Origin of the sequence: Burkholderia sp. Ax-1724, assembly GCF_011752995.1 — a bacterium.
Classification (GTDB): Bacteria; Pseudomonadota; Gammaproteobacteria; order Burkholderiales; family Burkholderiaceae; genus Paraburkholderia.
Window position 1 is genome coordinate 171,587 of the sequence record NZ_VWWL01000001.1, and the last position, 57,671, is coordinate 229,257.

The 57,671-nt window shown below is 63.0% G+C and carries 39 protein-coding genes (2 of these 39 running past the window's edge); 19 read left to right on the forward strand and 20 right to left on the reverse strand.

Going from position 1 to position 57,671, the window contains the following annotated elements; translation table 11 throughout:
- From F3J19_RS00760 to F3J19_RS00780, 5 genes are all read right to left on the reverse strand, one after another.
- Window positions 1–951: the 5' portion of a glycosyltransferase family 4 protein gene (locus tag F3J19_RS00760; RefSeq protein WP_167036190.1), read on the reverse strand. 267 nt of this gene lie to the left of the window's left edge; only the first 951 of its 1,218 coding nucleotides appear in the window; it begins with the start codon at window positions 949–951; the stop codon falls past the left edge of the window.
- A gap of 51 nt (window positions 952–1,002) precedes the next feature.
- A complete protein-coding gene (locus tag F3J19_RS00765) occupies window positions 1,003–2,271 on the reverse strand; it encodes a hypothetical protein (RefSeq protein WP_167036193.1) in 1,269 nt (422 codons plus the stop codon).
- The gene (locus tag F3J19_RS00770; RefSeq protein ID WP_167036196.1) at window positions 2,268–3,221 is read right to left on the reverse strand and encodes a glycosyltransferase family A protein; all 954 of its coding nucleotides are present in this window, start codon (window positions 3,219–3,221) and stop codon (window positions 2,268–2,270) included. The genes F3J19_RS00765 and F3J19_RS00770 overlap by 4 nt, the downstream gene beginning before the upstream one ends.
- A 39-nt stretch (window positions 3,222–3,260) precedes the next feature.
- Window positions 3,261–4,394 carry a GNAT family N-acetyltransferase gene (locus F3J19_RS00775; protein ID WP_167036199.1) on the reverse strand — a complete coding sequence of 378 codons (1,134 nt, stop codon included), beginning with the start codon at window positions 4,392–4,394 and terminating at the stop codon, window positions 3,261–3,263.
- Between the two features lie 114 nt (window positions 4,395–4,508).
- The gene (locus tag F3J19_RS00780; protein ID WP_167036202.1) at window positions 4,509–6,692 is read right to left on the reverse strand and encodes a polysaccharide biosynthesis tyrosine autokinase; all 2,184 of its coding nucleotides are present in this window, start codon (window positions 6,690–6,692) and stop codon (window positions 4,509–4,511) included.
- A gap of 809 nt (window positions 6,693–7,501) precedes the next feature.
- On the opposite strand from F3J19_RS00780, the gene F3J19_RS00785 reads away from it, so the two are divergent.
- Entirely contained in the window at window positions 7,502–8,785 is a 1,284-nt protein-coding gene (locus F3J19_RS00785) for a DUF1972 domain-containing protein (RefSeq protein WP_240158604.1), read from the forward strand.
- 13 nt (window positions 8,786–8,798) lie between these two features.
- Here F3J19_RS00785 and F3J19_RS00790 read toward each other — a convergent pair whose 3' ends face one another.
- The gene (locus F3J19_RS00790; protein ID WP_167036206.1) at window positions 8,799–9,884 is read right to left on the reverse strand and encodes a GNAT family N-acetyltransferase; all 1,086 of its coding nucleotides are present in this window, start codon (window positions 9,882–9,884) and stop codon (window positions 8,799–8,801) included.
- Between the two features lie 466 nt (window positions 9,885–10,350).
- Between F3J19_RS00790 and F3J19_RS00795 the strand changes: the two genes are divergently transcribed.
- Window positions 10,351–11,121 carry a hypothetical protein gene (locus F3J19_RS00795; RefSeq protein WP_167036209.1) on the forward strand — a complete coding sequence of 257 codons (771 nt, stop codon included), beginning with the start codon at window positions 10,351–10,353 and terminating at the stop codon, window positions 11,119–11,121.
- Between the two features lie 22 nt (window positions 11,122–11,143).
- On the opposite strand, the gene F3J19_RS00800 is transcribed toward F3J19_RS00795, so the two are convergent.
- Both F3J19_RS00800 and F3J19_RS00805 read right to left on the reverse strand, forming a co-directional pair.
- The gene (locus F3J19_RS00800; protein ID WP_167036212.1) at window positions 11,144–12,361 is read right to left on the reverse strand and encodes a hypothetical protein; all 1,218 of its coding nucleotides are present in this window, start codon (window positions 12,359–12,361) and stop codon (window positions 11,144–11,146) included.
- A gap of 853 nt (window positions 12,362–13,214) precedes the next feature.
- The gene (locus F3J19_RS00805) at window positions 13,215–14,426 is read right to left on the reverse strand and encodes an MFS transporter (RefSeq protein ID WP_167036215.1); all 1,212 of its coding nucleotides are present in this window, start codon (window positions 14,424–14,426) and stop codon (window positions 13,215–13,217) included.
- 389 nt (window positions 14,427–14,815) lie between these two features.
- On the opposite strand from F3J19_RS00805, the gene xdhA reads away from it, so the two are divergent.
- From xdhA to xdhC, 3 genes are read left to right on the forward strand one after another with little or no spacing between them, the layout of a single operon-like run.
- Window positions 14,816–16,333 (forward strand): xanthine dehydrogenase small subunit, encoded by a 1,518-nt coding sequence (xdhA, locus tag F3J19_RS00810; protein ID WP_167036218.1) that lies wholly within the window; start codon window positions 14,816–14,818, stop codon window positions 16,331–16,333.
- A gap of 46 nt (window positions 16,334–16,379) precedes the next feature.
- Window positions 16,380–18,755 (forward strand): xanthine dehydrogenase molybdopterin binding subunit, encoded by a 2,376-nt coding sequence (xdhB, locus tag F3J19_RS00815; protein ID WP_167036221.1) that lies wholly within the window; start codon window positions 16,380–16,382, stop codon window positions 18,753–18,755.
- 23 nt (window positions 18,756–18,778) lie between these two features.
- Window positions 18,779–19,432 (forward strand): xanthine dehydrogenase accessory protein XdhC, encoded by a 654-nt coding sequence (gene xdhC / locus F3J19_RS00820; protein ID WP_240158605.1) that lies wholly within the window; start codon window positions 18,779–18,781, stop codon window positions 19,430–19,432.
- An 89-nt stretch (window positions 19,433–19,521) separates the two neighbouring features.
- Here the strand turns inward: xdhC and F3J19_RS00825 are convergent, their stop codons facing one another.
- The 3 genes from F3J19_RS00825 to F3J19_RS00835 all read right to left on the reverse strand — a co-directional run bounded on the left by F3J19_RS00825 (window position 19,522) and on the right by F3J19_RS00835 (window position 23,386).
- Window positions 19,522–20,601, reverse strand: coding sequence for a LysR substrate-binding domain-containing protein (locus F3J19_RS00825; protein ID WP_240158606.1), 1,080 nt, complete (start codon window positions 20,599–20,601; stop codon window positions 19,522–19,524).
- Window positions 20,602–20,936: 335 nt separating this feature from the next.
- Window positions 20,937–21,596, reverse strand: coding sequence for a 2-hydroxychromene-2-carboxylate isomerase (locus tag F3J19_RS00830; RefSeq protein ID WP_167036224.1), 660 nt, complete (start codon window positions 21,594–21,596; stop codon window positions 20,937–20,939).
- 221 nt (window positions 21,597–21,817) lie between these two features.
- Entirely contained in the window at window positions 21,818–23,386 is a 1,569-nt protein-coding gene (locus F3J19_RS00835) for a TAXI family TRAP transporter solute-binding subunit (protein WP_167036227.1), read from the reverse strand.
- A 738-nt stretch (window positions 23,387–24,124) separates the two neighbouring features.
- On the opposite strand from F3J19_RS00835, the gene F3J19_RS00840 reads away from it, so the two are divergent.
- Together F3J19_RS00840 and F3J19_RS00845 are read left to right on the forward strand one after the other, a co-directional pair.
- Window positions 24,125–24,475, forward strand: a complete 351-nt coding sequence (locus tag F3J19_RS00840) for a BON domain-containing protein (protein WP_167036230.1) — start codon at window positions 24,125–24,127, stop codon at window positions 24,473–24,475.
- Window positions 24,476–24,793: 318 nt separating this feature from the next.
- A complete protein-coding gene (locus F3J19_RS00845) occupies window positions 24,794–25,042 on the forward strand; it encodes a hypothetical protein (protein WP_167036233.1) in 249 nt (82 codons plus the stop codon).
- A gap of 21 nt (window positions 25,043–25,063) precedes the next feature.
- Here the strand turns inward: F3J19_RS00845 and F3J19_RS00850 are convergent, their stop codons facing one another.
- The 3 genes from F3J19_RS00850 to F3J19_RS00860 form a co-directional block, all read right to left on the reverse strand.
- Entirely contained in the window at window positions 25,064–25,852 is a 789-nt protein-coding gene (locus tag F3J19_RS00850) for a sulfite exporter TauE/SafE family protein (RefSeq protein WP_167036236.1), read from the reverse strand.
- A 598-nt stretch (window positions 25,853–26,450) separates the two neighbouring features.
- Window positions 26,451–27,107: a LysE family transporter gene (locus F3J19_RS00855; RefSeq protein WP_167036239.1), complete on the reverse strand. Its 657-nt coding sequence runs from the start codon at window positions 27,105–27,107 to the stop codon at window positions 26,451–26,453.
- 380 nt (window positions 27,108–27,487) lie between these two features.
- Complete coding sequence (locus F3J19_RS00860) at window positions 27,488–27,637, reverse strand: hypothetical protein (protein ID WP_167036242.1); 150 nt, start codon at window positions 27,635–27,637, stop codon at window positions 27,488–27,490.
- 845 nt (window positions 27,638–28,482) lie between these two features.
- On the opposite strand from F3J19_RS00860, the gene F3J19_RS00865 reads away from it, so the two are divergent.
- The 6 genes from F3J19_RS00865 (at window position 28,483) to gmd (ending at window position 37,406) form a co-directional block, all read left to right on the forward strand.
- Window positions 28,483–29,499 (forward strand): helix-turn-helix domain-containing protein, encoded by a 1,017-nt coding sequence (locus tag F3J19_RS00865; protein WP_167036245.1) that lies wholly within the window; start codon window positions 28,483–28,485, stop codon window positions 29,497–29,499.
- Between the two features lie 87 nt (window positions 29,500–29,586).
- Complete coding sequence (locus F3J19_RS00870) at window positions 29,587–31,191, forward strand: sugar phosphate nucleotidyltransferase (RefSeq protein WP_167036248.1); 1,605 nt, start codon at window positions 29,587–29,589, stop codon at window positions 31,189–31,191.
- 56 nt (window positions 31,192–31,247) lie between these two features.
- Window positions 31,248–32,633 carry an undecaprenyl-phosphate glucose phosphotransferase gene (locus F3J19_RS00875; protein ID WP_167036252.1) on the forward strand — a complete coding sequence of 462 codons (1,386 nt, stop codon included), beginning with the start codon at window positions 31,248–31,250 and terminating at the stop codon, window positions 32,631–32,633.
- Between the two features lie 41 nt (window positions 32,634–32,674).
- On the forward strand, window positions 32,675–33,814 hold the full coding sequence (locus tag F3J19_RS00880; protein WP_205192453.1) for a polysaccharide biosynthesis/export family protein: 1,140 nt from the start codon (window positions 32,675–32,677) through the stop codon (window positions 33,812–33,814).
- A 53-nt stretch (window positions 33,815–33,867) separates the two neighbouring features.
- Window positions 33,868–36,171 (forward strand): polysaccharide biosynthesis tyrosine autokinase, encoded by a 2,304-nt coding sequence (locus tag F3J19_RS00885; RefSeq protein ID WP_167036255.1) that lies wholly within the window; start codon window positions 33,868–33,870, stop codon window positions 36,169–36,171.
- 116 nt (window positions 36,172–36,287) lie between these two features.
- On the forward strand, window positions 36,288–37,406 hold the full coding sequence (gene gmd / locus F3J19_RS00890) for a GDP-mannose 4,6-dehydratase (RefSeq protein WP_167036258.1): 1,119 nt from the start codon (window positions 36,288–36,290) through the stop codon (window positions 37,404–37,406).
- 256 nt (window positions 37,407–37,662) lie between these two features.
- On the opposite strand, the gene F3J19_RS00895 is transcribed toward gmd, so the two are convergent.
- Window positions 37,663–39,045 (reverse strand): hypothetical protein, encoded by a 1,383-nt coding sequence (locus F3J19_RS00895; protein WP_167036261.1) that lies wholly within the window; start codon window positions 39,043–39,045, stop codon window positions 37,663–37,665.
- Between the two features lie 229 nt (window positions 39,046–39,274).
- A complete protein-coding gene (locus F3J19_RS00900) occupies window positions 39,275–39,952 on the reverse strand; it encodes a hypothetical protein (RefSeq protein ID WP_167036264.1) in 678 nt (225 codons plus the stop codon).
- Between the two features lie 237 nt (window positions 39,953–40,189).
- Here F3J19_RS00900 and F3J19_RS00905 point away from each other — a divergent pair, with 237 nt between their 5' ends.
- The 3 genes from F3J19_RS00905 (at window position 40,190) to F3J19_RS00915 (ending at window position 45,196) form a co-directional block, all read left to right on the forward strand.
- Entirely contained in the window at window positions 40,190–40,627 is a 438-nt protein-coding gene (locus F3J19_RS00905) for a hypothetical protein (protein ID WP_345889838.1), read from the forward strand.
- 295 nt (window positions 40,628–40,922) lie between these two features.
- Window positions 40,923–43,856: a response regulator gene (locus tag F3J19_RS00910; RefSeq protein WP_167036267.1), complete on the forward strand. Its 2,934-nt coding sequence runs from the start codon at window positions 40,923–40,925 to the stop codon at window positions 43,854–43,856.
- 578 nt (window positions 43,857–44,434) lie between these two features.
- Complete coding sequence (locus F3J19_RS00915) at window positions 44,435–45,196, forward strand: response regulator transcription factor (protein WP_167036270.1); 762 nt, start codon at window positions 44,435–44,437, stop codon at window positions 45,194–45,196.
- A 14-nt stretch (window positions 45,197–45,210) separates the two neighbouring features.
- Here F3J19_RS00915 and F3J19_RS00920 read toward each other — a convergent pair whose 3' ends face one another.
- Window positions 45,211–45,933, reverse strand: a complete 723-nt coding sequence (locus tag F3J19_RS00920) for a response regulator (RefSeq protein ID WP_167036922.1) — start codon at window positions 45,931–45,933, stop codon at window positions 45,211–45,213.
- A gap of 1,702 nt (window positions 45,934–47,635) precedes the next feature.
- Between F3J19_RS00920 and F3J19_RS00925 the strand changes: the two genes are divergently transcribed.
- The 3 genes from F3J19_RS00925 (at window position 47,636) to groL (ending at window position 54,490) form a co-directional block, all read left to right on the forward strand.
- The gene (locus F3J19_RS00925; protein ID WP_345890988.1) at window positions 47,636–52,120 is read left to right on the forward strand and encodes a YadA-like family protein; all 4,485 of its coding nucleotides are present in this window, start codon (window positions 47,636–47,638) and stop codon (window positions 52,118–52,120) included.
- 385 nt (window positions 52,121–52,505) lie between these two features.
- Window positions 52,506–52,796 (forward strand): co-chaperone GroES, encoded by a 291-nt coding sequence (groES, locus tag F3J19_RS00930; protein ID WP_008923887.1) that lies wholly within the window; start codon window positions 52,506–52,508, stop codon window positions 52,794–52,796.
- A gap of 53 nt (window positions 52,797–52,849) precedes the next feature.
- Complete coding sequence (gene groL / locus F3J19_RS00935; protein ID WP_167036275.1) at window positions 52,850–54,490, forward strand: chaperonin GroEL; 1,641 nt, start codon at window positions 52,850–52,852, stop codon at window positions 54,488–54,490.
- Between the two features lie 176 nt (window positions 54,491–54,666).
- On the opposite strand, the gene cysC is transcribed toward groL, so the two are convergent.
- The 3 genes from cysC to F3J19_RS00950 form a co-directional block, all read right to left on the reverse strand.
- The gene (gene cysC, locus F3J19_RS00940; protein ID WP_167036278.1) at window positions 54,667–55,305 is read right to left on the reverse strand and encodes an adenylyl-sulfate kinase; all 639 of its coding nucleotides are present in this window, start codon (window positions 55,303–55,305) and stop codon (window positions 54,667–54,669) included.
- Between the two features lie 28 nt (window positions 55,306–55,333).
- Entirely contained in the window at window positions 55,334–56,518 is a 1,185-nt protein-coding gene (locus tag F3J19_RS00945) for a chondroitin 4-O-sulfotransferase (protein WP_345890989.1), read from the reverse strand.
- A 351-nt stretch (window positions 56,519–56,869) separates the two neighbouring features.
- Window positions 56,870–57,671, reverse strand: partial view of a hydroxymethylpyrimidine/phosphomethylpyrimidine kinase gene (locus F3J19_RS00950; protein WP_167036283.1) — the 3' portion only. 59 nt of this gene lie beyond the right edge of the window; only the last 802 of its 861 coding nucleotides appear in the window; its start codon lies off the right edge, out of view — the gene reads right to left on this strand; the stop codon is at window positions 56,870–56,872.

Here is a 57,671-nt window from a genome sequence, read left to right on the forward strand (position 1 = left end):
GAGGATCGAGATCGGGCAATTCTCGTAGGCTTCGGCCGGCAGAATGGCCGCGGCGCTTCCGCCGACGAGCGAGTACAGTTCGCTCCCGCTTTTGAATCCGGTGAAACGGATGTTGGGGCTGGCCGCCGCGAGTGCTCGCGCGTCGGCAAGAAAACTGCCTTCCCCTACGATGACGAGAGGCACGTCCGGCAATTGCCGGAATGCTTCGATCAGCGTGCCGATGCCTTTCGAGCGCTCGATTCTGCCGAAATAAACCATATAGCGTCCGGCTTCGGACTGCGGTACGAATTGTTCGAGATGAACGAAATTCGGCACGACCGTGATCCTGTTCGCATCGATTCCGTTGGCCTGCATTTTCGCGGCGAAGAATCGGCTCACCGCGACGAAGCGATCGATCGCATCCACGCTGCCGAGCCAGCGCGAAACGTAGGCTTCGGACGTCGAGATCGCGCTGCGCAGATAGGAGCCGCGATTGCACCGATGTACCAGCGCGTGCCAGTAGTCGCGCCCGTGGCAAAGCTCGCATGGCTTGCCGTCGCGGCTGCACGTATAGACCGGGCAGATCAGCTTGTAGTCATGGACCGTCTGCACAATGGGAATGCCGGCGTCCTTCAACACGGGAAGAATCGATCCCGTGAGCTTTCCATAATAGATATGCAGATGGGCTACGTCGAATTGCCGCACCGAAAGAAGCGAGCGGAGATTGCGCTTCGCCGCCTGCGAATAATGGAAACGGGCGACATCCATCACCGACGGCGCTTCGAAATCCGCTGCTGCCGGAAAGAACTTCGACCACTCGGAAGGCAGGTCTTTCTCGCTACGCGCGCAGAAAGGCACAACCCCATGGCCGCGCTGCGCGAGCAGTTCGCCGAGGGACAGAAAGTAGCTGTCCGAGCCGCCTTTGATAAAGAAATTCTGCGAGACGTTCAGGATGGTCGAGGGTATCGTCATGGTCGAAGCGTTTTCTGGTGCGGGCGAGGTATTGCGGTAGCGCGCCGGTCCTCAGTCGGATAGATAGCGCTCCGAACTCTCGATATGCCGCGAAAACATGCCGGCCAGAAAGTAGAAAAGCGACATCACGAGGAAGTTGTTCACGATGTTGTCGGAAAAGAAATAGATGAACAGGAAGATCGCGGGTATGGACAGGAAGCGGATTCCCATCCGCCTGACGATCAGAACGTTCATCGCGATGAAGCAGGCCAGCATGCCCGGTCCGAGTTCGAAGAAGAACCGGATGTAGTCGTTGTGCGGAAGCAGCTTGAGATCGGTCAAACGCAAACTGCTCGTGACGCCAAAGCCGAACAGTTGCTGCGTGAGCGAGCCGTCGGCGTAGAGCGTGAACAGATTGATCCAGTGCTTGAGCCGGAAGATCAGCGAAATGTCGCTGGTGCCGACCGCTTCGTAGATCTCCTCGTAGCTCATCGCGCCGAGTCCCCAGAGTCCTCCTGCCTGATCCATCACACGGGACAGCGACGTGAAAGCGACGGTGGCGCGCGTCACGACCTCCAGCTCGCTGCCGAACAGCATCACGAACGCAGCGGCAAGCGAGCCCAGCAAGACAATCCGCAGCACGTTGAAGCCGAGATAGACCAGGTAGAGCGCGAGCAGAATCGCCAGCATCGCGCCCAGCGTCTTGAAGGCGATCGCGCAGGCGAGCAGATAGAGCGTGACGATCCAGTGGCGGGCGCCGCCTAGCATCAGCGTCCACGAACTGACGACGGCAAACAGAATGGCGTTGTTGCGATTGGCGAAGAACGAGAGCGAGATTTCGTCGAGCGGATCGAAGCTCGAACCGCCGTACAGATCCCGCAACGAGAACGCGACGGGCAGTGCGACGAACAGCACGACCATCAGCCTGCCGGGTGCGCGTTCGAGAAAGTCCGCTTCGGTCGTGGTGCCGGCGAGGAAGAACAGGAAAATCGCCAATATTTTCAGGCTTTCGCCGATGTTTTCCTGCCCCGCGTTCAACGTCAGGTTTCCTAGTGAAAAGAACGCGGTGAATCCCAGCAGAATCGTGCAGGTGCGATCGAGCTGATGGATTCTTGTCGCCAGCAGTATGCCGATGTACAGCACGAAGGCGATCGCATAAGCGTCGGAGGCGAGCTTGAGCGCGTCGCTGCCGCCCGAGAGCGACCATATCAGCAGGATGAGGACGTAGCCGAACTCCCAGCGCAGCAGCGACAGATATGAAAAACGCTGGCTCGAATGAGTCAGCCCGGCGGCCGCGTGCAGATCCATCCGGTTTTCGCTGGAATCGTAGGGCGTCGTCATGCCGGCCGGCCTGTCAGGATGTGCCGGCCGGCATTGCGCGAAAAGGCGCGCAAGGCGAACCAGAGATGATCGAGCCGGCTACGATGGCGCACATTGAGTACACAGGCGGCGACCTGGAAGAACAGCAACGTGTAGCGGCAGAGGTCGGCGCGCCGTTCGAGACGTGGCCACAGGAAGTTCCTCAGCCGCTCGGGATCGATCGCCGCCCCCGCCTCCGACCAGTTGAGAAGGGCGACGGCCAGATGGGCGCGCCGTTGCGGTTCGCGCGACGCACGACCGATCTGCGCATCGTGAATCCGGTAGCGAACGAGCGGCTGGGCGATATTGCAGAGCTTGCCGTGCTGCGCGAGCACCGACCACAGGCGGTAGTCCTCGGCGAATTGATAGCGTGCGTCATAGCGCAGATCGTGATCGCGAAGCGTGCGGGCGCGCAGCATGACGCTAGGGTGTCCGAAGCAGGTGCCGAACAGCAGGGCCGCTTTGCACATGGCGTCGTGGCGGGGAAATTGCAGTGATCCGGTGACGGCGCCGAACTTGAGCAGGTCGCTGCCGCAGGCGACCACCGCGGGGTCGCGCTTCAGCACGGCCAGCTGGATTTCGAAGCGCCGCGGCAAGGCAATGTCATCCGCGTCCATGCGGGCGATGAATTCCGCGCTGGCGAGTTCGAGCCCGAAGTTCAAGGCGGCAACGATGCCGCGGTTCGGCGTATTGAAGAGCGCAATGCGCGCGTCGCGTGCAGCGTAGGACTCGACGATCGCGCGGGTGCCGTCGCTCGATCCGTCGTTGATGACGAGGAGTTCGAAGTCGGGCATCGATTGAGCGAGAATCGAGTCGATGGCTTCCGCAATGTGCGTTTCGCCGTTGAACACCGGCAGAACGACGGACACGGCCGGCCGCTGCGCTCCCGCCGTGTTCCGGTTGCACGCCACGTCGACCATCGCGTGATTCATCTGTTTCCTCCTGGGCTCGCGCGAAACCGGAGCCGTGATTCACGTGTTCGGTGATGGCTGGGACGGCTTGCGGGATGTCTGGCCGCGAACCCATGTCCGGGTCGTGCCGAGCAGATGTTTGATACGAAACGCGAGTAATCCGAGCGGGCTCGTCGCGATTTCGAAGCTCTCGTTCGGCGAGACGTTATTGCTGCTCCAATAGACCTTGAACCGCTCGGTGCCGACGCCGAGATCGACGTCGAATCCCCGTTCGAATGCACGCTCCATTTCTATTTCCCTCACGAGCAGGCCGGGCTCGAATTTGGCGTACCGTTTGTCGAAGGCGCCGATCAGGTTGGTCTGGCTCGTTTTGCCCATGCCGATGAGGTTGGCGGCAATCGGCTCTCCGTCGAGCGTGACGATGAACAGGTGAGCTTTCGAGAGCTCGTCGGCTGAATTCAGCAACGCGATGAGATAGCGCTGATACGTGGGCGATGCGAGCCATGTCGACGCTTTTCCCCGGCTCGATGCCCAGTCGCGCTTGGTCGTGAGGATCCACTCGATCCACTTTTCGAAAGAGTCCGAGTCTTCCATGCCGAGTTGCCGGATGACCAGATTGCCTTCTTTGGCGAGCCGGCGATAGCGTGCGCCGGGCAGTTTTTTCTCCAGTCTGCCAAGGCCGGTGCAAAAGGTATTCCAGTCCATGGAACGCGGGAAGACCACTTTCATCGAAATGTCGTTCGACATCGCCATGATCCGCGCATGCCGCGATGCATGTTCATGCAAGGGCGTGCCGGTGTCGACATAGGGCACGATGAAGAGGTCGGCGCTGCAACGCTTGCACGCTGCTTCCCAGGCGCTTGCAATCGCGCGCGATTTATGCGGGCCTTCCGTGACCAGCATGCTGGTGTGCTCGATCGTTCCAGGGGTGAGCGGATCGAGTACGTTCCAGAACAGACGCCGATGGCTGACCAGCGGCCAGACAAGCAGGAGTTTTCCGTTCTCGCGGTAGACGACGCAGTGTAACCGTCTGCCGAGCGGCTGCGCGACCTGGGTCCAGCACAGGAGGCAAACGGTGAAGGCCTGAAAGTGAAGCCCATTGGCCTCGCTCCACAATGCGTCCCATTCGGCTTGCAGCGACTGGAAGACCGCAGGATCGGTCACGACGACGATTTCAGAAGTACTTGCGCCCATGCGCTCTCCTCGCGACGACGCCAGCCTGTCGAGGCTGGCTTCATGTGTTCGTGAACCGGTTTGAGTTGCGCGTCGATCCGGGATCGAATGCCGCGCGGGAATGTCAGCGAGCGCTTATTGATGGTCCTGGCCGTAGTCCTGTACGTATGCGTGAGTGCCGTAACGGCGCGCCAGTTCATAGTTGGCCGCGTGGACCTTGACCGCATTGAGCAGAATGCCGCTGACTTTCGCACCCGATTGCGCGAGGCGCTTGACCGCCGCGTCGATCTCTCCCTTCAGCGTTTCGCCGAAACGCGCGACCAGAAAGATCGTTCCCGCGACGGGCACCATCATGCCGATGTCCGACACGGCGAGAATCGCGGGCGCGTCGATCAGCACCATGTCGTAGTGCCGCGATGCGTACTCGACCGTTTCCGCGAAGCGTCCGCTCGTCAGCAGATCCGCGGCGTTCGGCGGGTAGATGCCGGTCTGCAGCAGATCGAGATTGCGCTGGACGTTTTTGACGACGACGTCCTGCAGCGAGCAGCGGTTCGACAGCACGTCCGCGAGGCCGTCCCCGCGGGCGACGCCCAGATGCTGTTCGAGGCGGCCCTTGCGCAGGTCGCCGTCGATCAGCAGCACGCGCTTGCCGCCTGCGCCAAGCACCGTCGCCAGGTTGACGGACAGGAAGGACTTGCCGATGCCGGGCAGCGGGCCGGCCAGCATGACGACGTTGTTGCGCGCGCCGACGGCGGCGAACTGCAACGCGGAGCGCAACATGCGCAGACTTTCGATCGCGGGATCGTGCGGGTGGCAAGTCGCGAGGGGCAACTGCTGCGGCAAGCCGGCTGCGGCGCGCCGCATGATCGCCGCCTGTTTTTCGCTGAACGGAATTGTCGCGTAGACGCTCAAGCCGGTGGACGATTCGATGTCCTCCGTATCGGTCACACCGCGAAACAGCCGGTCGCGAGCCAAGGCCACACCGGCGCCGAGCAGCAGCCCGCCCATCAGTCCGGCCGCGAGAACGAGCAGTTTCACGGGCTTGACCGGGCGCAGCGGCACCTCGGCTGAATCGACGAGTTGCACGGAGCCCGCGGTGCCCGCGCTGAGCACCTGCATCTCCTGAATCTTGCTGCGCATCGCGGAGTAGAGTTCCTCGCTGATGCGCAGGTCCCGCAGCCGCCGGAGCGCATCCTGCTCGGTGAGCGGCATCTGTCTGATCTTGCCGTTCAGCCGGTTGATGGCCTGCTGCGTCGTAGTGATCTGCTGGTCGATTGCGGTGACGTCGGCGGACGAGGCCGAAAACGTCGCGAGTTTCTGTTCGCGCGTGCGCTGCAGTCCCACGAGTTGCGCCGTTTCGTCCGCGAGCTGTTTGGCGAGCAGATGGCTTTCCTCGCTGATGTCGATGATGCCGTGCTGATTGCGATAGGTGTTATAGGCCGTCTCGGCCTCGTTGACCTGTGCCTTCATCTGCGGCAGTTGTTCGTTCAGACGGGTGAGCGATGCCTTGGCGATATCCGACTTGAGCTTGATGTTCCATTGCAGGTATTGCTCGCCGATTTCGCCGATGGTCTGCGCGATCCTTTGCGGATCGTTGCCTCTGAGCGAGGCCATCAGAATGCCTGATTTATTGCCTTGCTCCGTGACCTTGACAGCTTTCTGCAATTCGTCGACCACCAGTTGCTCCGGCCGGCGCTGAATCATGAACTCTCCACCCGGCGCGCTATGGATTGCCTCGACGAGCAGGGTGATCGGTCCCGCATGCGAGACGAACTGCTCAGCTACGCCGATTTTGCCTGTTACCGCCGCGGGCAGGCCCGGGCCTGTCAGTTCGTACTGGTTGTTTGCGAGCGTCCGCAGACGGAACGTTTTTCCCCGGAATTGCTCGGGCACCTCGAAATTGCTTACCTCGATGGTTTCGTTGCCCCATACGAAACCGCCCAGACCCAATATTCCCGGCGTCGAAAGATCATTGGCCTGCCGTGCGATGGCCGCTCCGATAAGAGGGAAATAGTGGGGTGACGCCTCGATATAGAGCTTCGACTGCGTGACCGCCTTCCATAGAATATTTCGCGAATCGAGTAGTTGAGCTTCGCGTTCGGCGGAGGATTTTTCGTTGAAAGGTCGCGACACATAATTGAGCAGATCTTTTTGAGCGGCCGATGTGGTGTCGCCGGTTTCGTCGATCTTGACCAGAATGCGTGACTCGTACACCGGAGGACTCAGGAACGCGTAGCCGCAGGCGAGCAAAAACACGATGGCCGCGATGGCGCCAATCATGGTTTTGTGACGAAGCAGCGTTTCGAGCAGCGTCGTCATATTTATTTCATCCGGACGCGCGCGAGGTTTGCCGCGTGTCTGCTCTGCCTGCCTCATAGTCACCTCATGGAGAAATGCTGTGCCGCTTCCTGCGGGAAATACACGCGAGGCCCAGCGGATTGAACCGGCGATTGCGCCGGGACTGGCCTCGCAGCATGGATACGGCGTAGTGGGAAGAGCGGATTCCACCACGGCGCAACACTAGCATTGGTATCCGGCCCGCTGTGCGTGCCAAGCCACATTGAACCATCGTTTATGTCGAGCCTGAATCCTTTTAATCCGACAAATTATCTGGCTTTATACGCCATGGCGGAATTTAATATCCTGGATTATTCGTGTGAAAATATGAATGATTTTCCGGGTGGAATGATGATTTGTAATGAAAAATTGACACATTAATTTTGAGATATAAATTTCATATGAATCAAGGTTAACCCGCCGGGTTGAAATTTGCCGAGGGAAAAGTTCGCTAGCGCACATAGCCGGAAAATGCCGAGGTTCTATGATCGTTCCCGTTTGTTTTGAAGCGGGCCGGATAGTAAAAATTAAATCGGCGAGCGGATATCAACGAACGAGTGGCGTAATTCGCATAAGAGCATGAAAATCCCCGGTCTTCCGGTGTTGGGTCCGCCGTATATGGAGTAACGCCGTCTGAAATATCTCTTAAATCAGTCTTCATAATTCCGTGCGGCATATTTCGATTCGCACACGCCGTTCACGAATCGACGCAGGCGCAAATCAAAACTGAAAACGAGACGATCTATCGATCGGGTCGACGCACGTCTGTCGATCCGCTCGGGAAGAAGCAGATGCCGCTCTTCGCTGCTTCCGGCGAACTCGATTCGAGCCGCGCCGGTAGGCGCGCGAGTGGGATCGTCTGCGTGAAAAACAGACGTTGCGCCGCCGCGCGGTCATTTGCGCCCGGAGCTAAATGTATGACAGGCAACAAAACGATCGCCATTCTTGGTACGCGTGGAATACCGGCACGTCATGGAGGATTCGAAACGTTTGCGGAACGGCTTGCGTTTCATTTGCGCGATCATGGCTGGACCGTGACTGTGTATTGTCAGGGCACGAGAGGAATGCGGCAGCCTGTCGACGACACATGGCAGGGCATTCACCGCATCACGTTTCCGGTGAGCCGCGAGGGCGCGGCCGCGACGCTGGAGTTCGACTGGACCTGTGTTCGCGACGTGGTCAGGAGCCGGCCCGGTGTTGCATTGACGCTCGGCTATAACACCGCGCTCTTCTGCTTATGGATGCGGCTGCGCGGCGTAAAAAATATCATCAACATGGACGGCCTCGAATGGCGGCGCGACAAGTGGCGCAAACACGAGCGTGCGTGGCTATGGCTCAATGAGCGCATTGGTTGCTGGGTCGGGGATCATCTGGTCGCCGATCACCCGGTGATTGCAGATCATCTGTCGACGCGCGTGTCTCGCAGCAAGATCACGACCATTACTTATGGCGCGGATCGTATCGAGCATGCCAGTCCGGACCGGCTGAGGGAGTTATCCCTGACTGCGGACAGGTACGGCATTCTGATCGGCAGACCCGAGCCCGAGAACTCCATACTCGAAGTAGTCCGGGCGTTTTCGCACAAACGGCGCGGCGCCAAACTGGTGGTGCTCGGCAATTATGAGCCGGGCAAGCGGCCTTATCACCGTCGCGTGATGGAGGCGGCAAGCGACGAAGTGGTCTTTCCCGGCGCGGTTTATGAAACCGAGATGATACGGTCACTCAGGTATTACGCGAGGTTCTATCTTCACGGACACAAGGTGGGGGGAACCAACCCGTCGCTGGTCGAGGCGTTGGGTGCCGGAAGTGCCATCATCGCGCACGATAACCCGTTCAACAGATGGGTCGCGGGCTCGGAGAACCGCTACTTTTCATCGACGAGCCAGTGCGAACGTCATATCGAAGATCTGTTGCGGGACGATTCGGCGGTCGCGAAAATGCGCGCGGTCAGCCGGGAACGCTTCGCGAGCATGTTTCAATGGTCCGGCATTCTCGACGAGTACGAGACGTTACTGGAGCGCTATTGCGACAATGCCAGCGAGCCGCTGGCATTCAAGCCGCAGAAGCGGCTTTGATTGACGCCGGGTGTCAGTTCTCGGGCGCCGCGCCGGCGCCTTTTGCCCGTTGCAGCCGGTTTGCCGTCGTTTCGACCATTGACTGCGTGTTTCGATAAAGGCGGCGAAACGTCGCGTAGCTGGGTTGCAGCCGGCGTATCTCGAAGCGGCGCACCAGCTTTCCGCCAAATCCGGACAGGAAGGTGAGGATTCCCTGGCTTGAGACCCCATCGAAATCGAATACCAGCTGCCGTTCATGCGCCAGCCGGATGGCTGACCAGATGAGAAGGCTGACCGCACCGCCATGCGTATCCTGTCTGCGGGAGCACAGCAAATAATAGAGCGCGGTGTCGTCGAACACGACGGCAATCGCGGCCTGCAATACGCCGTCCTTGCTGTAGCAGCCCAGCATCTTGCCCGCGTCGCGCCCGACGGCCTGAGCAAGCAGCGCTCTCATGACCGCCGAGCCGTAAATATTGCGTTGTTGACGCGCCGCGAGATTGGCGTCGTAGAAGCGGACGAATTCATCGGCGTCGAGTATTTCCTTGACGCTCAACTGTTCCGAAGCGCGGCGAATCACATTACGCGTATTCGCGCGCATGCGAGCCCAAACCTCCGGCTCGGTTTGTTGCGGAAAAATTCTCAGCGTGAAGTTGACGAGTACCGTGAAGCGGTTAAAGGTAAAGGCAATCGCTTCCGCTTCCGAAACATCCGGGTCCAGCAACTGCTCGAACAGATCGCAGCCAGGTAGCTGCCGTATCAGCTTGTCGCAGACGTTGAAGCGGTGCCGCCATTCATCTTCGGCATGACCGGTTGACGATCTGATGACGGGGCCGAGGCAGCGAGTGAGCGGTGGCATTTCGGAGACTTTCCAGAACCCCTTTTTAACGAGCGTATAGGGCATTTCGCCGATGACCTCGTTATTCTCCACGACTTTGACGAGATGCCAATTGCCGCCTGTGGCGATGTCGAGCCACCACGGTTCGTGAAAGATCGAGTGTCCAATGAAGCTGGGCCGGGATTTCTGAGCGGGCCGGACGATATCGGCTCCGCTTTGCGCGATCCCGGGGTTCATGAAATGCTCAGTTGAGTTGATTAGCGGAAAGCGATCGATAGCCATTGGGTGCTGTGCTCACTTGTGCGGTTTACGAACAGCGAATCCAATACATGTCTGGAAGTTCACACGCGCCACGCCAGGCTTCGGACATGGATTCTATTTGTCGTGCTCCTCATTTCTTCTTGTCGGAGACGTAGCGGAATGACTGCGTGAATTCTATTACGTTTGCCTGTCATAAAGAGTGCGGAATCGCACGATGGAATGGAGGAATAGCGCACTGGGAAGCGACACCTTATTTAAGCATTCCAGATGGAAATGCGGCGCGTGGATTCATTTCACGCGTACACCTCAGCTAGTTCGCCTGCGAGCGGGCAGGCGCCGTGCAACAACCCAATAAAAGGTGGCGGTCCGGTAGTTATTGATCTAACGTCTGATCGAGGCAGGTTGGCCGTACGCTCATGCGGCGGTGGAGGGCGTCCTTGTGAGTTCGCGTTGGAAGATGTCTGCTGTTCGATTCGGGTAAATCGACATGAAAAAGAGTCTGAAGTTTGCCGCCTGTGTGCTTCTGCTCGTCGTGGTGAGAGCATCGGGGCAGTCGGCAGTTGCGTTGCAGTCGAGCATTGTCGACGCGGTCCAGCAGATGCACATGCCGAACGAGGGTAGGCCAAGCGGTGTGCCGCCGTCATACAGCTGGCAGACTCAACCGGTCGTCCAGGCCGGTAACAGCCCTCCGGCCGGATTCCATGCGATCACAGGATGGGGGCAGATATTTCTCGTTGCCGGAGCCGCGCCGGTGTCGCTAAACGTGTCGCTGAGAAATTTTCGCACCTATCTGCTCAGCACATCCGGCAAGCTGCAGTTGATTCAGTCCACCAATACGCTGGATGGCGCGCAATTCAATCCGGACTACCAGGGCAACATCAATATCCCGGCGGATATCCGTCTGGATTCGGGCGGTTACACGTCGGTCATGACGAATCCCAAGGCGGCATTCCATTTCTGGCCAACGGCCGGCAAGGTGAATTTCGATTCGAGCAATCTCGCGGGCATCCTGGTGGCGGTCGAGGCTCGAATCAATCCGGCGACAGGACAAACCGCCGCGGAGGTCGACAATCGATACGTGCTGTCGGTCGGCGCGGATTACTGGGCGGGCGTCAATTCCGTGTGGGACAACTATCGCAGCAGTGCCGGCGTTGCCGTGGGACGGTTCCAGTTTCTGACCACCGAATGGCAATGCTTCACGATGACGACGATTTTCGCGCGCAATCGGACGGCACAGACAACGCTTTTCTCGTGTTAGCAGGCCTCGAAGCCGGGCCGCATCAAAGGTTCGGGCCGGAGAGCGAATTCGACGAGGACGTCTTGCCTATTTTGCCGGTGCGATAGGCGTTCTGGCCATAAATGACACACCAGAAGACGAGAAGCGCCACCGCGTTTGCCGTGAACGGCGCATACATGATCCAGATTCTGGGCATGATGAATGGCGACACCGCAATGGCAAGCAGCGTCATGGCCTGCTTGATCAGAATCAGCCGATACCGGCGCGCGGCAATGAACCAGGTGTTCAGCCCGTCGTCGGCGAACATCACGATCGAGCAACCGGCGGCGTAGATCATCACAGGCGCGCCGGCCACGAATTTCGGGCCGTAGATCAGAAGAAACACCGCCGGTCCCACGAACAGGCTGCATACGAAAGCGACGGCCGCGAGCGCGCTCAGATAAACCCCGAGCCGGAGCGCTTTCTGGCGAAGCTGTGCTTCATTTCTCGCGATGAACACCATGCTGGGTGCGAGCGCGAGAGAGAGCGCCGCGCCGACGGAATTCCACTGCTCGACGAGCGAGGCTGCTGCCGCGTAGATACCCAGATCGGCTTTCGACATCAGCATGCCGAGCAGAACGCGGTCTATTCTCAGGATCAGGATGCCCGCGGCGACGGCCGGCCAGAATTTGAGCCCGCGCGTTACCAATGTTTTCGTCACGACTGTATCGCCGAGAAGCGACTTCGGTGTACTGAGCGCTAACTTGCGATAGCGGCGAAATGGCCCGGCCGCGGCCACGATGGCCTCGATGGGCCACGCGATCGAGGCAAACAGCGCGCCGGCCGAAAGGTGAGCGGCGAGAAACAGCCACAGTACCCGGACGCCGCTTGCCAGCGTCTTGGCGCGGGTGATGATCCATGGGCTTTTTTCGGCGTAGGCCATCAGCGAGCCGAGTGCGATCGGTTCCACGATGAGCAGGAAGCTTGCCACGATGGCGAGTTCGGCGCCGGCCCGCGCCATCAGGAACCATGCGCCCACGCAAAAGATCAGCATGACGCCGAGTGTCGAAAAGAGGCGCAGACGGAACGCGCGATAAAACACGATATGGCGCAGCCGCGGATGTTTGCCGAAGATCGGCGCGACGGATTGCGCGCTGAACAGAAGGGCGGTGCTTCCGACCACCGCCGCTAGCGACAACGCGAATTGCAATTCGCCGAACAGGCGCGCGCCGTAGATATTGGCAAAAAGATGATTGCTGGCGATCGCCGCGAGTGTTCCCACGACTTTTTCGCACAATACGCCTGTAAGCGACGAGAAAAGGAGGCGACCTAATGGTTTCACGATACCTCTTCAACCTGTACGTCGTGAAAGCGTGTTGCGTGAAATGAGCCGGACGCGATCGGAGGGAATCCGGCGCAAGGAAGCGAAATCACGTCATCCGTTTTCATTCTTCGTACCGGTTGAGTTTGACCTTCGCGCTCTGTGTATCGGAGGAGCGGGGGTGTGTTAAATCCGATGAGTCGGTCTTCTGACTGGTGAGTGCTCGTGTTGCTCGATACTTCCTTTCAGGAAGCGAGTAGAGATAGGCCGCCAATGAAATGTGGTCCTGTCCGAATTGCGCGATTGTTCCGGACAGGCAAGCGGATTGCGCAACGTTGAATGTGTCTCGTGTTTCAGTCAGTTTCGTGCGGGAACCGGTGCGCAATAGTTCATGACGGTCCGGGCAGGGCCCGTGTCACGCAAACGCAATCGGGAGATACAGACAGCCAGGGGAACTGCCCGTTCGATCCTGCACGGGCAGATACGCGAGACCTATGGCTTTATAGCGTGAGAGTTTGAACGGGAACGTGTCCTGTCGCACATTCCGCCATGACATTCAAAATCTCTAAATTACGCTGTATTGGGCAGACCTGAGAAATGACGCGAATCGGCAGATCGACCGGAGCTTTGACTCTTATGTCGTGGTAACGCGTCGGTCTGGAAATTTCTGCTGGTTTGCGCTGCGGGCGCTATGAGCGGGTTGGAGGTGCTGTGCGAAGCCGGGAGGAACTACTGATCCTGGAGCGCCGGCGGGACGAATACGAACGTCCTGGCCGGCTCGATCGAAACGCATCGATAGCGGGGGAGCGAGGACTCACTGCACTGCGGACAGATTCCCCACCTTCGCATTCCGCAAATACAGCACCGTCGACAACACCACCGCCGCGGCCGCGGCCGCCGCCGCGAACAGAAATACCGAGCCATAGCCGAACTCGCCCGCGATATACCCGGCCAACGGCCCGGTAATGCCGAGCGACAGATCGAGAAACACCGAATACGCCGACAGCGCCGCGCCGCGGCTCGCGGGCGGCACGAGTCCGACCGCCTCGACGCCGAGCGCCGGGAACACGAGCGCGAAGCCGAAGCCGGTCAGCGCGGCGCCCGCGAGCGCGACGTGCGGCTCGGGCGCGAGCCACAGCATCAGGAGACCCGCGCACTCGAACACGAACGACGCAATCGCGACGCGGAATCCGCCGTAGGTCTTGATCGTGTTCGCGAACAGCAGACGCGCGCCGATAAACAGCGTGCCGAACAGCGTCAGCGAGAGTGCCGCATTCGGCCAGTGCCGCGCCGCATAGAACAGCGTGATGAAGGTCGCGATCGAGCCGAAGCCGGCCGAGCCGAGCGCGAGGCCGATGCCGTGCGGCAGCACGCGCGTGAACACGCTGCGGTACGACATCCGCTCGCCGTGGACCAGCGGCACCGGCGCGATCAGCCGCGCGACGTAGTAGCCGAGCGCCGCGAGCGCGATCACCAGAATGCCGAGCGTGGTAAAGCCGATGGCATGCGAAATCGCCACGCCGAGCGGCGCGCCGATCGCGAGCGCGCCGTAGGTCGCAATGCCGTTCCACGAAATCACGCGCGCGTTGTTGGCCGTGCCCACCCGGCCGATGCCCCACAGAATCGCGCCGGTGCCGCACAGGCTCTCGCCGAAACCGAGCACGAGGCGGCCGCAGACGAGCAGCGCGAGGCTCAGCACCGGCCAGTGGCTCGTCAGCGCCGCGAGCAGCAGGAACACGCCGCTTGCGCCACAGCCGAGCAGCCCGATCGACACCGTGCGCTTCGGCCCGAGCGTGTCGGCCGAGCGGCCCGCGAGCGGCCGCGAGGCGAGCGTCGCGATGTATTGCACGCTGATCGCCGCGCCCGCCAGCACCGCGCTATAGCCGAGGTCGTCGTGCACGTAGCCGGGCAGCACCGCGAGCGGAATGCCGATCGTCAGATAGCAAAGGAAGGTGAAAAAAACGACCGGAATGATCTGCAGGGTCGTCGCAAATTCGCTGCGGTTGGGCGCGGAGTCGGTGGACATCGGGAAAACGAGACTTGAAATCGGCGGGAAGGCGTGATTCTCCCATGGAACCGATCCCCTTGCAGAGTTTGCTCAAAAATCGGTCAGATCGACCGGCCTGCCGGATTCATATAAAGGTCCGTTTTGCCGTGCCGGCGTGGGCTTGCAGGGGCTGCGAGCCGGCACCTGTCGTTACCCTGAGTGGCAATAAATCAATAAAAAATATACAAAAGTGGCAAAAATACATTGCCAACATAAGCACGGTGCCACGCAAATTCATCCCGATATCGTCTTGCGGATATGTCCCGCATGCGAATCGCGCTATGGGTTGCCTTTATTGACGGTGATAGTTTTCGAATCATCGCCGTGGCGCGTGCGCGCGGGCACCCAACAGAAGAGAGCAACGAGACATGACTGAGCCGATCCGCTTCTATCACCGCAACGCGATCCGCGAGATCAAAGACGCGCCCGTCACCCGCACGGTGTTGCAGTATCTGCGCGAGGACGCGCATTGCACCGGCACCAAGGAAGGCTGCGCGGAGGGCGACTGCGGCGCCTGCACGGTCGTGATCGGCGAGCGCAACGCGGCGGGCGGCGTCGACTTCAAGGCGGTCAACGCCTGCATCCAGTTCGTGCCGACGCTCGACGGCCGCGCGCTCTTCACGGTCGAAGACCTGCGTCAGCCGGACGGCGCGCTGCATCCGGTGCAGCAGGCGATGGTCGATTGCCACGGTTCGCAGTGCGGCTTCTGCACGCCGGGCTTCATCATGTCGATGTGGGCGCTCTACGAGAAGCACGGCCACGAACAGGGCTGCGCGAATCGCTCCGTGCCGTCGCGCGAGGCGATCGGCAATGCGCTCACGGGCAATCTGTGCCGCTGCACCGGCTACCGGCCGATCGTCGATGCGGCCGAGCGCATGTTCGAGGCGCCTGCGCCGAAAGCGCCGGTCGACGTGAAGGCGCTGGCCGCCGCGCTGGCATCGATCGAGCGCAGCGAGACGTTCCGCTACGAGCACGCCGGCCAGCAATTCGCCGCGCCGCGCACGGTTGCGGCGCTCGCGCAGATCAAGGAACAGGCGCCGGCCGCGCGCATTCTCGCGGGCAGCACCGACATCGGCCTGTGGGTCACCAAGCAGATGCGCGAGCTCGGCAACCTCGTCTATGTCGGGCAGATCGCCGAGCTGCAAAAGCTCGCAACCGGCGACGACTGGATCGAAATCGGCGCGGGTGTCAGCGTCGAAAAAGCGTATGCGGAGATCGCGAAGCAGTATCCGGAGCTGACCGAAATGTGGCAGCGCTTCGCCTCGCTGCCGATCCGCAATGCCGGCACGCTCGGCGGCAATATCGCCAACGGCTCGCCGATCGGCGATTCGATGCCGGGCCTGATCGCGCTCGGCGCGCGCGTGATCGTGCGCGGCGGCGAGATCGAGCGCGAGATGCCGCTCGAAGACCTGTACCTCGCCTATCAGAAGAAGGACATGGCCGAGCACGAGTTCGTGGTCGGCCTGAAGGTGCCGACGCGCGGCGGCGCGCGCGCGAACCTGCGCTTTCGCACCTACAAGCTCTCGAAGCGTTTCGATTCGGATATCTCGGCTGTCTGCGCGGCGTTCTCGTTCATCGCCGATGGCGACGTGATCCGCGAGCCGCGCATCGCGTTCGGCGGCATGGCCGCGACGCCGAAGCGCGCGCTCCATGCCGAAGCCGTGCTGCGCGATGCCGAATGGCACGAGGCGACCGCGCAGGCCGCGATGCTCGCGCTCGGCAACGACTATGCGCCGCTCACCGATATGCGCGCGACCAGCGACTATCGCCTCGAAGCGGCGAAGAACACGCTGTACCGCTTCTGGCTCGAAACGCGCACGAATCGTCCGCTGCCGAAGAACGCGCTCGACGTGCGCGCGGTCGCGCCGGCCGGCGCGAGTGCTTGAGCCCGGCGAGCCCAACGCGCGCTTAAGAAATACGGAGAACACCACAATGAACCAGCAAGCCGAACCGTTCCTGAACGAGCTTCAGGACCTCGACGACTTCACCCAGGTCCACGTCTCGCGTCCGCATGAATCGGCGCATCTGCACGTGAGCGGCCGCGCGACCTATACCGACGATATCCCCGAACTGGCCGGCACGCTGCACGCGGCGCTCGGGCTCTCGGCGAAGGCGCACGCGAAGCTCGTATCGATCTCGCTCGACAAGGTGCGCGCGACGCCCGGCGTGGTCGCGGTCTTTACCGCCGACGACATCCCCGGCGTCAACGACGTCGGCCCGATCGTCCATGGCGACGATCCGATTCTCGCCAACGGTGTCGTGCAATACGTCGGCCAGCCGATCTTTATCGTGGTCGCGACCTCGCACGAGGCGGCGCGGCTCGGCGCGCGCCGCGCCGAGGTGGTCTACGAGGAGCTGCCGGCGGTGCTGACCGCGCAGCAGGCGCGTGCCGCGAACCAGTTCGTGCTGCCGCCGATGAAGCTCGCGCGCGGCGATGCCGGCACGAGGATCGCGCGTGCCGCGCGTCGCGAGGCCGGCGAGATGCTGCTCGGCGGCCAGGAGCAGTTCTATCTCGAAGGGCAGATTTCGTACGCGGTGCCGAAGGACGACGACGGCATGCACGTCTACTGCTCGACGCAGCATCCGACCGAAATGCAGCACCTCGTCGCGCATGCGCTCGGCGTTGCTTCGCATAACGTATTGATCGAATGCCGGCGCATGGGCGGCGGCTTCGGCGGCAAGGAATCGCAGTCGGCGCTGTTCGCCTGCTGCGCGGCACTCGCCGCGTGGAAGCTGCTGTGCCCGGTCAAACTGCGCCCGGACCGCGACGACGACATGATGGTCACCGGCAAGCGCCACGATTTCCACTACACATACGAAGTGGGCTACGACGAAGAGGGCGTGATCGACGGCGTCGCGGTCGACATGACTTCGCGCTGCGGCTTTTCCGCCGATCTGTCCGGCCCGGTGATGACGCGCGCGCTGTGCCACTTCGACAATGCGTACTGGCTCTCCGACGTGTCGATCGACGGCTTCTGCGGCAAGACCAACACGCAGTCGAACACGGCGTTTCGCGGCTTCGGCGGCCCGCAGGGCGCGTTCGCGATCGAGTACATCATCGACAACGTCGCGCGCTCGGTCGGCCTCGATGCGCTCGACGTGCGCCGCCGCAATCTGTACGGCAAGACCGAGCGCAACCAGACGCCGTACGGCCAGGTGGTCGAAGACAACGTGATTCACGAGTTGATCGACGAGCTCGAAGCGACGAGCGATTACCGCGCGCGCCGCAAGGAGATCGACGAGTTCAACGCGAACAACGAGGTCCTGAAGAAAGGGCTTGCGCTGACGCCGGTCAAGTTCGGCATCGCGTTCAACGTCACGCACTTCAACCAGGCCGGCGCACTCGTACACATCTATACCGATGGCTCGGTGCTCGTGAATCATGGCGGCACCGAAATGGGCCAGGGACTCAACACGAAGGTCGCGCAGGTCGTCGCGCATGAACTAGGCGTGGGCTTCAACCGCATTCGCGTGACCGCGACCGATACGAGCAAGGTCGCCAATACGTCGGCGACGGCGGCTTCGACCGGTTCCGATCTGAACGGCAAGGCCGCCCAGGACGCCGCGCACCAGCTGCGCGAACGGCTTGCTGCGTTCGCCGCCGACCGCTACGGCGCGGGCCGCGTCAACGCATCGGACGTGCGCTTCGTGCACGACCGCCTGGTGGTGGGCGACGTGGCCGTGCCGTTCGAGGAAGTGGTCGCGAAGGCTTACCTCGCGCGCATTCAGTTGTGGTCCGACGGTTTCTACGCGACGCCCAAGCTCTACTGGGATCAGTCGAAACTGCAGGGCCGGCCGTTCTATTACTACTCGTACGGCGCGGCGGTGTCGGAAGTCGTGATCGACACGCTGACCGGCGAGATGCGTGTGCTGCGCGCCGATGCGCTGCACGACGTGGGCGCGTCGCTGAATCCGGCGCTCGACGTGGGCCAGGTGGAAGGCGCGTTCATTCAGGGCATGGGCTGGCTTACCACTGAGGAGTTGTGGTGGAACGCGGGCGGCAAGCTGATGACGCATGCGCCGTCGACCTACAAGATTCCGACCGTCAACGACGTGCCGCCGGTTTTCAACGTTCGGCTCTTCAAGAACCGTAATGTCGAGGACAGCATCCATCGTTCGAAGGCGACCGGCGAGCCCCCGTTGCTGCTGCCGTTCTCGGTGTTCTTCGCGGTGCGCGACGCGGTCTCGGCGGTCGGCGGCCACCAGGTCAATCCGCCGCTCAATGCGCCCGCGACCAGCGAGGAAATCCTCAAGGCAGTGGGCGTGGTGCGTGCTGCTACCACGGCCGCGCGGCAGGTGTCACAGTGAGTGTCGAGTTGCGGGAGCGCAGTATGGAAGCATGCCTCACTCATCTCGTGCGCGGCACGAGCGCACCGGGCGACGGCTCGGCAGTGCGGATCGGCCGGCGCTGCGCCGCGTCGGAGCTTGAACCGCGACCGGCGCCGATGCATATCGTGCTGTTCGGCGCGGGGCACGTCGGGCATGCGCTCGTGAAGCTGCTCGGCAGTCTGCCGTGCGTGGTGCAGTGGGTCGATGAACGCGACGAACTGTTCCCCGACGAAACGCCGCCCAACGTGCAGATCGAGGCGACCGACACGCCCGAGGCGATCGTCGACGCGGCGCCGCCCGGTGCCTGGTTTCTCGTGATGACGCACAACCATGCGCTCGATTTTTCGCTCGCGGCGCGCATCATGCGGCGGCGCGATTTCAGCTACTTCGGCATGATCGGCTCGAAGACGAAGCGCGTGAAATTCGAGCGGCGTCTGCTCGATCGCGGCGTCGAGCTCGAGCGGCTCGTGGAGATGACGTGTCCGATCGGCGTCGAGGGGATCGTCGATAAAGCGCCGGCGGCGATTGCGATTGCCGTGTGCGCGCAGTTGCTGCGGTTGAGGACGCAGCGGGCTACCGCGGCACCGGTTGACGGGCAGGTGCGGATTCGCGACGCGGATGTTAGCGAGCGGGCCGTCGTGCCGGCCACGGCGTAAAGCAGGGCACCGTTACGGCAAGACCACGGCACGGTCGCGGCACGATGACGGCGCAAGGAGTTTGCGCGAGCGTTCGATGAGGCCGGCGTTTATGCGCCGGCCTCATCGCTTTTTTGCGGCGGCGTTTTCGCCTGGGCTGTCGCGCGGCCTTTCGTCTCGGCTTCCGTGCGTGCTTCTGTCCGCACTTCCGTCGCCACGGCCGTGCGCACCCTCGGCGACCCCGGCTTCGCGCGCGGCATTTTCCGCGCGACCAGTTCATCCGATACCCCGGACATCAACGTTCTCAGCCAGCCGACGTCGCTCGGCCGATCCGGCTGCGGATGCCAGAGCTGATAGCACCGGATGCGCGGAAACGCGATCGGCACCTCGACGACCGCGAGCGGCAGCATGCTCGCGTAGTGCATCGCGAAGCGGCGCGTCGTCGTGAAGATCAGGTCCGATTGCAGCAGCGTTTGCGGCACGAGCCCGAAGTAGGGCAGCGTCGCGACGATGCGCCGCTCGGCGCGTGCTCGCGCGAAGCCGGTGTCGATCGCGCCGCCGCGCGCGCCGCTATACGGCGTCGGCGCGAGATGCGGCGCGGCCAGATACGCTTCGCGCGTGAGCGGCGCGCGCGTCAACGGATGATCGGCGCGCATCATGCACACGACGGTATCGGCGAACAGGTCGCTGCGCTCGAAGCGCGGATCGGGCTTCGGCCAGTTGCCGATCACGAGATCGAGTTCGCCGGCGTCGAGCGCGGCCGCATGATCGAGCAGCGGTCCCAGCGATTCGATTTCGAGCCGCGCGTGCGGTGCCGCTTCGCGAAACCGCGCGATCACGGTCGGCATGAAGAAGTCGTTCAGATAATCGGGCGCGGCGACGCGAAAGGTGCGGCGCGAGCGGCCCGGATCGAAGTCGCCGTGCGGCGTGGCGACGAAATCGACGTCGCGTAGCACGCGTTGCGCGGCCGCGAGCAGCGACTCGCCGTATTCGGTCGGCACCATGCCCGACTTGCCGCGCACCAGAATCGGATCGCCGAGCGTTTCGCGCAGCTTGCGCAGCGCGGTGCTGATCGCGGGCTGGGTCTGGTTCAGACGCTGCGCGGTCTGCGTGACGCTGCGCTCGACGAGCAGCGTGCGCAGCACGCGCACGAGCCAGATATCGAGTGAGGCGGCGGCGGTGTCGTCCATGATGAAAGCGTGGCGCGGGCGGTCCGGGGCGGCGTGAAGCATGATGCGGGGGCCGTCCGCCGCGCGGCGCGTGCGTGAATACGAAGGTTATAACCTTAGGCCCGTTTGCGGGTGAGCGGCATAGCGGGCGCGGTATGGCGGGCATCAGCGCAGCGGGTTGCCGTGGTGGCTTCGCGCGAACTGAGGCAGGCAGCAAAGCCGCGATGCCGTGACGCCGGTGTGGAAGCGGGAAGCCGGCACCCGAACCTCCTGAGGCTTGCAATGCGACTCACCCCATGCCGCCCGCCGGCCGCGCACATGCGTTCATGCCGGCTCATAGGCACACTCGTGCTCGTCTACGTCTTCTCGACCGGCTTGTCCGGCAGCCCCCACGGTAGCGAACTGATCCGCTTCACCTCGCGCGACTCGAGCCAGTTCGGCGTGCGCGCGCAGTACAGCACCATCGGCAGCGCGTCCTCGCCCCAGAACAGCTGGTCGTTCAGACGAAACGTCGGCACGCCGTACACGCCGAGGCTGATCGCGTCGGCGGTATTGCGCTGCAACTGCGCCTTCGCGGCCTCGCTCCGGATCAGTTCGGGGCCGTCCGGCTGGCCGACGCGTGCGCACAGTTCGGCGAAGGCTTCGTCGCTCGACGGATCGCGTCCCTCGCGCCAGATGAAGCGGAAAATCTCGCGCACGAACTGGACGTCGCCGTTCGCGGCCGTGGCGAGCAGCAGCGGTTTCATCGAATCGAACGGATGCGCGGGCGGCATCCTGTACGGAATGCCGAGCTGTTCCGCGCGAAACAGCGCGTGCCGGTACATGAACGTGCGCTTGGCGGGCACGCTGTACGCCGAGCGCTGGCCCCAGTGGCGATACAGATCGTTCAGCACGACCGGCGTGAACGCGAAGTCGAAGCCGGGCCATTTGTCGTGTTGCTCGAGCAACAGGTAGGTGAACGGCGAGACGAAATCGTAGAACCACAGCGGCTGTTGGGCGTCGATGCCAACGGTCATAAATGTCTCCCGGGTACCTGCTTCAGGACGGCGCGGACGGTGCGTCTGCTATTCCGTCGAAATCGTAACGATCTTACGCGGTGCGGCCCGCGCTTGCACCGGTCGATATCCCCTGGTGCAAGCGGGGCGCCGGTTTGCGCGGCTGCGTGCGGTGAACGAGGGGCAAGCCGCGCTGGTGCGAAAGGCATTCGAGGCGCGGGTGGCGCCGGCCTGCCGTGTGTTCAGTCTTTAAGGTCGCCGTCCGCTTCGCCGCTGCCGCGCGGATCTGCGCCGCTCTCCGCGTTCCGGCTCGTGCGGCCGCTGGTGTCGCCGCTGGTGTCGCCGTTTGCGGCACGGCTTGCGCGCTCGTCCGCGGCAACCGTCGGTCCCGTCGCCGGCTCCGTCGCGGCTTGCGCTGTCCGGCCGTCCGCTTCATCCGTGTCGTCGACCTCGTCCAGCACGCCTTGCGTGTCGCGGCTCGCCATGAGCCGCCGCCGCACGAAGCCGATGTGCTCGCGCAGCACGTAGAACTGGTCCGCGTAGGCGAGCGGCATTTTCATGCCGTTGACCGAGTCCTCGATCGTGTCGAGCCGCTCGATCAGCGAGGTGCGCTCGGCGGCCGAATGCTCGCTGAGCGCGCTGCGCTCGATCGCGATCAGCGAGCCGTACCAGCGATAGATGCGCGACTTGACCCGCCATGCGTAAAGCCCCGGCACGACGCGCAGCGCCGGCACGAGCAACACGATCAGCGGCACCACGACCACGAGCAGCCGGTCGGCGAGGCTTGCGATCCAGAACGGCAGCGTCCGGTACAGGAAGCTCTTGCCCGACTTGTAGTAGCGCGCGGCGTCGTCGGAGAGCGGGAAGTCGTGCGCGATCGGCGCGGGGAATTCGCCGGCGTGCTGCATGACCGTCGCGTGGCCGTGCACCTCGCGCGCGGCTTCGATCAGCAGATCGGAGAGAGCGGGATGCAGCGAGTCGCGCGCGACGAACTCGGCGGTCGGCGCGACGATGTTGATCGAGTTCGCCGGCAGGTTTTGGCCGAGGTCCAGCGAACCCATCGGTATCTTCAGCTGGGTCAGATACGGAAAGCGGCGTGTGTACGCGTCGGCCTGCGTGAAATCGTAGAAGCGGATGTTCTGCGTGCGGTAAAGCTTGCCCATCACGGCGGGCTGCGCCGAGTCGCCGGCGAGAAAGGCCGCGTCGATCTTGCCGTCGATCAGCGCGTTGGCGGCTTCGTCGCCCGAGAGCGGCAGCAGCCTGGTCGCCCCGCCCGGCACGATGCCGTTGGCCTTGAGCAGCGCGAGCGCGAGTTCGCGCGTGCCACTGCCTTCGGCGCCGATCGCGAGCCGCTGGCCCTTGAACTCGGAGAGCCACTGCACGGGCGCGCCGCGATAGAAGATCGCGAGCGGCACGTAGGCGACGCTGCCGAGCGACATCAGATCCTTGCCCGCCGTGCCGGGCGTGACGCCGCTCTGCACGAAGCCGACGTCGACGTTCGAATTCGGGTCCGAGAGCCGCTTGAGGTTTTCGAGCGAGCCCTGCGAGTCCAGCACGTTCAGCGTGATGCGGTTGCGCGCGAGGATCGTCTTGTACTTCTGCGCGGCGTTCCAGAACGTGCTGCCGACGGGGCCGGCGCTGATCGTCAGCGTGCTCGGCGGTGCGGGCTGGATGAGCCGCACGGCGGCCCAGATCGCGACGATGGCGAGCAGCACGAGTGGCCCGAACGACACCGCGAGGTCGCGCCACGAGATCGCGACGAAACGGGCGACAAGACGAGGGGGACGGGTGCGGCCGGTGGCTGGCTTCATCGGATCAGGTGGCGGCGGTGGTCGTGAGGGCGAACGTGCGACGGTGTTGCGAAACGGCGAAACGGCGAAACGGCGAAACGGCATCTGGCGGCCGGAGCGGGCGCGGCCCTGTGCAGGCGGGCTGCGGGTCGCCGTCACCACGCGTCGCGCCGATGGTACCTGAGATTCGCGCGACGGCGAAACACGCGGCGCGGCGGTGCGCGGACAAAGCCGTAACAAATCGTGAACTCCACATGCGCTGGATGTGAGCGGCGTCTGAATCGCAAATGGGCCGTTAATGCAACGCAAATCAGCCGCGAGCCAGCAGCAATTGAGCCGCAAATCAGCCGCCTGCGGGCCGTCCGCGCATGGCCTCGCCCGTTCACTTTGCATTCCGGCATCCGCTGTCGCCGCGCCACGCCCGCCACTAAACCCTTTGCGCTTCTGTCCCGGCTAGATTAAATTGTGGATCGCTACCGCGAGCCAACGTTTGCGCGGCGCGATCCCGGCATGGCGGACAAGAACCGGGGGCGCCGGCGAATTTCGCGGTTTGCGGGTTCCCGTTCCGGGTCCGCGCGCCGTCCTGACCGGGCGGCACACGACGGACAGGGCGGCAGCCGGCCTCTCTCGCCTCTTGCGCACCGTGTCGTAGCCTTAACCGGTCGTCGCCGAAGCTCGCTTCGCGCCACGCCGGTTGCCCGTAGTCGTAACGAAACCGCTTGAGATGCGGTCCAATGTGAAATCAAGGAGAAGAGAGCTATGAAAACGGTCGGTGTTCTGAAAACGCTGGGTTCGGTGGTGGCAATGGTGGTGGCGTGCAACGTGTACGCTCAGGCAAGCGCTCCGGCAACGGATTCGACCGCGGCCACAGCCGCCAGCGTCAAGGCCGGCAAGCGCGCGAACCACCAGCTCGGCCGCAAGGTGCGTGCCGCGCTCACGAAGACCCAGGGTCTCGACGTGTCGAACATCGCCGTGCGCGCACGCGGCGGCGCGGTGACGCTGACCGGCTCGGTGCCGAGCCAGGGCCAGATCGATGCGGCCGGTACGGCCGCGAAGGGTGTCGCCGGCGTGACGTCGGTCTCGAACAAGCTGACCGTCATGCAGCAGTAAGCGCCACGGCGCACGCGCGGCGGCTCGCAAGGCCGCGCGTCGCCGGGTGCGGGTTCGTGGACTGCCGCGAACGATCGACGCAGAATACGGCTCCGGCTCATCGCCGGAGCTTTTTTTTCGCCTGCGCCTTTGCCTTCGTCGTTACCGGCCGGTTGCCGATTGTGCGGAAGCGTCGCGAGAACCGGACGACCGGGCTGCCGATCCTGGCGAGCCGCGCGATTGCGCCGCCGTTCTGACTCCGTTCCGGATTGGTGCGCTGCGACACAGTGCTGACGCACGCCGAGGCGTACTGTGACGTCTGGAACGGGAGCCGACGTCATGAAAACCACGCTGTTTCGCTATATCGATCTGCCGATCGGCGATCGGGCCGCTTTCGAGCTCGTGTGCGCGCGCCATGGCTTCGCACCCGCGCATTTCGACATCAGCGCCAGCGTGAGCGCGGACGAGCCCGCGCCCGAGCGTCTCGTCACCGTGCGGCGCGGCGGCTGGGCGCAGTCGTATCCCGATCGTCACGGGCAGTGGATCAGGCAGTTCGACGCCGATCTGACCTGCCGCTATTTCAAGTAGACGCCGCGCCGGCGCTCGGCGTCAGGACAGCACGAGCCTGACGCCGACCAGCGTCAGCGTGGCCGCCAGCAGATTGCGCAGCAGCGCATCCGGCGCCCGCGACGACAGATAGCTGCCGATCGCGATCCCCGGCAGCGAACCCACCAGCAGCGACAGCAGCATCGACCAGTCGACCGAGCCGAGCAGCCAATGGCCCGCGCCCGCGAGCAGCGTCAGCGGCACCGCGTGCGCGATGTCCGAGCCGACGATGCGCGTGGTCGGCAGCAGCGGATACAGCAGCAGCAACACCGTCACGCCGATCGCGCCTGCGCCGACCGAGGTCAGCGACACCAGCACGCCGAGAACCGCGCCCGTGAGCATCGTCAGCGCGAGCGTGCGCCCCTGGCTCGGGGCGCGCTGCTTGCGTGCCCCGAGTGCCGCGAGCTGCGGGCGGAACACGAGCGCGATCGCCGTGATCAGTAGCGCCGTGCCGAGCACGACCTGAATCAGCCGGCTCGCGCCGGGCGTGTCCATGCCGTGCCGATGCAGCAGGATCAGCGTGACCGTGGCCGCCGGCACGCTGCCGGCGGCGAGGCGCAGCGTGATCTGCCAGTCGACGGAGCCCTTCAGTCCGTGCACGAGCGTGCCGGTTGCCTTGGTGGCGGCCGCGTAAAGCAGGTCGGTGCCGACGGCGGTGGCCGGATGCACGTTGAACAGCAGGACGAGGATCGGCGTCATCAGCGAGCCGCCGCCGACGCCCGTCAGCCCGACCAGGAAGCCGACGAACAGGCCGGAGAAAGAGTACAGCAGATCGATGTGGGGAAGTGCCATTGAACGGACAGCTGACTGATCGGTGGTGAAGGGTTGGGCGGCAAGGCCGGCGGGTTCGCCGGGGCGGGGGGCGCAGCTTGTCGGCGGCTTGCCGCATGGCCGCTGCCGGATGCGGTCGCGCTGGCGGTCCCGCCGCCGGCTGATGGCCGGCCGGTGGCTGCCGCACGGCGCCGCGGACCGTGAAGTCGAGGGGGCCGTACCGGTTGCCCGGGCCGCCGCCTGCGCGACGAAAGGCGCTATTGTCGCAAAACTGCCGCTCCCGCGTGCGGGATGTGAGTCCGGGTGTGGGCGGCATGCTGGAGCGGGCGCTGTGCGGCGTGCGGCATGAGGGCGTTGCGAGTTGCGTTCGATGGCGCGCGCAGCGTGCAACGCAGGGGTGTTGCATGCTGCATTGGGCCTGCCCGGAGTGCGGCGCCAAGCGAGTGCGCCTCATGTCGAGCCGGGACCCGCTACCTGCTCGGAGCGCAAGGCGGGTGCCGCGTTGTTGCATGGCGCGCTGCGTGGAGCGGTAAAGCGAGAGCACCGGGCACACCGGGCGCACCGAGAGCGTGCCCAGCGCGGGCAGTCCGATTTTCCCACATGCCGCCTCAGCCGCCGCTCAAAGCGCCCGGCGAATCTCGACCACGCCGAACACCGCGAGCATCAAGCCGACCATCCGGTCGATTGCGCCGCGCAGCTTCGTGCCGATCGCATGGCGCGCGAGCGATACCACGGTCACGAGAAAACACCACCACGCGATCGAACCGGCGAATACGCCGCCGACCGTCGTCAGCGCGATGGCCGGCGAGAACGCACCGCGTGGCGCGAGCGTCGTGAACAGCGCGGCGAACATGATGACGGTCTGCGGGTTGGTCAGCGTCAGCAGCAAGGCGCTCGCGTATGCGCGCAGCGCGCCGGCGCGGCCGATCTGGGCGAGCCGGCCGTCGCCATGGCCATGGCCGGCGGCGCCGTTGGCGAGGGCGGCGGAAGGCTTCTGCAGCAGCGCGCGCACGCCGAGGTACAACAGAAACAGGCCCGCGAGCAGATGCAGCGGACGGTCGTAGGCGAGCATGAATTGCGAAATGCCGACGAGGCCGAGTGCCGCGATCAGCCCGTAGGCGGCGTCGCCGCTCGCGATACCGAAGCCGATCGCGAGCCCGGCGCGCGGGCCGCCAGTCAGCGTGCGGCGGATACACAGCATGCCCATCGGACCGATCGGCGCGGCGATCGCGAGGCCGACGCCCGCGGCGGTGAAGAAGAGACTCGTGGTGGACATGGACGGGTTCCCGGACGGTTGTTCTGATGGGGCGTGTCGATTGCGCCGACGAGGGGGCTCGTCGTTGCGTGCCGATATCGAGGTGGTTCCTTGAGCTCGGCGCCGCTCGTGTCGTCAGCGGTGTTTGTACGTTCTAGGGCTTGTGCGGCGGTTCGACGAGCGGCGCGAGACGACTTGCCGCCGGCCGCGCGCCTCGCAGTCGGCGCATTCGCGAGCATAGCGACACCGAAAATAGCGGGCAAGCGCGACGAACGCGATGTGCGGGCTCATCGCGTGTATTGAGCCCGTCATGGGAGACGCGGCGAAACAGCCTCGGCGGCGTGCGTTCCATTCAGCGTTGCACGGTTCCGCCAGGCTCGTGCGGACGCCGCGAAAAAAAGCTAGGCGTCGCGACGGGTTTCATCGGCGTGCTCGAGCCGTCCCGATACGTTCGCGAGCAGCAGCGCGAACAGTACCGCGCCGATCGTCGCGAACAGGAGCGCGCCAATCAACGCGGCCAGTATCAGCATGGTCCATGTCAGGCCACTCATCTATACGGCTCCAGCGTGTCTTTGCGGCATCGTAACCCGTACTCGCCTGACGCTTATGTGCGCTTGCCCGCTGGAAAACCGTGGTCGCACGTATGCCGTGCTCACGGAAAGCCGCAAGACCGCGGCGGTTTGCCTTGACTTGCCGCGCCGGCGCGTGCGGAAAAGACCTAGTCCGTTTCCGCAATTCCATGGCGGAATCGAACCGGGTTCCGCTCGACACAATCCGCCATCGGCCCGTCGATTGTCGGCGGGCTAACGCCATCCGATTTTAATGTTTCATGTCTGAAACATTAATTGTTGTTTTGTGTATTCAAGGCTTTCATTGGAGAATAATTAAATAATCTATTCACCTTCCAATGCATTTAAATTGGATGAGGAATTGGCTTCGTTGCGCCGCCTGGCCGGTATCTTCAGGAGAACGCAGGCGTTCCGGCGGCACGGTGGCTTCGGAAGCCGGTCGAGGGAATTGCACTCTCAGACAATGTTTTCCGGCAAGGATAAACCTGGATAAGACGAAATAAAGGTCGGATAAAATTAAAATAGGCCTCTTTTCGAGCAGGCGCGCAGTGTGCGCTGGCGTACGCAATCAATTTTCGAATTGCCCTAACATTTGCGAATGCATATTCGGCCATATGCAGAATTCCGCATTAATTCATTGATATGGCGGTTGCTTCGGCAAGGTGCTGAATCGCACAGACCGGCCACCCATTAATGCGCCAACATGTCCGCATTTTCGGTCATGGCGGCTAAATGCTGGAAGCCGTCGCTATGATCCAGTGCACCGAGTGGGTATTCCCGGTGGCGATAGAAGGTGAAGTCGATCGTTTTCCGTTGAGAGGATGGCTATGACCTGCGCAAGTCTCGAGTCCGCAATGCTGCGCTGGGTGCATGCGCCGAACAAAGGCGTGCGCCGCATTGCAATTCTGCTGTTCAACGATTGCTCGCTGCAAGGCGCGGGTGTCATTGCCGAGGTTTTCCAGGCCGCGAACGAACTCTCCACGTCGGGCTCGGGTGCGTGGCTCTACGACGTGTCGTTTCTGTCCGTCGACGGCGGCATGGTGGCCGCGTCGTCCGGCTTGCGGGTGTGGACCGACGGGCTCGATGCGCGTCATTACCGCGGCTTCGACGCGCTGTATGTCGCGGGCGGCAAGGGCGCGGCGATGGCGGCGCGCGACGAGCGGCTGATCGGCTGGCTGCGCCGCGTACGCCGCAACACGTCGATGATGCGCTCGATCGCCGAAGGACGCGCGGTGCTCGACGCGGCTTACGTGCCCGACGGCGCGGAGGCGGGCGAGCCGCATCAGCCGGCCCATGACGCGGGCGAACCGAACGGCGCGAGCGCGGCAAGCCCGGAGAGCGCCACGCATGGCGCGGCGGAACTCGGCGACCGGCTGGAGTCGATGCGTAGCGCGCTCGCGCTGATCAAGCGCGACCTCGGCAACGCGACCGCGCGCATGGCGGCCGAGCGGCTGCTGGCGGATTCGTCGAACCTCGCGCCGCTGCTCGGCGAGGACGGCGCGCTGAGTCCCGGCGACAAGGTGCGCGCGGCCGCGCGCTGGCTCCAGGAAAACTGCCAGCAGTCGATTTCGATTGCCGACGCCGCGCAGTTCGCGGCCATGAGCGAACGCAATTTCCTGCGCCGCTTCAAGATGGAAATGGGTATTACGCCCTCGAGTTTTCTGCTGCATGAGCGCCTCGCGGTGACATGCAGCCTGCTGACCGAATCCGAATTGCCGGTCGACAAGATTGCGCGCCGCACCGGCATGGGCAATGGCGACCGTCTCGCGAAGGTGTTCCGCAAGCGCATGCGGATTTCCCCGACCGAGTTCAGGATTCAGAGCCGTCGCATGAGCGGCGAGTAGCAGCGCAGGACGCAACCCGGCGAGCGCGCGAAACGGCGCACCGGAGTCTTCTCCTTCGTACCTTGCAGGACTATAAGGAATCCGAATATGTTGAGGCATGGCATCGTGAGCGCAGGATCTGTCGAGCCGGCTGGCGCCGGCGCGCATTGCGCGCATATCGTGCCGGTCATTCTGGCGGGCGGCTCGGGCACCCGGCTGTGGCCGGTGTCGCGAGAAAACTTTCCGAAGCAACTGATCGACGTGGTCGGCTCCGACTCGCTGCTGCAGGCGACCGCGCGGCGCCTCGACGGCTTTCCCGCGAGCTGGCATGTCGATGCCTCGCCGATCGTCGTGTGCGGCGACGAGCATCGCTTCGTGATTGCCGAGCAGTTGCGCGAGAACGGTATCGACGCGCGGCTGATCGTCGAGCCCGCGCGGCGCGACACGGCCCCCGCGCTGACGCTGGCGGCATCGCTCGCGTGCGCGGAGGACCGCGACGCGATCCTGATCGTGATGCCGGCCGATCATGCGATTGCCGACGTGGCCGCATTGCAGCGCGCGCTCGATTGCGCGGCGCGCCACGCGGCAGCGGGCGCGATCGCGACGCTCGGGGTGCCGCCGACGCGGCCCGACACCGGCTTCGGCTATATCCGCATCGGCGCGGCGCTGGCCGAGGGCGGTCATGCGATCGACGGCTTCGTCGAGAAGCCCGCCGAGGAACTCGCCGCCCAATACCTCGCGGCCGGCACGTACTGGTGGAACAGCGGCATCTTCATCATGCGCGCGAGCGTGTGGCTCGATACGCTCGCGCGTCTGCGCCCCGACATGCATGCGCCCTGCGAAAGCGCGTTCGCGAACGGCCGCCAGGACGGCGCGGTGTTCCGGCCGGCGCCGGAGGCCTTCCTCGAAGTGCCCGCCGATTCGATCGACTACGCAGTGATGGAGCGTCTGACGGAGTCGCCGGCGGGCGCGCCGCGCGGTGCCAGCACGATCGATGCGGGCCAGGCCGGCAACGCAGGCCGCGGTCCGATCGACAACACCGCAAGCACAGCCGCAACCACCGGCATTCCCGCCGGCGTCGTGATTCCGCTCGAAGCCGGCTGGTCCGACCTCGGCTCGTGGGACGCGGTATGGGCCGCGATGGAAAAGGATGCGAACGGCAACGCCGGGCGCGGCCGCGTCACCTTCGAAGGCGCGGTGTCGTGCTACGCGCATTCGGAAGGGCGGCTCGTCGCCTGCGTCGGCACCGCCAACGTGGTGGTGGTCGAGACGGCCGATGCGGTGCTGGTGGTGGACCGCTCGCACGTGCAGGACGTGAAGGGCCTCGTGTCGCGCATCAAGGCGCAGAACGCGCCCGAAGCCGACGCGCATCGCAAGGTGCGGCGCCCGTGGGGCTTTTACGATTCGATCGATCACGGCGAGCGCTTTCAGGTCAAGCGCATCGTCGTCACGCCCGGCGCGCAGCTGTCGCTGCAACTGCATCATCACCGCGCCGAACACTGGGTGGTGGTGCGCGGCACCGCGCTCGTCACGCGCGGCGAAGAGCAGTTCCTGCTCACCGAAAACCAGTCGACCTACATTCCGCTCGGCACGCGTCACCGGCTCGAAAACCCCGGCAAGGTGCCGCTCGAAATCATCGAAATCCAGTCCGGCACCTATCTCGGCGAGGACGACATCGTGAGGTTCAACGACAACTACGGCCGCTGCCCGTAAGCAGCATGGATACGGCCCCGTTGGCGAACATAAAAGGCAATACGAGGGAAGCAAACATGCGCAAGTTTCAGGATCTGCTCGCGCGAATTTTCGATGTCGCGCTGGTGTTGGCGGGTGCGGCCGTGGCGTCGCAAATCCGCTTCGACTATCTCGGCCAGTCGGGCTTCTACTGGGCGCTGGCGATGTTTTCCGCCGCCTTCGCGCTGGCGATCTTTCCCGCCTTCGGCGTGTACGAATCGTGGCGCGGCCGCTCGAAGCTCGGGCTCGCCGGCCAGGTGTCGCTCGCGTGGCTGATCGTGCAGGCCTGCGCGCTGGCGCTAATGTATTCGCTGCATCGGATCGACATCGTCTCGCGGCTGTGGTTTTCGTACTGGACCGCGACGACCGGCGGCCTGCTGATCGCCTACCGGCTCGTCACGCATGCGGTGCTCGCGCGGGCGCGCGGCGCCGGCATGAACCTGCATCAGGTCGCGATCGTCGGCAGCGGTTCGCAGTGCGATGCGATCCTGCGCCGTATCGAGTCGGCGCCGACCGCGGGCTTTCGCGCCACGGCCGTCTACAACACGCGGCCGGACGATTCCGCGGTGACGAATTCGCGCGTGCCGGTGTTCGAGCGCGTCGACGCGCTCGCCGACTACATCCGCACCAACGACGTCCACGAGCTCTGGCTGATGCTGTCGCTCTCCGAGGAGCCGCTCATCTGCGCGCTGATCGACGAGTTCCGCGACGACCTCGTCAATATCCGCTTCATGCCGGACGTGCGCAGTCACGCGTTGTTCGAAGGCAGCGGCGTCGTCGATCTGCTCGGCGTGCCGGCGATCAACCTGGTCGCCTCGCCGCTGTCGGCCAACGCGATGCTGAAGAAAGAGATTTTCGACCGGCTGTTCGCGGCGAGCGCGCTGCTCGGGCTCATGCCGCTGCTGCTCGGCATCGCGATCGCGGTGAAGCTGTCCTCGCGCGGTCCGGTGCTGTTCAAACAGAAGCGCAAGGGCGCGGACGGGCGCGTGTTCACGATCTACAAGTTTCGCTCGATGCGGCTGCATACCGAAGCGAAAGGCACCTTGAGCCAGGCGACGCGCAACGACAAGCGCGTGACGAAAGTGGGCGCGTTCCTGCGCCGCACGAGCCTCGACGAGCTGCCGCAATTTTTCAACGTGCTGCGTGGCGACATGTCGGTCGTAGGACCGCGCCCCCATGCGCTCGAGCACGACGACCTCTACCAGAAGGTGGTCGCGGGCTACATCAATCGCTACCGGATCAAACCGGGAATCACGGGCTGGGCGCAGATCAACGGCTTCCGTGGCGAAACCGACCGCATCGAGAAGATGGAACGTCGCGTCGAACATGACCTGTACTACCTCGGTCACTGGTCGTTCGCGCTCGACATGCGGATCATCGGCGCGACGATCGTCGCAGGACTGGTTCATCGAAACGCTTACTAAGCAGTCGATAAAAAACGCCTCGGGGCGAAGGAGGAAGGATCATGAACTCACAGGGTTTTCGTGCGGGAACGATGGTGGTTTTCGCGAGTGCCGCACTGCTCGCCGGCTGCGGCAGTGTACCGGGCCAACGGATGATTACGCCGGCCACGGTGCAGGACACGGGAGGGGATTTCAGTCCCACCGAAGCTTCGCAGCAGCAGATTCCGATCACCGACATTAACCTGGCGCTGCTGAAGAAGATGAACGCCGACCAGCAGGCCATGACGATGCCGCCCGATATCGCAGCGCTGTTCGGCAAGCCGACCGCGTACAAGGTCGGCCCCGGCGACGTGCTACAGATCGTCGTGTGGGATCACCCGGAACTCGCGGCCGCGCTCGGGCAGCCGACGCAGACCTCGCGGCCCTCGGATGCGATTCCGGGCTTTCTGATCGACGAAAGCGGCGACGTGCAGTTTCCGTATGCGGGCACCCTGCACGTGGCGGGCAGGGACGTCGCGTCGATTCAGCGCGAACTGCATCAGCGTCTGAGCAAGGTGTACCAGAAGCCCGAAGTGACGGTGCGGGTCGCGTCGTTCCGTAACGCGCAGGTGATGATCGACGGCGAAGTGCGCACGCCCGGCAGCCAGTCGGTCAACGACATTCCGATGTCGCTGACCAACGCGATCGGCCTGAGCGGCGGCTTCACGACGACCGCGGACCGCAGCCGCGTCGACCTGATCCGCAACGGCCATACGTATTCGCTGAACATCGACGACCTCATCAAGCACGGCCACAATCCGTCGGACATCTATCTGCAGGCGGGCGACATGGTGCGGGTCAACGCGCGCGAGGACAGCGGCGTGTACGTGATGGGCGAGGTCAACAAGCCGGCCACGGTGCTGCCGCTGCGCAACGGCTCGCTGACGCTCTCGCAGGCGATCTCCGACGGCGGCAGCTTCGACTCGAACACGGCCGCCGCGCAGCAGCTGTTCGTGATCCGCAATTCGACCAGCGACTCGCCGCAGATCTATCACCTCGACGCTCGCTCGCCGGTGGCGATGCTGCTCGCGAACCAGTTCCAATTGCAGCCGAAGGACATCGTGTACGTCGGCCAGGGCGGCCTGGTTCGCTTCAACCGCGTGCTGAACCTGCTGTTGCCGGCGATCAACGCGGCGGTGACGGGGGTTATCGTCGGGAAGTGACGTAAGAGCGGTGCGCGTAACGCGCACCGCCAGGTCTTGTCGGGGTGAACAACATGGCAATCCACTTTGACGGCCGTTATGAAGGCCGCTACGAGAACCGCTTTGAGAACCGGTTCGAAGCCCGCTTCGAACCCGGTTACGCGGACGTGCCCGGTCCGGGCCGTCTGCGTCCGTCGGACTACCTGCGCACGATCGTGCGCGGTCGGCGCACGATTCTCACGGTGACGCTGATCGCGCTCGCGCTCGGCAGTGCCTACGCGTTGCTCGCGCCGCCGACGTACCGCGCGGACGTGCTGTTCCACGTCGAGGACCGGACGGCCAACCCGACCGGCGTCGCTAACGGCGCGTCGCCGCCGGTCGGCGGCGGCGCCGATTCGAAGCCGTCGACGGCCGCGCAGATCGAGTTGTTGAAGTCGCGGCTCGTCGTCGAGGAGGCGGTGCGCACGCTGCACCTCGACATCACGGCGACGCCGCGTTATCTGCCGCTCGTCGGTGCGAGGATCGCGGGTCTCGCGAATGGACGATGGGGCCGATGGGGCTTCAGGCTGCCGTCGTTCATGAAGCTGTCGGGCTTTGCGTGGGGCAACGAGAGCATCGCGGTGTCGCGTTTCGATACCGCGAAGCCGATGTACGACGCGAGCTTCACGCTGGTGGCGGGGGCCGACAACACCTTCGTGCTGCGCGACCCGAACGGCAGCGCGATCCTGTCGGGCCGGGTCGGCGAGACGGTGCAGACCGATACCGCCGACGGCCCGATCGTGCTGCACGTCGACCGGCTCGTCGGGGCGCCCGGCACGCGCTTCACGCTCGCGCGCGCCTCGACGCTCGGCACGGTCGACCGCCTGCAGAACACCATGCTCGTGCAGGAGACCGCGCCGCAATCCGGCGTGATCCGGATGAGCCTCGAAGGCGGCGATCCGGCGTTGGCCGCGGCGATCGTCAACAACATGGCGCAGCAGTTCGTGCGTCAGGACATGGCGAGCCGCTCGACCGAAACGCGCCACACGCTCGCATTTCTTGAGCAGCAACTGCCCGCCCTGCGCAAGGATCTGGACGACGCCGAGCAGCGCTACAGCAAGTTCCGCAACGAGCACGGCACGGTCGATCCCGGCGAGGAGAGCCGGCTGATGCTGCAACAGTCAGCCGACAACAAGGCGCGCCTGCTCGACCTGCAGCAGCAGCGCGTGGAGCTGTTGCAGCGCTTCACGCCGAGCCATCCGTCGGTGGCCGCGCTCGACGCGCAGATCGCCGCGTTGCAGGGCGCGCAGGCCACCATGAAGCGCAGTGCGACGGCGATGCCCGACACCGAGCAGACCGCGCAGCGGCTCAAGCACGACGTGGACGAGAAGACCACGCAATACAACAGTCTGCTGAACAACGTGCAGCAACTGCGCACGACGCAGGCGGGGCAGGTGGCCGGCGTGCGGGTCGTCGACTTCGCCGAAACGCCTGACGATCCGGTGCGGCCGCGGCGCATGCTGGCGATCCTGGTTTCGCTCGGCGGCGGCCTCGGGCTCGGCATCTTGCTGATCCTGCTCAAGCGCGCGATGTACGGCGGCGTCGAGCGGCCCGACGACCTCGAAGGCATGCTCGGCGTGCCGGTGTTCGCGGCCGTGCCGCGCAGTCAGACCCAGCTGCGCCTGCAGCAAAGCGTGGCGCAGCGCCGCCGCGGCCAGCATGTGCTCGCGCACCAGGCGCCTGGGGATCTCGCGGTGGAAGGCGTGCGCAACCTGCGCACGTCGCTGCAGCTGTCGCTCGATCACGCGGCCAACAACGTCGTGATGATTACCGGCTCGCGGCCCGACGCGGGCAAGTCGTTCCTGTCGGTGAACCTGTCGGCGCTGGTCGCGTCGGCGAACAAGCGCGTGTTGATCATCGACGCCGACATGCGGCGCGGGGACGTGCATTCGCACTTCGGCATCTCCCATCAGCCGGGCCTGTCCGACGTGCTGAGCGGCGGCGATCTGCACTCGATGATCCAGCGCGAGGTGCTGCCCGGTCTGGACGTGCTGGCCAAGGGCTCGCTGCCGACGCATCCGGCCGAGCTGCTGATGAGCAAACGCTTCGAAATGTTGCTTGACGAACTGAAGCCGCAGTACGACCTCGTTATTGTCGATACACCGCCGGTACTGGCGGTGACTGACTCGACGCTGATCGGCCGATATGCGGGCACCACGCTGCTGGTGGTGCGCCACGGCCGCCAGCCGCTGCACGAGATCATCGAAACCGCGAAACGGTTGCGCAACGGCGGTGTGGCCATGCGCGGCGTGCTGCTGACCGATGTGCCGCAGGAAGCCGCGTTTCTCGGTTCGGGATATCAGGGCGGCTATTACGGCTACGACAGCATTGCCGGTTGACGGCGCGGCCCGCGGCGCAATGCCGTGTGCCGCGGCCGTGTGCGGTTTCGCCCTGGGATCGGCGCGGGCTCGAGGTTCGGATAGGCATCGCCAAACACTATTTGGGGGAAGGTTCCATGAAACGCAAGGTTGCGCTGATCACCGGCATTACTGGACAGGACGGCTCATACCTGGCTGAGTTGCTGCTCGCCAAGGATTACATCGTACACGGCATCAAACGCAGGGTGTCCCTGTTCAACACGGACCGGATCGATCATCTCTACCGCGATCCTCACGAACCGGAGCAACGGCTCTTTCTGCACCATGCGGATCTGACCGACTCGACCAGCCTGCTGCGCGTGATCCAGCGCGTCGAGCCGGACGAAATCTACAACCTCGCCGCGCAGAGCCATGTCGCGGTGTCGTTCGAGGAACCGGAATACACGGCCAATGCCGACGGTCTCGGTACGTTGCGCATTCTCGAAGCCATCCGCATTCTCGGCATGCAGGAGAAAACGCGCTTTTATCAGGCATCCACGTCGGAACTCTACGGGCTCGTGCAGCAGGTGCCGCAAAGCGAGACCACGCCGTTCTATCCGCGCAGCCCGTATGCGGTCGCCAAGCTGTTCGCCTACTGGACCACGGTCAATTATCGCGAGGCCTATGGGTTCTTCGCGTGCAACGGGATTCTGTTCAATCACGAATCGCCGGTGCGCGGCGAGACCTTCGTGACGCGCAAGATCACGCGCGCGATCGCGCGCATCGCGGTGGGCACGCAGAAGATGCTGTATCTCGGCAATCTGGCAGCGCTGCGCGACTGGGGCCACGCCCGCGATTACGTGGAAATGCAGTGGATGATGCTGCAGCAGGACCAGCCTGAAGATTTCGTGATCGCGACCGGCGAGCAATACAGCGTGCGTCAGTTCGTGCAGAATGCGGCCGCTGAGCTGGGCATCACCGTGCGTTTCGAGGGCACGGGCGTGGATGAGGTCGGCATCGTCGAAAAGGTGGAAGGGCGCGAGATCAAGGTGTCGCCCGGCGATGTGATCGTGCGGGTCGATCCGCGCTATTTCCGGCCGGCCGAAGTCGAAACGCTGCTCGGCGATCCGTCGAAGGCGCACGCGCGGCTCGGCTGGAAGCCGACCACGTCGTTTGCGCAACTGGTCAAGGAAATGGTGCGCTCGGACTACCAGATCGCACGCCGCGACGCGCTTGTCACGCTGGCGGGCTTTACGGCATTGGAGCATCACGAATAGTCATGACGCGTGTGCCGGTCACGGTGTGCGAGTTATCGTGATGGGTTAGCGATCCGCAGTTTCCTGGCGGATCGACGTGTTGTTGATGTGCTTCGTTTCGCGCCCGTAGTGATCGGCTCGCTGCCGATGGCTGCGGGCGCTTGTCTTTTATGGGCCGTTGGTGAGCCGGTGAGTTGGTGAACCGAACCGGTGCCGCGGCTCGGGGCGTTGCGAGGCGCGGTTTCGCGCGTTGCAACGCCCCTGCGCTAGCGCAACGTCAATGATGCGTGTTGACGTTGCGCACGTCGGGCAGCGGTTCGGTCGCGGTGTCGGCTGACGGCGCGATCTGTAGTTCGGATTCGCGCGTGGCCTGTGTCGACAGACGCCGTGCCGTCTTGCTGCTCGAATCGATTTGCAGCGCGATGCCGGCGTCGCGCGACGCACAAGCCAGGTGTCCGATAGAACCGCAGCTGCGCGCGAGGCTGAGCAGCGCATCGCGTTGCTGTTCGAGCGTATGCACCGTCGCGCGCAGGCGCTGTGCCTCGCGGTTGTCGGGCTGCGCGGCGAGGGCCGCGGCAATGCGCGATTTCGTCGCTGACAGATTGTTCGCCTTCAGATTGATACGTGCCGCTCGCAGATATCGCGCGGCTTCGGCGCGACGTTTCTCTTCCGCGCTGATTGGCGGATTTGCGGCGAGGCGTGTGAGATCTGGCTTCGCCAACGAAACGCGGTGCTGTTGAGGCTGCGATGCGGTGGGTGGTGTGGCTGTTGAGGGGTGGGCTGATGCCAGGTGTTGCGCGGCGATGGCGGGTTGCGGCTGTTGTTGCTGTTGTTGCGCGGTGACGCGGCTCGGCGCAGCATCGGTGCGTGGTTTATCTTTCGCGGCAATCGGCTGAGCGGCAATGGTGTGCGTGGCATCCGGCGTTGCCGACACGACCCGGTGCTGCTCGGGTGTCGCCGCGACCTGTGGTGTAACCGCTGCGGGCTGGGCCGATGCGAGGTGTTGCGCAGCGATGGCGGGCTGCGGCCGTTGTTGCTGTTGCAGCGCGATGACGCTCGGCGAAGCATCGGCATGCGGTTTATCTTTCGCGGCAATCGGCTGAGCGGCCGTGACGTGCGTGGCATCCGACGTTGCCGACACGACCTGGTGCTGCTCGGGTGTCGATGCGATGGGCTGAGCGGCAGCGACGCGCGCGGCGTCCGGCGCTGCCGGCGTGACACGGCGCGGTTCGGGCAGCGACGCCGCCGCCGGTGTGACCGCCGAAGGCCGGGCCGCGGCGACGCGTGGCGCGTCACTCCCAGGCTGCAACGATCCAGCATTCGCCTTGGCTTTCCCGGCACCATCGACAGCAACGGACGCCTTGCCGTTCTGCGCGGACACCGTGGACACATTGCCGCTCGCCACAACCGGCGGCGCCACGCGCAAGTCGCCGTCATGGATGCAGATCAGGTACACGGCGGAACTCACCGCCAGCACCGACGCAGCCAGCACGATGCGGTTGCGCGTGCGCCGTCCTGCTTGCGCGGCTAACTCGGCTTCGTCGATTGAATCGTAGGGATAGACGAGCGTGTCCGGCGAACGGTGCCAGATGCTGCGCGCCGGCAGCCTGGCGGGCCCCGTCCGCGGCGGATTCTCCGGCTCGACGTACAAACCCGGCACTGAGGCAGCATGCGCACCAGACCCCTCCAGCGCGAGCGAATGACACGAAAGACAAGGCGAGAAGCGGCCGACGATCGGTGCACCGCAATTGTTGCAGCGTCGGGGCTCTGGCTGATTGGCAGCGGGATATGTAGACATGGCCGGTCGCTCGCGGGCGTTCAATTACGACGCCTCTGTCAAAGGAACACGTAACGGCAACGAGGCTCGCAAGCCTCACCGATCACTGCGATTACTGCACCACGTAGCCGCGCGCCTGCATGCATGCGCCGTAGGCGGCCCAATAGCGCGTCATCGGCGGCTCGGGCGCGGGCAGCGGCGGCAGTTTGACGTCCGATGCCGCGCTCGCTTGCAACGATGCGTCCGCTGTGCCCAATGCGCCTGATGCGCCCAACGGGCCGATTCCCGCTGCCGATGCCCCGATTCCCTCGCCTAACGTGCCGATTCCCGCGCTCGTGCCCGCAGCCGCCGTGGTCGTAGTCGCGGTGGCCGAAGCACCCGCGGCCGCGGCGGCGCCGCCGGGTGCACCGCCGGCACCTGTCAAGGCATCGTTGGCCGGTTTCGCCGACGATGCCCCACCAGGCGCGGCCGCGATCGGCAAGCTCGCGGCGTCCGGCATGCTGGCGGCATACGGCAGCGGCGTGGCGGAGAAGGAACTGGGCGGCAGCGGCGGCTTGGCCGGCGCGCCCGTCGACGAGCCCTTTGCGACCGGTGCCGGGCGCGGTGGAATCTGCGACTCGTGGACGATGTTGACCTTGCTCACGCGGGCTGCTTCCGCGTAACACAGCGCGGTGTCGACGCCGCGCGCATAGGGACTCTGACTGCGGATCGGATAGGTAAGCGGCTGCCATGCAAATGCAGCGCTGCTGGTCGCAATTAGCGTCAGTACGGTATATGTTCTAAATTTCATCGCAATGACTCCCCCCCAGCGATGTTTGGCGTTTTTATCGGAAAAAGCGCTTCGCACGGTGATCTGTTGGCTTCGGGTTCCGTCGTGGCATGACGGCGCACGTTGCGAAGACTGCTTTTCCGAGCGTAGCACCGGATGGCGCCAATGCAATGCTTCGGATAGCGCGCGAAAACGCCAAGCTGCTGTCCAATCAGGACACATCCGTGTAACGCGGCAGGCGAGCTTTGCGAAAGCCCGGTGAATTCTCTGAACATGATGACGAGCCGTCAGGAGACGATGATGCAAAAACTGCGGGACTATTCTGGCGTGCTGATCGTCGCCGTATCGGTTCTGACGCTGTCGCTGGCCGCGCCTGTGGCGGGCAGGGCGAGCGAGGAAAGCGACAACATGAAAGTCGAGACGGCGGGCGAGCGCGCAAATTTCGCGCAGACGTTCTGCCAGATATCGCCGCAGCGCGTCGATGCGTATAAGGAAAAGCTCAGAAAGAGACTGCCCGAAGCCGATCACTTCGATCAGCACTGGCAGACGGGTTGGCAGCGCGCGCAGAGCAACATCGGCAGCATGAACGGACTGCGCGAGCGCGATCCTCAGGAGTTCGACGCACGAATCAAAGTGAATTGTGAACGGCTCAAATGGCTCGCCGGAAATTCGCTGCGGACGCCGGCGCAGAAGTGAGAAGAGCGGTGGGTCTATCGAAGGCGCGGCACTAACGTAGTGTCACGCGTTGTCGTTGTGCTCTTGTGCGGCTCGTTCGTTTCGACGGCATGGCAAGCGATATCTATCGCCGCTCAGGTGCAGGACGCCGTAAATGGTCATATGATTCCGACGTCACTTCGAATCCGCAGACTGGGGCGCGATGCAAGCACGGAACAAAGATTTCGACGACGGTGAGGAAGGCCAAACATCGCATCGCGTGCCAGCCGTCCTGAAACGCTATCAGCGAGCGTTGCTGTACGGAGCCGGCGTTGCGATGACGGTCGTTCTATTGGTGCTGGGCGGCACCGTGATCTACCTGATGGTGCGTGACTACATCGACAATCGCTATATCGGTTTCGCTGTCAGGAAGACGCAGCTCGAATTGGAACTGCTCCAGTTCGAGAGCATTCTGCGGTACACCGTTCTGCACGAAGAGTCGGCATGGGAGCGCCGCGAGCCGCCGCCATCCAGTGTCGTTGAGCAGTTTGCGGCGCAGCACGGGCGCATTCTTCTGCAGCAACACGCCGATTTTCCACCCGTGCTGGCGTTGGGCGACGTCACGAACGAGCGGCCAGCCCAGACATTCGCGCCGTATCTGGCGATGACCCGTGAATTCGATTATCGCGTCGGCCCTTATGCTGTGTTGAAAGGTCCTGATGCGGTGACGGGATATTTCTACACGCCCGACTACAGTTTCATGTCGATTTATCCGGCACCCGCATCGGGCAACCCGCTCGATGCAGGCGATGCCCCAAGCGTGCGGGCGCTGCTCGATCAGATCAGGCCGGATATCGGCGACCTGAGCAAGAAAAAAACGCTGAGGCGTCTGGAAACCGAGCGGGAGTTGATCCTGCTGCCGCCGATTACCGACCGGTTTACCGGAGAGCAGGTCATTCGCATGGTTCTGCCCGCGTTTGCCGACGGTACGCCGTTCCTTATCTTTGTCCGCACCATTCCAGTCAGACTGCTGTTCGATCATCCGGCGCAGGAGCCGCTCGACGACGAAATCTCGCTGATCGTCGACGCATCCGGCAAGGTGGTGCTCGATGCCGGGCCGGCAGGCCGCGATAGTGCGCTGAAGGCTCGCGTACTGCGGACGAAGCCTTGGGCGCCGGGCCGGCAGGGAATCGAGCGGCGTCGTCTTGGCGGTCTCTTTATCGCGAGTGCGCCGGTTTCGCATGTCGGCTGGACACTGGTCTATGCATTTACGTGGCGTACGGTTCTCGCCGAGTTCTGGCCGCGCATCACGCTTCTGACGTTGGCCGTCCTGCTGGTGATCGGATTTCTCTGGACGATCCTGCTGTTGCTCGACCGCAAGATATTCAAGCCGGGTTTCGAGTACTCGCGGCGGATTTTCGAAAGCGAGCGCCTGAATCGCATGATGGTTGCGGCGGCTCCCGAGGGATTCGCGCTGTTGCTATTCGAAAGCGGAGACATTCTGCTCGAGAGCGACGCGATGCGCAGCTATGGAGCAAACGCTCATCCCGATGAGCGGCCATTGCGTTTTCAGCTACTCGAGCTTTACGACCGTTCGCCCGATGCCCCTGCGTGGCAGTCGGGCTTGCAACTGCCGTTCAGACTCGCGAATGGCGGCGTTGAAGATCTGCTCGTGAGTCTCGTCCGCACGCAGTATCGGAGCGTAGACGTATTGCTGTGCAGCTTCTCGAATGTGACGAAGCTCAAGAACACCGAGCGCAAACTCGAAGAGGCGCGGGCGGCGGCCGATGCGGCCAACCATGCGAAGTCCGCGTTTCTCGCGATGATGAGCCACGAGATACGCACGCCGCTCAATGCGATTCTCGGCAATCTCGAACTACTCGGCCGTTCGTCGTTGTCGCCCGCGCAAAGCGAGCGGCTCCATGTCGTGACATCGTCGTCGACGGCGCTGCTCGACATCATCAACGACATTCTCGACTTTTCGAAGGTCGAGTCCGGACAGATGACGATCGAGGCGATCCGTTTCGATCTTGCAGAAACGATTCGCCAGGTCGGTGCGATCTTCGCGCCGATGGCGCATGCGAAGGGGCTCGAATTCGAATGCATGATCGACGATTCGATCGCGCCGTACTATCTCGGCGACCCGACCAGGATTCGGCAGATTGTGGCGAACTTCGTCAGTAATGCGATCAAGTTCACCGAGACCGGCAACGTGCTGCTCGAGGTGTATCACAAGGACGAGACCGTCGACGGCTCGCCGGTCATGATCGGCGTGATCGATTCCGGCATCGGCATGACGCCCGCCCAGCAGGAGACGCTGTTTCAGGCATTCGTGCAGGCGGATTCGTCGATCGCGCGCCGCTATGGCGGCACCGGACTCGGGCTGGCGCTGTGTTCGCGCCTCACGCGGCTGATGAATGGCTCGATCATCGTCAAGAGCTCGCTCGAACTCGGCAGTACGTTCGTGGTGTCGCTGCCGCTGCGGGTCGATACGAGCGCCTCCGCGTCGGCCGCCGACAGCGGGGAGAAGCGTGTCGAACGGGACGCAGCGCCTGCCGGTACGGCGGCTCTGCGCATCCTCGTCGTCGACGATCAACCCGCCAACCGTGAACTGATCGTTGCGCAACTCGATCTGCTCGGATACCGGGCCGACATGGCCGACAGCGGCGCAACCGCACTGCGGTGCTTTAACGAGCAGCACTACGACGTGGTAATGACGGATCTGAACATGCCTGGCATGGATGGCTACACGCTGGCGCGATGTCTGCGCGGGCAGGGCGCGACGACGCCGATCATCGCGGCGACGGCGCATGTCGGCGCCGAAGAGCAGAGACGATGCGAGGACGCGGGAATCGATGCCACGCTGCTCAAGCCGATTTTGCTCGACGCGATGGAACAGGTTCTGCGTCGCTCGATCGGAGCGGAGGCGTCCGGGACGCTTCCGCCCGGCGACAGGACGGCGAAGCGCGACATTTCGCAGGGACCACTGCCGCCGGGCGTGCATGCGGCATTGAAGCAGTCGCTGGGGGAGTCGCTGGCAAAGCTGCAGAAGGCTATGAGCACGCATGACACGCAAGCGGCGCTCGATACGCTTCATGCCATGCGCGGTTCGTTTGCGTTGATCCACGAGGCGGCGTTGGCGAATGCGTGCGCGCAGATGGAGCAACTCGCACGCGACGACGACCTCGCCGGGGTCGAAGAGATGCTGGGCCGTTTCGAGACGCTTGCCTATGAGACGCTGGTGCGCCGCCAAGGGGCGGTGAGTGCGTAGCCACGATGTCCTGATGCGGCAGATTGCGGAAGTGGCATGGCTGCCGGGTGGGCCTGGGCGGTGGCCATGTTGAGCGGTTTGTGTGCGGCCGATGGTTCCAGATATGAAGCGTGATCTCACAAAAATGAGACAAGTCCTATTTGTCACAATTTAATGGTTTCTAGGACTGAGCCTATTATCGGGTCTGGCTGCATTCAATAAAGTGCTTATACCGAAATCTTTGGATAGACATCCATTCCGAAATGTAGATCCTCCGATGCCGCCGCGGTCAACCAGATATCCCCACAGTCAGTATGCGGTGACAAAAAGCGGCGGGTAAGCATTTCGACCCGTTTTTATCGAATCTATCCATGCGTTCAGGGCCGTCTGGGAGGGCGGACTACGACGCCTGGTACTGAAGTTCTCGCGTATCTCCCATCGATGCCCGGTCGTATCCCCTGACCCGGATGCGTCATTCCTCCACGGAAGAGGGAGAAGAATCCGGTCACGCAATTGCAAACCGATATACCTGCACTTTTCAGGCGTATTCGGTGTTGTCAGCCCGCTCCTTGTTGCATCACCATGTTAGGAAAACAATCATGAATCCAAACGCGATTCGCGTCGTAATTGCAGACGATCACCCCGTGATTCTCGAAGGTATTCGGCATGAACTGACGAAGAGCGCGACCGTTTCGGTGGTCGGGACCGCTCGCAGTTCGAGCGAGCTGATTCCGCTTTTGAGCCGCACCGCCTGCGACGTGCTGGTATCCGATTACGTGATGCCGGGCGGTGAATATGGCGATGGCATTACGCTGTTTTCCCTCATTCGCCGACGGTATCCGAAAGTGCAGACGGTGATACTGACCATGATGGAAAGCGCGATTCTGCTCCGTTCGCTCATCGACATCGGCAATCGCTGTCTGTTGAGCAAGGTGGACAAAATGGAACATCTGCATCTGGCCGTGCGCGCTGCCTATGTGAATGGCCGTTACCTCTCGCCGCGCATATCGGAAATCATCATGCCGTCGGAACGACCCACGCGAGGCGTGTGGGCGAATGCGCCGTTGAGCAGCCGCGAGCTGGAAGTGGTGCGCTTTTATGTTTCCGGGCTGACCGTCAACGAAATCGCCGATCGTTTGAGCCGCAGTAAAAAGACCATCAGTTCGCAAAAAGTATCGGCAATGACAAAGCTTGGAATCAAACGGGACGCTGATCTTGTGCGCTATGGACTCGAGAACGGCCTCGTGCCGCCGACGAAATCAGAAGGCATCCGAAATAGTATCGCGAACTTCGAGTCTGGCGCCGCAAGCCCGGAGGTGGGCCTCGAACGCGCCGGGCCTCCCGGAATGCTTGATTCCTGAGCGCGCTCACTCTTTCAATCGGATGGGCGGCCGTTGTTCTGCCGTGGACTGTCGGACGGTTCGAGGCCCGATGCTCCCTGAGACGATGCCACCATGCCATTTTCCATGGCATACCGCAGTAGATCGACGTCGCGATCTATACCGAGCTTTTCCATCGCCTTCGACTTCTGTGTGCTGATGGTCTTCTTGCTGCGGCTGACCCGCTCGGCAATTTCATCGACGGTCAGGCCTGTTGCAAACAGGCGCACGACTTCGCATTCGCGCTGGCTAAGAAGATCGGTCGAGCCGCGGCCACGGCGGTTCCAGTCGATCGACTGGACGATTTCATTGATAGTCGGCGAATAGTAAGCCGAACCGTTATGAGCGGCATGGACGGCGGGAACGAGATGCGCCACCGCATCCGATTTGCTGACGATGCATCGCACTTCTTGCGTCACGAGGGCGCGTACGACGGCCGGGTTGTCGAGCATCGTGAGCACAACGAGTTTGATGCCGGGATAGCGACGACCGATCAGGGAGAAGAGCGCGATGCCGTCGCCGTAGTCGCCTGCGGGCATGGCGTAGTCGGAGACGAGAACGTCACAGGGCCGGGTATTTAAAAGCTCGATCAGTTCTGTCGAATTGCGGGCGGAACCTGTCACTTCGATGGCACTCATTTCCGACAACTCATGCTCGATGCCTTTGAGCATGACCGGATGATCGTCGGCAAGGATGACACGAATCGGCTGGTTAGCCATGGTGATCTCCTGTTTATCGCGCAGGCAAGGCATGTCGTGAAGGACACTGAAGTGGCCGGCGACTTTATTGTTCACAAGTTATTTACATCGTCACGTGGACCTTCGGTGTCGAAGATCGGATGCGGCGCTCGTTTAACTAAGCATTACTCAGCTATTGGCTTGAAGATGGTCCGATGCACAGGACTCATCCTACATCATAGTGGTCGGATGAAACGGCCTAACGATGAGGTGTACTGCTATCGGGTCGTAAAAGTGACCCGTATGCGATTCCCGCTTGTGCGTATTGCATCCCGATAGAACCATGGGTCATTGCGGACTCTGGAATTGCTGCCGGAAATAAGCAGGACGCATCGTGGTGGCGCCGCGATCGCGCTAGTCGGTGTGCTTGTTTTTGTTGCGTGACCTGCCTCGCAGGGGGCCGAGGTTTCATGGGCAGCCGTTACATGTGAATTCGACGACAACGTTTTCCCGTCGAAGGTATGCGAGGCGCTGCGGTGTTCGTTAATTCCAGCGCAAAAAGGCGACGTTTGGAACTGACCGGTTTATCGACCCGGCGGCACATATCCTTATTGCTGCGCGGCGAGAAGCAGTTCGCTCTCCGGTCGAGGTCGATTTGTATCTTTTTGAACATTTGTAGGACTGAGCCTATTACCTGCGCTTTATTGCTTCAATAACATGGCTGTCGATGAATGGGGTTTCAATAGAGGCGAGATAAGCGGTTCTCCATTTTTAATCAATTCTCTTCTGATGTATTTGATCGTGACATTTTCGAGATTAGGGGGTCCCGAGAAGTTCAGGCTTCTTGCGTATGGCGAAAAGGGTTGTACATCGTGAAAAGCGTGGGGCCTGGCGGTCGAGTCATGTTTCGCTGTCAGCGGGGTAGATAGCGTTCTTATCAGTTCATCTTGTTGATCCAGATTGTTCCGATTTTCTTTCGGATGTTTTGTCGCGGCTGTTTCAAGGTGGAGAACTTCGAATGTCTCCCTATCAGACTGCGCCTATTTTAACGGCGATTGAAAAATATAAACTGAAATAAATTTGGATAATTTCTCGTTTTTATAAGTGATAAATCGATATTGATGGATTTCCGAGTATCGATTTTGTGAATTTGTGCGGCGGTTTGTTGCGAAAAACTGGCTGGATTTCGGGTTTGCGGAAATAACGTTTTTTAAATTAAATCTATAAGGGTCGTGCTATGAACAAGTCATATAAAAGTGTGTGGAACGAAGCGCTTGGGGCATGGGTCGCGGCATCGGAGCATACCGTTGCGCGGGGTAAGCGAAGCAAGTCGACAGTTTCGTCGGTTCTGGCGAGCGCCGTTGTGGCAGTTGCAGGGGTGAGCGCGGCGAGTGGTGTCTTTGCAGCCCCTTACACGGTGGGCGGCGGCGTGACGGATCAGAATACCATTGGTGGCGCTGTTGCAATCGGCACCGGGGCCGCCACAAAGCTTGAGGCCTCAGCCGGAACCACAGGTTTAGGTGGATGGGATCTGAGCGGAGCAGGGGCTCGTCGCATCGACGGCCTGGGTGTCGACGTCAGTCAGTTCGCGGGTAGCGCCAAGGCCTTACAAGCCGTGGCGGTGGGCAGCAATTCTCTCGCCTCCACCGTCGGTGGTACGGCACTGGGCGGCAATGCATCGGCCGCCGTTACTGGTGCAACCGCGGTGGGCGCTGCTGCGACAGCCACAGCCCGTGAAGCCTCCGTGTTCGGAGCGGCAGCCTACGCCGGCGCCATTCAGGCCATGGCGCTCGGCACGTTCTCCGCAGCCACCCAGGCGCGCGCCAATGCGATCGGCACTAACTCGACTGCTACCGGCGTGGACTCGAATGCAATCGGTACCTCGGCCGCGGCGAGCGGGCAGCGTGCCATCGCGCTTGGTTCGTCGGCTTCGCAAAGCAGTAATACCACCACCGACGCGACTCAGGATGCGACGACCAACACCCGGGCCTCGGGCACGGATTCGATCGCCATCGGCACCGCCTCGTCCGCTACACAAGCGAGCTCTGTTGCGATTGGCACCAGCGCGGTTTCTTCGGGTTCGGGCGCGGTCGCACTCGGCCAGACAGCGAAGGCGAGCGGCACGAACAGCATCGCGCTCGGCCAGAACGCGGCGGCTTCGGCGAACAACTCGGTCGCGCTGGGCGCGGGGTCGACCACGACGGCGAATCTGGGCGCGGCGGCGTACAACCCGGGCAGTAGCTCGCTTTCCGGAACTGCTTCGGCGGCGAACGGCGAAGTGTCGGTGGGTTCGGTCGGCTACGAGCGCCGCATGACGAATGTAGCGGCGGGTGCCGCCGCGACCGATGCGGTGAACGTGAGCCAGTTGCAGTCCGAGGCGGTGAAGTCGAACGAGATCGGCAACTCCGTCGCGGCGAGCCTGGGCGGTGGTGCGGCCTATAACTCGACGACGGGTACGGTGTCGGCGCCGAGCTACAGCGTGGGCGGTACCACGGTGGGTAGCATCGGCGACGCGCTTGGCAACATCGACGGTCGCACGACGCAGAACACTGCGGACATTGCAAAGAACGCGGATGACATCGCGAAGAATGCGGACGACATTGCGCAGAACTCGACCAGTATCACGAACGTGCAGAACCAGCTCGCCAGCGGCACGGTGGGTCTGGTGCAGCAGGATGAAACCACACGTGATCTGACGGTAGGCAAGGACACGGACGGCACGGTGGTGAACATGGCCGGTGCGGCAGGCAACCGCACGGTGACGGGAGTGGCAGCAGGCGTAGTGAACGCATCGAGCGTGGACGCGATCAACGGCAGCCAGCTGTATGCGAACTCGGCGAGCGTTGCCGAGGCACTGGGTGGGGGCTCAACCGTGAACGATGACGGCACGGTGTCGGCGCCGAGCTACAGCGTGGGCGGCACCACGGTGAACAGCATCGGTGATGCGCTTGGCAACATCGATGGCCGCACGACGCAGAACACCGCGGACATCGCCAGGAACGCAGACGACATCGCCAGGAACGCAACGGATCTGACGAACGTACAAAACTCGGTGACGGATCTGTCGACGCAACTGAACAGCGGCACGGTGGGGCTTGTTCAGCAGGACGCAACCACACGCGACCTGACGGTAGGCAAGGATACGGACGGCACGGTGGTGAACATGGCCGGTGCGGCAGGCAACCGCACGGTGACGGGAGTGGCAGCAGGCGTAGTGAACGCATCGAGCGTGGACGCGATCAACGGCAGCCAGCTGTATGCAAATTCGGTGAGCGTTGCCGAGGCACTGGGTGGTGGCTCGACCGTGAGTGAGGACGGCACGGTGTCGGCGCCGAGCTACAGCGTGGACGGCACCACGGTGAACAGCATCGGCGACGCGCTCGGCAACATCGACGGTCGCACGACGCAGAACACCGCGGACATTGCCAGGAACGCAGACGATATCGCGAAGAACACAACGGACCTGACGAACGTGCAGAACTCGGTGACGGATCTGTCGACGCAACTTGCCAGCGGCACGGTGGGTCTGGTGCAGCAGGATGCTACGACGCGTGAGCTGACGGTGGGCAAGGACACGGACGGTGCGGTGGTGAACATGGCGGGTACGGCGGGCAACCGTACGGTGACGGGTGTTGCAGCAGGTGCAGTGAACGCATCGAGCGTGGACGCAATCAATGGCAGCCAGCTGTACGCCAACTCGGCGAGCGTTGCTTCGGCACTGGGTGGCGGCTCGACCGTGAGCGAGAACGGCACGGTGTCGGCGCCGAGCTACAGCGTGGGCGGTACCACGGTGGGCAGCATCGGCGATGCACTCGGCAACATCGATGGCCGCACGACACAGAACGCTGCGGACATTGCAAAGAATGCGGACGACATTGCACAGAACTCGACCAGTATCACGAACGTGCAGAACCAGCTTGCCAGCGGCACGGTGGGACTGGTGCAGCAGGATGAAACCACGCGCGACCTGACGGTAGGCAAGGACACGGACGGTACGGTGGTGAACATGGCCGGTACGGCAGGCAACCGCACTGTGACGGGTGTGGCAGCCGGCGTAGTGAACGCATCGAGCACGGATGCGATCAACGGCAGCCAGCTGTACGCAAATTCGGCAAGCGTTGCCTCGGCACTGGGTGGGGGCTCAACCGTGAACGATGACGGCACGGTGTCGGCGCCGAGCTACAGCGTAGGTGGTACCACGGTGGGCAGCATCGGCGACGCGCTCGGCAACATCGACGGTCGCACGACGCAGAACACCGCGGACATCACCAGGAACGCAGACGACATCACGAAGAATGCGGACGACATCGCCAAGAACGCAACGGACCTGACGAACGTGCAGAACTCGGTGACGGATCTGTCGACGCAACTGAACAGCGGCACGGTGGGTCTGGTGCAGCAGGATGAAACTACACGTGACCTGACGGTAGGCAAGGACACGGATGGCACGGTGGTGAACATGGCTGGCACGGCAGGCAACCGCACGGTGACGGGTGTGGCAGCCGGCGCAGTGAACGCCTCGAGCGTGGACGCAATCAACGGCAGCCAGCTGTACGCCAACTCGGCGAGCGTTGCTTCGGCACTGGGCGGTGGCTCGACCGTGAACGCGGATGGCACGGTTTCTGCCCCGACCTACAGCGTGGACGGTACGACGGTGAACAGCATCGGCGACGCCCTCGGCAACATCGATGGCCGCACGACGCAGAACACCGCGGACATTGCCAAGAACGCAACGGAGCTGACGAACGTACAAAACTCGGTGACGGACCTGTCGACACAACTGAACAGCGGCACGGTGGGTCTGGTGCAGCAGGACGCAACCACACGTGATCTGACGGTAGGCAAGGACACGGACGGTACGGTGGTGAACATGGCCGGTACGGCAGGCGACCGCACGGTGACGGGCGTAGCAGCCGGTGCAGTGAACGCATCGAGCACGGATGCGATCAACGGCAGCCAGTTGTACGCCAACTCGGCAAGCGTTGCCGAAGCACTGGGCGGCGGCTCGACCGTGAACACAGACGGCACGATCTCGGAGCCGACCTACAGCGTGGACGGTACGACGATGAGCAACATCGGTGACGCACTCACCAACATCGACGGCCGCACGACGCAGAACGCGGACCAGATCAGCGCGCTCAACACGATGCTGAGTGGTATCAACAGCGGTAGCGGCATCATGTACTTCCACTCGAATTCGTCGCTGCCGGATTCGGTGGCGAGCGGTGCGAACTCGGTGGCGATCGGCGGCAATGCGCAGTCGTCCGCGGCCGGCTCGGTTGCGCTGGGCGCGAACTCGGTGGCCGATCGGGACAACACGGTGTCGGTGGGCTCGGCGGGCAACGAGCGCCAGATCACCAACGTCGCGGCGGGTACGGCCGACACGGACGCGGTGAACGTCGCCCAGCTGAAGAGCGCGGGGATCGTCGATGCCAACGGCAACGTGAACGCGGCGGCGACGTACGACCACAATGCCGACGGCTCGACGAACTACAACAGCATGACGCTGGGTAACGGCTCGGACGACGGCACGGTGATCCACAACGTGGCCGACGGCGTGGCGCCGACCGATGCGGTGAACGTCAGCCAGCTCAATGCGGTGGTCAACAATGCGGCGGCCGCGGCGAACAACCCGATGTTCAGCGCGGACGGCGATCGTACGACGCAGAGCGCGACGGCAAGCGGCACGCTGTCGGTGGCGGCGGGCGCGGGTGCCTCGGCATCGGGCTCGCAGGCTGTGGCGATGGGTGCGAACGCGAGTGCGACGGGCCAGAACTCGGTCGCTCTGGGTTCGGGTTCGGTGGCGGACCGCGACAATTCCGTGTCGATGGGCTCGGCGGGCAACGAACGCCAGGTCACCAACGTCGCGGCGGGGACTGCGCCGACCGATGCGGTCAACGTGAGCCAGATGAACAACTCGGTGGCACAAGGCGTGCAGCAGGCCAAGGGCTACACCGATCAGCGCATCAACGACACGAACAACGCGATCAACGGCGTTGCGCGTGGGGCTTATTCGGGCATCGCCGCGGCGACGGCACTGACGATGATTCCGGAAGTCGATCCGGGCAAGACACTGTCGTTCGGCATCGGCGCGGGAACCTACAAGGGTTACCAGGCTGTGGCGCTGGGCGGTACCGCACGCATCACCGAGAACATCAAGGTGAAGGCGGGCGTCGGTCTGAGCCCGGGCGGCACCACCGCCGGCATCGGCGCCTCGATGCAGTGGTAAGCGATGTGGCGGATGCAACTCCGGTTGCGTCTGTTACGCCGGTCTGAGTCGTATCGACGAAGCCCCCGACGGATCGAAAGGTCCCGAGGGGGCTTCGTCGTTGTGAGCGCGGGGGTGGCGGAAATATACCTGGACCAGGAGTTTCCCTGGTCAGTGTTGGCAGTCGCGCTGCGTGAAGCTGCTCCCGCTGCGATCCGTCCCCGGTAGCCGGGGGTTCCGCGCCGAGCGGCGGCCGACGACGCCCATTCCCCCCACTTCTTGAATTTGTCACCACCCATCCATATAATTAGCACTCACTGCACGAGAGTGCTAACAACATCGCCGGTTGGCTCGGCCAGCCGGGTTTTCTCAGCGTTCTTCAGTCTCAATCAAGAGAGGAGTATGTATGAACCTTCGTCCTTTGCATGATCGCGTGATCGTCAAGCGTCTGGATCAGGAAACCAAGACCGCTTCGGGCATCGTGATCCCCGAAGCCGCAGCGGAAAAGCCGGATCAAGGCGAAATCCTCGCAGTCGGCCCGGGCAAGCGCGACGACAAGGGTGCAGCCATTGCGCTCGACGTGAAAGTGGGCGACCGCGTCCTGTTCGGCAAGTACGCAGGCCAGACCGTCAAGGTCGACGGCAACGAACTGCTCGTGATGCGCGAAGAAGACATCATGGCCGTGGTGCAGAAGTAAGCGCAAGGTCGCTACTTCCCCGGTTATATCCAAAGAATTCAAGGAGTTAGAAGATGGCAGCTAAAGAGGTCGTATTCGGTGATTCCGCCCGTGCCAAGATGGTCGAAGGCGTGAACATTCTCGCCAACGCCGTGAAGGTCACGCTGGGTCCGAAGGGCCGCAACGTGGTCCTCGAGCGCAGCTTCGGCGGCCCGACGGTCACCAAGGACGGTGTGTCGGTCGCTAAAGAGATCGAACTGAAAGACAAGCTCCAGAACATGGGCGCGCAAATGGTCAAGGAAGTCGCTTCCAAGACCAGCGACAACGCCGGCGACGGCACGACGACCGCTACGGTTCTCGCGCAATCGATCGTCCGCGAAGGCATGAAGTACGTTGCATCGGGCATGAACCCGATGGACCTGAAGCGCGGCATCGACAAGGCTGTTGCAGCCGCAATCGAAGAACTGCGCAAGATCAGCAAGCCGTGCACGACCAACAAGGAAATCGCCCAGGTCGGCGCGATCTCGGCAAACAGCGACACGTCGATCGGCGAGCGCATCGCTGAAGCGATGGACAAGGTCGGCAAGGAAGGCGTCATCACCGTCGAAGACGGCAAGTCGCTGCAAGACGAGCTGGACGTCGTCGAAGGTATGCAATTCGACCGCGGCTACCTGTCGCCGTACTTCATCAACAACCCGGACAAGCAGGTTGCCGTGCTCGACAACCCGTTCGTGCTGCTGCACGACAAGAAGGTGTCGAACATCCGTGATCTGCTGCCGGTGCTCGAGCAGGTCGCGAAGGCTGGCCGTCCGCTGCTCATCATCGCTGAAGACGTCGAAGGCGAAGCGCTCGCAACGCTGGTCGTCAACAACATCCGCGGCATCCTGAAGACCGTCGCCGTCAAGGCTCCGGGCTTCGGCGACCGTCGTAAGGCCATGCTGGAAGACATCGCGATCCTGACCGGCGGCCAGGTCATCGCTGAAGAAACCGGCCTCACGCTCGAGAAGGCAACGCTGGCTGAACTGGGCCAGGCGAAGCGCATCGAAGTGGGCAAGGAAAACACCACGATCATCGACGGCGCTGGCGAAGCAGCGAACATCGAAGCTCGCGTCAAGCAAGTGCGCAAGCAGATCGAAGAAGCGACCTCGGACTACGACCGTGAAAAGCTGCAAGAGCGCGTTGCCAAGCTGGCAGGCGGTGTTGCTGTGATCAAGGTCGGCGCTGCGACCGAAGTCGAAATGAAGGAAAAGAAGGCACGTGTCGAAGACGCACTGCACGCAACGCGCGCAGCTGTGGAAGAAGGCATCGTTGCTGGCGGCGGCGTCGCGCTGATCCGTGCACGTACGGCAATCACCGGCCTGAAGGGCGCTAACGCCGATCAGGACGCAGGTATCAAGATCGTCCTGCGCGCCATGGAAGAGCCGCTGCGCCAGATCGTCACCAACGGTGGCGAAGAAGCGAGCGTCGTCGTGGCAGCGGTTGCTGCCGGCAAGGGCAACTACGGCTACAACGCAGCAACCGGCGAGTACGTCGACCTGGTTGACGCAGGTGTCGTGGACCCGACGAAGGTGACGCGCACGGCGCTGCAAAACGCAGCTTCGGTTGCGGGTCTCCTGCTGACGACCGATGCAGCTGTCTGCGAACTGCCGAAGGAAGACGCACCGATGCCTGGCGGCATGCCCGGCGGCATGGGCGGCATGGGCATGGACATGTAATACCGCTCGGGTCTCGTGGTTCGGCATCATGCCCGGACCACGTTATGAGACCCGGTTGGTGTTCATGGGGGAAGCATGTCGTGAGACGTGCTTCCCAAAAGACAAAACCCGCATTTTTGCGGGTTTTGTCTTTTGGGGAAGAGGATTTTGGCGCGATGGATCGCGATGTACCGGAATCAAGCTCCTGTTTCGTGAGCCGCACGGCGGCTAGCCGTTTCGAGACATTTCTCGCGCAGGTGACTGAAGATCTGCGCGACGCTTTCGGCCGGCGACAACGTTCCCGTGTCGACGTGAAGCTCGGGCTTGGCGGGCGGTTCATAGGGCGCCGATACGCCGGTGAACGAAGTGATTTCGCCGGATCGCGCTTTCGCATAGAGGCCTTTCGGGTCGCGGCTCGCGCAGGTGGCAAGCGGTGCGCACACATAGATCTCGACGAATTTGTCGCTCCCGATGATCTCGCGCGCCATCGCCCGGTCTTCACGCATCGGCGAGATCAGCGCGGTAATCACGATGAGGCCCGCGTCGTTCATCAATTGGGCGACGTGTGCAACGCGGCGGATATTTTCGCGCCGGTCCTTGCGCTCGAAGCCGAGATCGTTGGCAAGGCCATGGCGCACGTTGTCGCCGTCGAGCACGTAGCATGCATGGCCCAGCGCGATCAGTTGCTGTTCGAGCGCGAATGCGAGCGTCGATTTTCCCGCGCCGGACAGCCCGGTCAGCCAGATCGTGGCTGGCCTCTGGCGGAACATGCGCATGCGGTCCTGAGCCGTGATCGTGCCGTGAAAGCGTTGCAGGAAATTCGGGGGTTCTTCCATAAGTGTTTTCTCCTGATTCTCCTGGCGCCTACTCGCAGTGCCAGCCTTGCCGCCAGGTGCCGGCGTGGTGCAGGCTTTCCGGCGAATTCGCAATCGCGATGTGAAAGCCTTCCGGGACGCCGTCCGGCAGCGCAATCGAAAATCCGCTGCGCTCGCTCGGATAGCCGGCGCTGGCTACGTCGGGCCGGTGCTCGCCGCTCCAGCCGGTTGCGACGACATGCGTGCCGACCCGCACTTCGAGCGGCACGCGTTCTTCCGGCCGGCTCAGATTGATGGCCCAGCCGGACACCACGCCGTCGTGAACCGCGTCGACGAATCCGTCGAACAGGTCGGCGGGAGTGTACTGCCGGCTTCGCGCAAATTCGAGATAATCCTCGATGGGCGAAAGATCGAAACGCCGCACAACGTCGCGGACTTGTGAAAGAAATGAACCGTCAAAGCCGAAAACCGTCGAGCTATAGACATGCGGATTTTCGAGCTTATTTATTTCGGCCTGAATAATCTTAATCAGCTCCAGCGCATTCGAAAAGACGCTGCCCATCTCTTTCGCATAGGCATCGACCATTCGAGTCGCACTGCGGAATATTTCGTAATCGAGACGGTTCTCCTCGATAAATTTCTGTTTCGTTGCCTCGCTTAAATGGTTTCGCGTTTTCGGCGCGCCGGAGGTTCGATTTGTCTCGAAATGAAACGGTAATTGCAGGCCGCTCGTGCTGCAAAGCTGTAGCAGGAATTCGCTCATCTTCCCGCATATGCCGACTGTGCCGATACTCCTGCGCAGATGAGCCTGCGCGGCGTCGAGGCTGGTTTCATTTACCACGGCATGGCCGCTCAGCATCTGGACGAAGAGATTCTTCCCGCCCAGCGATTCGCCGACCCACTCGTCGAGCGACAGCACGCCTTGCTGTGCGAGTGCCTCGGGCGTCGACACGCTCACGCCTCGCGTTACCTCGCCGTTCTTGCCGCTCGACGCGTACCAGTAGTGCGAAATCTGCCGCTCGAGCGGATCGCGCAGGATCGTGCAGTAGTTGACGGGGTGTTTGATAATCCGATGAATACCGTATGGCTGATGCCCCCCGCCGATCTGGCTGGCGAGCAGCTTTGCGCGGCAGTTTCCCCAACCGGTTCGATCCCACACGAAGTTGATGAACTGGTCTTTGCCTTTATTCAAATCAAAAAACGAAATAACGGTCGAGCCGCCGCATTTCGGCAAATGGATGAAAAAGGTAGGAAAAGGCATATTGGGCGTATGACAGAACGATGACCCTGAAAGTCTAGCCTGATGATGTCGGCGCCGTTGTAACGGTTAATTACGCGATACAACGTCCTGTTACATACGACACGGCGATCCGTTAGATTTTATGCGAAATACGTGTGTGATGCGCCCGCAGTATGGGTTTTGCGCCGCAACATGGCCGGCTTATGGCGTCGGTATTTTATTAATTCCAATTTTTTGTAAAACGGAAAATGTTACGGATCTTGAAAAAAGCGTGTTTCGAAATGAAAAACCCGCACGCGTGCGGGTTTTTCATTTCGACTGCCGTTGGGTAAAAAACGGGAGTGCCTAGTGCCGCGCTTCGCCCGGCGTAGCGCTCCTGTCCGGTGCGGGCGGCGTTTCGTCGTCGCTGCTGCGCGCCCAGAAGAAGCGGTCGGGCATATACGCGCCCATGCCGGGCCGGAATGCGTTGCGCACGGCCTGATACAGATATTCCTGGCCCTCGCGGACCGCCTCGGCGGGCTCCTGGCCATTGGCCAGCAACGCGGCGATCGCCGCGCCGAGCGTGTCGGTCAGGCCCGTCAGCCGATGGGTGCCGCGGTCCCACATGTCCTGGCGCAACTGGCCGTCTTCGCTGAAGAGCGTATTGACGAGCCGGTGCGTGCCGGTTTCCGTCGACAGAATGTACTCGCAGCCCTGCGACAGCAGATGCGAAATCGCCGCGTCGAGGCTCGGCGCTTCCGCGTCGCCGTCGGGCTGGGCGAGCGCCAGCAGTGTGGACGAATCGGCGACGAGCAGCGTGGTTTGCGGCGCGAGCAGATCGGCGATCGCCTCGCGCAGCTCGTCGGCGGCGAGCACGTGTTCGTCGTCGAGCGTGAAGTCGGGCGCGAGAATCAGCGGAACGTCGTCGTAATCGGCGACGACCTCGGCAATCGCGCTGACCACTTCGGCGCGCGTGCAGGCGCCGACCTTGAACGCGGCGATCGGCATGTCTTCGAGCAGCATGCGCGCCTGCGTCGCGACGACGTCGGGATCGAGCCCGGTGACTTCGTCGCAACTGGCCGAGTCGCGCACGGTGTAGCCCGTCAGCACGGAAACGCCGTGGCAGCCCATGCTGGCAAGGGTCATCAGGTCGGCCTGCAGGCCGGAG

Bases quoted from the DNA above. Each gene is read 5' to 3' on its own strand.
- F3J19_RS00765 (WP_167036193.1), bottom strand. From the start codon at position 2,271: ATGACGACGCCCTACGATTCCAGCGAAAACCGGATGGATCTGCACGCG.
- F3J19_RS00770 (WP_167036196.1), bottom strand. From the start codon at position 3,221: ATGAATCACGCGATGGTCGACGTGGCGTGCAACCGGAACACGGCGGGA.
- F3J19_RS00775 (WP_167036199.1), bottom strand. From the start codon at position 4,394: ATGGGCGCAAGTACTTCTGAAATCGTCGTCGTGACCGATCCTGCGGTC.
- F3J19_RS00780 (WP_167036202.1), bottom strand. From the start codon at position 6,692: ATGACGACGCTGCTCGAAACGCTGCTTCGTCACAAAACCATGATTGGC.
- F3J19_RS00785 (WP_240158604.1), top strand. From the start codon at position 7,502: ATGCCGCTCTTCGCTGCTTCCGGCGAACTCGATTCGAGCCGCGCCGGT.
- F3J19_RS00790 (WP_167036206.1), bottom strand. From the start codon at position 9,884: ATGGCTATCGATCGCTTTCCGCTAATCAACTCAACTGAGCATTTCATG.
- F3J19_RS00795 (WP_167036209.1), top strand. From the start codon at position 10,351: ATGAAAAAGAGTCTGAAGTTTGCCGCCTGTGTGCTTCTGCTCGTCGTG.
- F3J19_RS00805 (WP_167036215.1), bottom strand. From the start codon at position 14,426: ATGTCCACCGACTCCGCGCCCAACCGCAGCGAATTTGCGACGACCCTG.
- xdhA (WP_167036218.1), top strand. From the start codon at position 14,816: ATGACTGAGCCGATCCGCTTCTATCACCGCAACGCGATCCGCGAGATC.
- xdhB (WP_167036221.1), top strand. From the start codon at position 16,380: ATGAACCAGCAAGCCGAACCGTTCCTGAACGAGCTTCAGGACCTCGAC.
- xdhC (WP_240158605.1), top strand. From the start codon at position 18,779: ATGGAAGCATGCCTCACTCATCTCGTGCGCGGCACGAGCGCACCGGGC.
- F3J19_RS00825 (WP_240158606.1), bottom strand. From the start codon at position 20,601: ATGGACGACACCGCCGCCGCCTCACTCGATATCTGGCTCGTGCGCGTG.
- F3J19_RS00830 (WP_167036224.1), bottom strand. From the start codon at position 21,596: ATGACCGTTGGCATCGACGCCCAACAGCCGCTGTGGTTCTACGATTTC.
- F3J19_RS00835 (WP_167036227.1), bottom strand. From the start codon at position 23,386: ATGAAGCCAGCCACCGGCCGCACCCGTCCCCCTCGTCTTGTCGCCCGT.
- F3J19_RS00840 (WP_167036230.1), top strand. From the start codon at position 24,125: ATGAAAACGGTCGGTGTTCTGAAAACGCTGGGTTCGGTGGTGGCAATG.
- F3J19_RS00845 (WP_167036233.1), top strand. From the start codon at position 24,794: ATGAAAACCACGCTGTTTCGCTATATCGATCTGCCGATCGGCGATCGG.
- F3J19_RS00850 (WP_167036236.1), bottom strand. From the start codon at position 25,852: ATGGCACTTCCCCACATCGATCTGCTGTACTCTTTCTCCGGCCTGTTC.
- F3J19_RS00855 (WP_167036239.1), bottom strand. From the start codon at position 27,107: ATGTCCACCACGAGTCTCTTCTTCACCGCCGCGGGCGTCGGCCTCGCG.
- F3J19_RS00860 (WP_167036242.1), bottom strand. From the start codon at position 27,637: ATGAGTGGCCTGACATGGACCATGCTGATACTGGCCGCGTTGATTGGC.
- F3J19_RS00865 (WP_167036245.1), top strand. From the start codon at position 28,483: ATGACCTGCGCAAGTCTCGAGTCCGCAATGCTGCGCTGGGTGCATGCG.
- F3J19_RS00870 (WP_167036248.1), top strand. From the start codon at position 29,587: ATGTTGAGGCATGGCATCGTGAGCGCAGGATCTGTCGAGCCGGCTGGC.
- F3J19_RS00875 (WP_167036252.1), top strand. From the start codon at position 31,248: ATGCGCAAGTTTCAGGATCTGCTCGCGCGAATTTTCGATGTCGCGCTG.
- F3J19_RS00880 (WP_205192453.1), top strand. From the start codon at position 32,675: ATGAACTCACAGGGTTTTCGTGCGGGAACGATGGTGGTTTTCGCGAGT.
- F3J19_RS00885 (WP_167036255.1), top strand. From the start codon at position 33,868: ATGGCAATCCACTTTGACGGCCGTTATGAAGGCCGCTACGAGAACCGC.
- gmd (WP_167036258.1), top strand. From the start codon at position 36,288: ATGAAACGCAAGGTTGCGCTGATCACCGGCATTACTGGACAGGACGGC.
- F3J19_RS00900 (WP_167036264.1), bottom strand. From the start codon at position 39,952: ATGAAATTTAGAACATATACCGTACTGACGCTAATTGCGACCAGCAGC.
- F3J19_RS00910 (WP_167036267.1), top strand. From the start codon at position 40,923: ATGACGGTCGTTCTATTGGTGCTGGGCGGCACCGTGATCTACCTGATG.
- F3J19_RS00915 (WP_167036270.1), top strand. From the start codon at position 44,435: ATGAATCCAAACGCGATTCGCGTCGTAATTGCAGACGATCACCCCGTG.
- F3J19_RS00920 (WP_167036922.1), bottom strand. From the start codon at position 45,933: ATGGCTAACCAGCCGATTCGTGTCATCCTTGCCGACGATCATCCGGTC.
- groES (WP_008923887.1), top strand. From the start codon at position 52,506: ATGAACCTTCGTCCTTTGCATGATCGCGTGATCGTCAAGCGTCTGGAT.
- groL (WP_167036275.1), top strand. From the start codon at position 52,850: ATGGCAGCTAAAGAGGTCGTATTCGGTGATTCCGCCCGTGCCAAGATG.
- cysC (WP_167036278.1), bottom strand. From the start codon at position 55,305: ATGGAAGAACCCCCGAATTTCCTGCAACGCTTTCACGGCACGATCACG.